The 56,979-nt window shown below is 70.9% G+C and carries 51 protein-coding genes, 5 tRNA genes and 1 pseudogene (2 of these 57 only partly in view); 18 read left to right on the top strand and 39 right to left on the bottom strand.

Annotation, left to right across the window (positions count from 1 at the left end; translation table 11 throughout):
- Positions 1–433, top strand: partial view of a CAP domain-containing protein gene (locus tag ABTX18_RS10755; RefSeq protein ID WP_352122360.1) — the end only. The gene continues 578 nt to the left of window position 1, outside the view; only the last 433 of its 1,011 coding nucleotides appear in the window; its start codon lies off the left edge, out of view; the stop codon is at positions 431–433.
- Positions 434–565: 132 nt separating this feature from the next.
- Entirely contained in the window at positions 566–985 is a 420-nt protein-coding gene (locus ABTX18_RS10750) for a winged helix-turn-helix transcriptional regulator (protein WP_352122359.1), read from the top strand.
- On the opposite strand, the gene mutM is transcribed toward ABTX18_RS10750, so the two are convergent.
- The 9 genes from mutM to ABTX18_RS10705 form a co-directional block, all read right to left on the bottom strand.
- Entirely contained in the window at positions 982–1,836 is an 855-nt protein-coding gene (mutM, locus tag ABTX18_RS10745) for a bifunctional DNA-formamidopyrimidine glycosylase/DNA-(apurinic or apyrimidinic site) lyase (protein ID WP_352122358.1), read from the bottom strand. The genes ABTX18_RS10750 and mutM overlap by 4 nt on opposite strands.
- A gap of 85 nt (positions 1,837–1,921) precedes the next feature.
- The gene (rnc, locus tag ABTX18_RS10740) at positions 1,922–2,743 is read right to left on the bottom strand and encodes a ribonuclease III (RefSeq protein ID WP_352122357.1); all 822 of its coding nucleotides are present in this window, start codon (positions 2,741–2,743) and stop codon (positions 1,922–1,924) included.
- A 19-nt stretch (positions 2,744–2,762) separates the two neighbouring features.
- Entirely contained in the window at positions 2,763–2,936 is a 174-nt protein-coding gene (rpmF, locus tag ABTX18_RS10735) for a 50S ribosomal protein L32 (RefSeq protein WP_003965982.1), read from the bottom strand.
- 2 nt (positions 2,937–2,938) lie between these two features.
- Positions 2,939–3,547 carry a YceD family protein gene (locus ABTX18_RS10730; RefSeq protein WP_352122488.1) on the bottom strand — a complete coding sequence of 203 codons (609 nt, stop codon included), beginning with the start codon at positions 3,545–3,547 and terminating at the stop codon, positions 2,939–2,941.
- Positions 3,548–3,762: 215 nt separating this feature from the next.
- Entirely contained in the window at positions 3,763–4,899 is a 1,137-nt protein-coding gene (locus tag ABTX18_RS10725; protein WP_352122356.1) for an ATP synthase subunit B family protein, read from the bottom strand.
- A 98-nt stretch (positions 4,900–4,997) separates the two neighbouring features.
- The gene (gene coaD, locus ABTX18_RS10720; protein WP_352122487.1) at positions 4,998–5,477 is read right to left on the bottom strand and encodes a pantetheine-phosphate adenylyltransferase; all 480 of its coding nucleotides are present in this window, start codon (positions 5,475–5,477) and stop codon (positions 4,998–5,000) included.
- Positions 5,478–5,503: 26 nt separating this feature from the next.
- Positions 5,504–6,088, bottom strand: a complete 585-nt coding sequence (gene rsmD, locus ABTX18_RS10715) for a 16S rRNA (guanine(966)-N(2))-methyltransferase RsmD (RefSeq protein WP_352122355.1) — start codon at positions 6,086–6,088, stop codon at positions 5,504–5,506.
- Positions 6,089–6,224: 136 nt separating this feature from the next.
- The gene (recG, locus tag ABTX18_RS10710) at positions 6,225–8,465 is read right to left on the bottom strand and encodes an ATP-dependent DNA helicase RecG (protein WP_352122354.1); all 2,241 of its coding nucleotides are present in this window, start codon (positions 8,463–8,465) and stop codon (positions 6,225–6,227) included.
- 77 nt (positions 8,466–8,542) lie between these two features.
- A complete protein-coding gene (locus tag ABTX18_RS10705; protein ID WP_352122353.1) occupies positions 8,543–10,177 on the bottom strand; it encodes a DAK2 domain-containing protein in 1,635 nt (544 codons plus the stop codon).
- A 256-nt stretch (positions 10,178–10,433) separates the two neighbouring features.
- Between ABTX18_RS10705 and rpmB the strand changes: the two genes are divergently transcribed.
- On the top strand, positions 10,434–10,619 hold the full coding sequence (gene rpmB / locus ABTX18_RS10700) for a 50S ribosomal protein L28 (RefSeq protein ID WP_003965989.1): 186 nt from the start codon (positions 10,434–10,436) through the stop codon (positions 10,617–10,619).
- A gap of 92 nt (positions 10,620–10,711) precedes the next feature.
- Here the strand turns inward: rpmB and thiD are convergent, their stop codons facing one another.
- Both thiD and ABTX18_RS10690 read right to left on the bottom strand, forming a co-directional pair.
- Positions 10,712–11,521 (bottom strand): bifunctional hydroxymethylpyrimidine kinase/phosphomethylpyrimidine kinase, encoded by an 810-nt coding sequence (thiD, locus tag ABTX18_RS10695; RefSeq protein ID WP_352122352.1) that lies wholly within the window; start codon positions 11,519–11,521, stop codon positions 10,712–10,714.
- 65 nt (positions 11,522–11,586) lie between these two features.
- On the bottom strand, positions 11,587–12,555 hold the full coding sequence (locus ABTX18_RS10690) for a thiamine-phosphate kinase (protein ID WP_352122351.1): 969 nt from the start codon (positions 12,553–12,555) through the stop codon (positions 11,587–11,589).
- Between the two features lie 326 nt (positions 12,556–12,881).
- Between ABTX18_RS10690 and ABTX18_RS10685 the strand changes: the two genes are divergently transcribed.
- Both ABTX18_RS10685 and ABTX18_RS10680 read left to right on the top strand, forming a co-directional pair.
- Positions 12,882–13,115 (top strand): Lrp/AsnC ligand binding domain-containing protein, encoded by a 234-nt coding sequence (locus ABTX18_RS10685; protein ID WP_352122350.1) that lies wholly within the window; start codon positions 12,882–12,884, stop codon positions 13,113–13,115.
- A gap of 20 nt (positions 13,116–13,135) precedes the next feature.
- Complete coding sequence (locus ABTX18_RS10680; protein ID WP_352122349.1) at positions 13,136–13,624, top strand: DUF3515 domain-containing protein; 489 nt, start codon at positions 13,136–13,138, stop codon at positions 13,622–13,624.
- A 63-nt stretch (positions 13,625–13,687) separates the two neighbouring features.
- Here ABTX18_RS10680 and ABTX18_RS10675 read toward each other — a convergent pair whose 3' ends face one another.
- The 3 genes from ABTX18_RS10675 to ABTX18_RS10665 form a co-directional block, all read right to left on the bottom strand.
- Positions 13,688–14,845, bottom strand: coding sequence for a D-alanine--D-alanine ligase family protein (locus ABTX18_RS10675; RefSeq protein WP_352122348.1), 1,158 nt, complete (start codon positions 14,843–14,845; stop codon positions 13,688–13,690).
- 107 nt (positions 14,846–14,952) lie between these two features.
- On the bottom strand, positions 14,953–15,963 hold the full coding sequence (locus tag ABTX18_RS10670) for an NAD(P)H-dependent glycerol-3-phosphate dehydrogenase (protein WP_352122347.1): 1,011 nt from the start codon (positions 15,961–15,963) through the stop codon (positions 14,953–14,955).
- Positions 15,960–16,712, bottom strand: a complete 753-nt coding sequence (locus ABTX18_RS10665) for a lysophospholipid acyltransferase family protein (protein ID WP_352122346.1) — start codon at positions 16,710–16,712, stop codon at positions 15,960–15,962. Before ABTX18_RS10665 ends, ABTX18_RS10670 begins: the two co-directional genes overlap by 4 nt.
- Before the next feature lie 161 nt (positions 16,713–16,873).
- Here ABTX18_RS10665 and cofC point away from each other — a divergent pair, with 161 nt between their 5' ends.
- Both cofC and ABTX18_RS10655 read left to right on the top strand, forming a co-directional pair.
- Positions 16,874–17,557 carry a 2-phospho-L-lactate guanylyltransferase gene (gene cofC / locus ABTX18_RS10660; protein WP_352122345.1) on the top strand — a complete coding sequence of 228 codons (684 nt, stop codon included), beginning with the start codon at positions 16,874–16,876 and terminating at the stop codon, positions 17,555–17,557.
- Positions 17,558–17,566: 9 nt separating this feature from the next.
- A complete protein-coding gene (locus ABTX18_RS10655; RefSeq protein WP_136330714.1) occupies positions 17,567–17,770 on the top strand; it encodes a hypothetical protein in 204 nt (67 codons plus the stop codon).
- 93 nt (positions 17,771–17,863) lie between these two features.
- Here the strand turns inward: ABTX18_RS10655 and ABTX18_RS10650 are convergent, their stop codons facing one another.
- The 4 genes from ABTX18_RS10650 to leuC form a co-directional block, all read right to left on the bottom strand.
- Positions 17,864–18,556: an HU family DNA-binding protein gene (locus ABTX18_RS10650; RefSeq protein ID WP_352122344.1), complete on the bottom strand. Its 693-nt coding sequence runs from the start codon at positions 18,554–18,556 to the stop codon at positions 17,864–17,866.
- Positions 18,557–18,699: 143 nt separating this feature from the next.
- Positions 18,700–18,927, bottom strand: a complete 228-nt coding sequence (locus ABTX18_RS10645) for an SCO5555 family protein (RefSeq protein ID WP_136330716.1) — start codon at positions 18,925–18,927, stop codon at positions 18,700–18,702.
- A 104-nt stretch (positions 18,928–19,031) separates the two neighbouring features.
- Positions 19,032–19,625 carry a 3-isopropylmalate dehydratase small subunit gene (gene leuD / locus ABTX18_RS10640; protein WP_352122343.1) on the bottom strand — a complete coding sequence of 198 codons (594 nt, stop codon included), beginning with the start codon at positions 19,623–19,625 and terminating at the stop codon, positions 19,032–19,034.
- Positions 19,626–19,630: 5 nt separating this feature from the next.
- A complete protein-coding gene (gene leuC / locus ABTX18_RS10635) occupies positions 19,631–21,055 on the bottom strand; it encodes a 3-isopropylmalate dehydratase large subunit (RefSeq protein WP_352122342.1) in 1,425 nt (474 codons plus the stop codon).
- Between the two features lie 175 nt (positions 21,056–21,230).
- Between leuC and ndgR the strand changes: the two genes are divergently transcribed.
- Entirely contained in the window at positions 21,231–21,947 is a 717-nt protein-coding gene (ndgR, locus tag ABTX18_RS10630; protein WP_003966003.1) for an IclR family transcriptional regulator NdgR, read from the top strand.
- Between the two features lie 178 nt (positions 21,948–22,125).
- On the opposite strand, the gene ABTX18_RS10625 is transcribed toward ndgR, so the two are convergent.
- The 9 genes from ABTX18_RS10625 to ABTX18_RS10585 form a co-directional block, all read right to left on the bottom strand.
- A tRNA-Glu gene (locus ABTX18_RS10625) sits at positions 22,126–22,198 on the bottom strand.
- A 36-nt stretch (positions 22,199–22,234) separates the two neighbouring features.
- Positions 22,235–22,306 (bottom strand) — tRNA-Gln (locus ABTX18_RS10620).
- Positions 22,307–22,318: 12 nt separating this feature from the next.
- Positions 22,319–22,391, bottom strand: a tRNA-Glu gene (locus ABTX18_RS10615).
- A gap of 60 nt (positions 22,392–22,451) precedes the next feature.
- Positions 22,452–22,524, bottom strand: a tRNA-Glu gene (locus ABTX18_RS10610).
- Between the two features lie 37 nt (positions 22,525–22,561).
- A tRNA-Gln gene (locus ABTX18_RS10605) sits at positions 22,562–22,633 on the bottom strand.
- A gap of 85 nt (positions 22,634–22,718) precedes the next feature.
- Positions 22,719–23,438, bottom strand: a complete 720-nt coding sequence (locus ABTX18_RS10600) for an HAD family hydrolase (protein WP_352122341.1) — start codon at positions 23,436–23,438, stop codon at positions 22,719–22,721.
- Between the two features lie 95 nt (positions 23,439–23,533).
- The gene (gene gltX / locus ABTX18_RS10595) at positions 23,534–25,006 is read right to left on the bottom strand and encodes a glutamate--tRNA ligase (protein ID WP_352122340.1); all 1,473 of its coding nucleotides are present in this window, start codon (positions 25,004–25,006) and stop codon (positions 23,534–23,536) included.
- Complete coding sequence (locus ABTX18_RS10590; protein WP_352122339.1) at positions 24,999–25,775, bottom strand: fumarylacetoacetate hydrolase family protein; 777 nt, start codon at positions 25,773–25,775, stop codon at positions 24,999–25,001. The genes gltX and ABTX18_RS10590 overlap by 8 nt, the downstream gene beginning before the upstream one ends.
- Positions 25,776–25,858: 83 nt before the next feature.
- Positions 25,859–26,050 (bottom strand): hypothetical protein, encoded by a 192-nt coding sequence (locus ABTX18_RS10585; RefSeq protein ID WP_352122338.1) that lies wholly within the window; start codon positions 26,048–26,050, stop codon positions 25,859–25,861.
- Positions 26,051–26,630: 580 nt separating this feature from the next.
- On the opposite strand from ABTX18_RS10585, the gene ABTX18_RS10580 reads away from it, so the two are divergent.
- The 8 genes from ABTX18_RS10580 (at position 26,631) to ABTX18_RS10545 (ending at position 37,179) form a co-directional block, all read left to right on the top strand.
- The gene (locus tag ABTX18_RS10580) at positions 26,631–30,362 is read left to right on the top strand and encodes a sensor histidine kinase (protein ID WP_352122337.1); all 3,732 of its coding nucleotides are present in this window, start codon (positions 26,631–26,633) and stop codon (positions 30,360–30,362) included.
- A 9-nt stretch (positions 30,363–30,371) separates the two neighbouring features.
- Positions 30,372–30,785: a roadblock/LC7 domain-containing protein gene (locus ABTX18_RS10575; RefSeq protein WP_168713747.1), complete on the top strand. Its 414-nt coding sequence runs from the start codon at positions 30,372–30,374 to the stop codon at positions 30,783–30,785.
- A 133-nt stretch (positions 30,786–30,918) separates the two neighbouring features.
- Complete coding sequence (locus ABTX18_RS10570) at positions 30,919–31,326, top strand: DUF742 domain-containing protein (RefSeq protein WP_352122336.1); 408 nt, start codon at positions 30,919–30,921, stop codon at positions 31,324–31,326.
- Positions 31,307–31,888, top strand: a complete 582-nt coding sequence (locus ABTX18_RS10565; RefSeq protein WP_136330938.1) for a GTP-binding protein — start codon at positions 31,307–31,309, stop codon at positions 31,886–31,888. Before ABTX18_RS10570 ends, ABTX18_RS10565 begins: the two co-directional genes overlap by 20 nt.
- Before the next feature lie 346 nt (positions 31,889–32,234).
- Positions 32,235–35,468: a nitrate- and nitrite sensing domain-containing protein gene (locus tag ABTX18_RS10560; RefSeq protein WP_352122335.1), complete on the top strand. Its 3,234-nt coding sequence runs from the start codon at positions 32,235–32,237 to the stop codon at positions 35,466–35,468.
- Positions 35,469–35,478: 10 nt separating this feature from the next.
- Positions 35,479–35,892, top strand: coding sequence for a roadblock/LC7 domain-containing protein (locus tag ABTX18_RS10555; RefSeq protein WP_018551717.1), 414 nt, complete (start codon positions 35,479–35,481; stop codon positions 35,890–35,892).
- 89 nt (positions 35,893–35,981) lie between these two features.
- Positions 35,982–36,617, top strand: coding sequence for a DUF742 domain-containing protein (locus tag ABTX18_RS10550; protein WP_352122334.1), 636 nt, complete (start codon positions 35,982–35,984; stop codon positions 36,615–36,617).
- Positions 36,598–37,179 (top strand): GTP-binding protein, encoded by a 582-nt coding sequence (locus tag ABTX18_RS10545; protein WP_014048542.1) that lies wholly within the window; start codon positions 36,598–36,600, stop codon positions 37,177–37,179. The genes ABTX18_RS10550 and ABTX18_RS10545 overlap by 20 nt, the downstream gene beginning before the upstream one ends.
- Positions 37,180–37,354: 175 nt before the next feature.
- Here the strand turns inward: ABTX18_RS10545 and ABTX18_RS10540 are convergent, their stop codons facing one another.
- The 10 genes and pseudogenes from ABTX18_RS10540 to ABTX18_RS10495 all read right to left on the bottom strand — a co-directional run bounded on the left by ABTX18_RS10540 (position 37,355) and on the right by ABTX18_RS10495 (position 53,213).
- Positions 37,355–37,558, bottom strand: a complete 204-nt coding sequence (locus tag ABTX18_RS10540) for an acyl-CoA carboxylase subunit epsilon (RefSeq protein WP_352122333.1) — start codon at positions 37,556–37,558, stop codon at positions 37,355–37,357.
- Positions 37,559–37,624: 66 nt separating this feature from the next.
- The gene (locus tag ABTX18_RS10535) at positions 37,625–39,208 is read right to left on the bottom strand and encodes an acyl-CoA carboxylase subunit beta (protein ID WP_352122332.1); all 1,584 of its coding nucleotides are present in this window, start codon (positions 39,206–39,208) and stop codon (positions 37,625–37,627) included.
- A gap of 153 nt (positions 39,209–39,361) precedes the next feature.
- Positions 39,362–40,600 (bottom strand): carbohydrate ABC transporter substrate-binding protein, encoded by a 1,239-nt coding sequence (locus tag ABTX18_RS10530; RefSeq protein WP_352122331.1) that lies wholly within the window; start codon positions 40,598–40,600, stop codon positions 39,362–39,364.
- On the bottom strand, positions 40,597–41,625 hold the full coding sequence (locus ABTX18_RS10525; RefSeq protein ID WP_352122330.1) for a hypothetical protein: 1,029 nt from the start codon (positions 41,623–41,625) through the stop codon (positions 40,597–40,599). The genes ABTX18_RS10530 and ABTX18_RS10525 overlap by 4 nt, the downstream gene beginning before the upstream one ends.
- Positions 41,625–43,064 (bottom strand): vWA domain-containing protein, encoded by a 1,440-nt coding sequence (locus tag ABTX18_RS10520; RefSeq protein ID WP_352122329.1) that lies wholly within the window; start codon positions 43,062–43,064, stop codon positions 41,625–41,627. The genes ABTX18_RS10525 and ABTX18_RS10520 overlap by 1 nt, the downstream gene beginning before the upstream one ends.
- A 98-nt stretch (positions 43,065–43,162) precedes the next feature.
- Complete coding sequence (locus ABTX18_RS10515) at positions 43,163–45,460, bottom strand: serine/threonine protein kinase (RefSeq protein WP_352122328.1); 2,298 nt, start codon at positions 45,458–45,460, stop codon at positions 43,163–43,165.
- Complete coding sequence (locus tag ABTX18_RS10510; RefSeq protein ID WP_352122327.1) at positions 45,457–46,848, bottom strand: trypsin-like peptidase domain-containing protein; 1,392 nt, start codon at positions 46,846–46,848, stop codon at positions 45,457–45,459. Before ABTX18_RS10510 ends, ABTX18_RS10515 begins: the two co-directional genes overlap by 4 nt.
- 65 nt (positions 46,849–46,913) lie before the next feature.
- Positions 46,914–49,238: a polysaccharide lyase 8 family protein gene (locus ABTX18_RS10505; protein ID WP_503061125.1), complete on the bottom strand. Its 2,325-nt coding sequence runs from the start codon at positions 49,236–49,238 to the stop codon at positions 46,914–46,916.
- A 160-nt stretch (positions 49,239–49,398) separates the two neighbouring features.
- Positions 49,399–51,975 (bottom strand): annotated as a pseudogene (locus tag ABTX18_RS10500) (NPCBM/NEW2 domain-containing protein); the annotation flags it as partial.
- A gap of 11 nt (positions 51,976–51,986) precedes the next feature.
- Complete coding sequence (locus tag ABTX18_RS10495; protein WP_352122326.1) at positions 51,987–53,213, bottom strand: RNA-guided endonuclease InsQ/TnpB family protein; 1,227 nt, start codon at positions 53,211–53,213, stop codon at positions 51,987–51,989.
- A 381-nt stretch (positions 53,214–53,594) separates the two neighbouring features.
- Here ABTX18_RS10495 and ABTX18_RS10490 point away from each other — a divergent pair, with 381 nt between their 5' ends.
- Positions 53,595–54,824, top strand: a complete 1,230-nt coding sequence (locus tag ABTX18_RS10490) for a glycoside hydrolase family 64 protein (protein ID WP_352122325.1) — start codon at positions 53,595–53,597, stop codon at positions 54,822–54,824.
- Positions 54,825–54,886: 62 nt separating this feature from the next.
- On the opposite strand, the gene ABTX18_RS10485 is transcribed toward ABTX18_RS10490, so the two are convergent.
- Positions 54,887–55,396: a hypothetical protein gene (locus ABTX18_RS10485; RefSeq protein ID WP_352122485.1), complete on the bottom strand. Its 510-nt coding sequence runs from the start codon at positions 55,394–55,396 to the stop codon at positions 54,887–54,889.
- Positions 55,397–56,044: 648 nt separating this feature from the next.
- Between ABTX18_RS10485 and ABTX18_RS10480 the strand changes: the two genes are divergently transcribed.
- Entirely contained in the window at positions 56,045–56,659 is a 615-nt protein-coding gene (locus ABTX18_RS10480) for a YceI family protein (protein WP_352122324.1), read from the top strand.
- 117 nt (positions 56,660–56,776) lie between these two features.
- On the opposite strand, the gene ABTX18_RS10475 is transcribed toward ABTX18_RS10480, so the two are convergent.
- Positions 56,777–56,979: the end of a DinB family protein gene (locus ABTX18_RS10475; protein ID WP_352122323.1), read on the bottom strand. Its footprint extends 355 nt past the window's final position; 203 of the gene's 558 nt are visible here — the last part of the coding sequence; the start codon falls outside the window, past its right edge — the gene reads right to left on this strand; it ends in the stop codon at positions 56,777–56,779.

Raw genomic sequence — 56,979 nt, 5'->3', positions numbered from 1 at the left:
GCCCAGGACTCCGGCCTCCGCGCCGGCCGCTCCCAAGACCACCACGTCACCCGCCCCCACCTCGGCCCAGGCCGCCGTGCTCGCCCTGGTCAACCAGGAGCGGGGCAAGGTCGGCTGCAGTCCGGTGACCGCGAGCGCCTCGCTGGCCTCGCTCGCCCAGAACTTCAGCGACGACATGGCGGCCCGCGGGTTCTTCGACCACACCGACCCGGACGGGCAGTCCCCCTGGGACCGCGCCTCCGACGCCGGCGTCTCGGGGCTCGGCGGGGAGAACATAGCCCGCGGCCAGGCCGACGCCGAGGCCGTGATGGAGGCCTGGATGAACAGCGAAGGCCACCGCGCGAACATTCTCAACTGCGACTACAAGACGCTGGGCGTCGGTGTCCACTTCGGCCCCGGCGGCCCCTGGTGGACGCAGGACTTCGGCTTCTGACACTCGCCTTCTGACGCTCCCGGGACGGCCCCGGGGACACCTTGAGCCCGCTCCGGCCCCGTACGCCCCACTCGCTCTCCCACGGAATGCGCAATCCCGTGGAAAGCGCTGTGCGGGCGTACGCTGGTTTTCATGGAAGAGACCGGCGGCAGCGCACCGTCCGAGGGCGGCCCGGAAAGCGCCCTCCCCTTCGACGTGTTCGCCAGGCAGTGCCCCTCGCGCGGCACCCTGGAGCACGTCACCGGCCGCTGGGGCGGTCTGACGCTGACCGCGCTGTACGAGGGCAGCCTCCGGTTCAACGCGCTGCGGCGCCGGGTCGACGGGGTGAGCGAGAAGATGCTCTCCCAGACCCTGCACGCCCTGGAGCGCGACGGCCTGGTGCACCGCGAGGCCCGGCCGACCAACCCCCCGCGCGTCGACTACGAGCTCACCCCGCTGGGGCGGCAGGTCTCCGGGCAGCTGCTCGGCCTCATCCAGCTCGTCGAGGGCCGGATGTCCGAGGTCCTGGCGGCGCGGGCACGGTACGACGAGGCCCACGCCCGGACAGACTAGGCGCGCGGCGGTCGCTGGCAGACGGGGCAGAAGTAGCTCGACCGGTTCATCCAGGCGCGGCGCCGCATCGGCGTACCGCAACGGTGGCAGGGCTCGTCCTCACGCCCGTAGGCGTCGAGCGAGCGGTCGAAGTAGCCCGACTCGCCGTTCACGTTCACGTAGAGACTGTCGAAGCTCGTGCCGCCCTGCGCCAGCGCCGCGTTCATCACGTCGCGGACGTGGCCGAGCAGTTCGGCCGACTTGGGGCGGGTCAGGGTCGCCGTCGGCCGGTCGTAGTGCAGCCGGGCGCGCCAGAGCGCCTCGTCCGCGTAGATGTTGCCGACACCGCTGATCAGTGACTGGTCGAGCAGGGCGCGTTTGACCGTCGTCCGCCGCAGTCGCAGCGCGGTGTGGAACGCGGCGTCGTCGAAGGCCGGGTCCAGGGGGTCGCGGGCGATGTGGGCGATGGTGTCGGGCAGTCCCTCGGCGGTGTTCTCGTGGAGGGAGAGCCCGCCGAAGGTGCGCTGGTCGACGAAGCGCAGCTCCGTGCCGACGGTGTCGTCGAAACGGACCCTGATCCGCAGATGCTTCTCGTCAGGTGCGCTCTCGGGCTGGACGAGCAGCTGACCGCTCATGCCCAGGTGGCCCAGGAGCGAGGTGGCCGCGTCGTCGAGCGGCACCCACAGATACTTGCCGCGGCGCATCGCCGTGCCCAGGCGTACGCCGCCGAGCCGTGCCGCGAAGTCCGCACCGCCCGCGAGGTGCCGGCGGACCGCACGCGGGTGCAGGACGTCGACCTCGCCGACCGTGCGCCCGGCGACCCAGCGCTCGAGACCCCGCCGGACGACTTCTACCTCGGGCAGCTCGGGCACGGCGGCGCTCCTGAATCTGTTGGCGGGACCTGGGTGTGGACAGGGAGAACCCCCCGGTGCGCTGGGCACCGAGGGGTTCTCCGGGTCAGGCAGGAGCAACGTCCGTGGACGCCGGGCCGGCAGGGGTGTCGGCGGCCCCTCCGTCAGCAGCGGACTTGGCCGCCGCCTCCCGTGCTTCCGCGGCGGCGCTGATCTCGCGCCAGGCGGACTCGGCCGCCTGCTGCTCCGCTTCCTTCTTGCTACGGCCGGTGCCGGTGCCGTACGAGACACCACCGACGCGAGCAGCAGCAGTAAAGGTCTTCTCGTGGTCCGGGCCGGTCTCCGTGACGAGGTACTCGGGGACTCCGAGACCCTCGCTCGCGGTGAGCTCCTGGAGACTGGTCTTCCAGTCCAGGCCGGCGCCGAGGTTCGAGGACCGGTCGATCAGCGGGTCGAAGAGCCGGTGAACCAGCTCCGCGGCCACGTCGAGGCCCTGGTCGAGATAGACCGCACCGATCACCGCTTCAAGGGTGTCGGCGAGGATGGACGCCTTGTCCCGGCCACCCGTGCCCTCTTCACCGCGGCCGAGCCGGATGAAGGAGCCGAGTTCGAGGCCGCGGCCCACTTCCGCAAGCGCACGCGAGTTGACCACCGCGGCCCGCAATTTGGCCAGCTGGCCTTCAGGCAGGTCGGGGTGAGTGCGGTACAGCGTGTCCGTGACCACCAGGCCGAGCACCGAATCCCCGAGGAATTCGAGCCGCTCGTTGGTGGGCAGACCGCCGTTCTCGTACGCGTACGAACGATGGGTCAGCGCACGCACCAGAAGGGCGGACTCGAGGTGGTACCCGAGCCGCCCTTCCAGAAGCGTGTGGGACGAGGCTGTGTTGACGTTGTCTGCCTGCTTCTTGGCGTGGGACAACTCAGACATCGGGCCTCTCACCAGCCGCTCAGACCTCGAGGACCTGGCGCTTGTTGTACGTGCCGCAGCTGGGGCACGCGATGTGCTGCAGCTTCGGCTCCTGGCAACGCTCGCACGAAACCAGGGTGGGGACCGCAGCCTTCCACTGCGACCGGCGGTGGCGCGTGTTGCTGCGCGACATCTTCCGCTTCGGAACAGCCACGGCTACTTCTCCTGCTTCTCGTCGGCGCCGGGTTCGACGCCGCCCATGTTGTCCTTCTCGCCGTCCTGAACGGTCTCGGCGAGTCCTTGCAATGCCGCCCAACGTGCATCGACGACATCGTGGTGGTGGCCCGGATTCTCGTCCAGCCTGATTCCGCATTCGGAACACAGACCGGCACAGGTCTCCTTGCACACCGGCTGCATCGGCAGTGCGAGCACCACCGCATCACGCAGCACCGACTCGAGGTCGAACAAGCCGTCCTCGAGGAAGTACCTGTCCTCGTCGTCCTCGGCGTCGTCGACCGGGTCCGCGGTCTTGCTGCGGTTCCGGTCATCGGCGTCAGGGTACGAGAACATTTCCTGGAAATCCGCCTCGACCTCGAGGGTCAGCGGCTCCAGACACCTTACGCACTCCCCCTCGGCGGTTGCACGGGCGGTGCCTGTGACAAGCACACCTTCCATGACCGACTCGAGGCGGACGTCCAGCTCCACGGGTGCGCCTTCCGGCACACCGATGACCCCGTCGATGCCGAGGTCCTTGGGGGCGTCCGCCGAGCGGGTCAGCCGCTTGAGGGCACCCGGACGCCGACCCAGCTCGTGCGTATCGAACACGAGAGGGTTTCGGTGGTCGAGGTGGCCGTTCAGGGCTTCTCCTGCTTTCGAAATCGTGCGCATCACGCGGGGTGGGGGTGGGCCGGCCCGTCCGGAGTCGAAGCGGGCAGCCGGGATCGCGGACATACGCGCGACCGAAGGACCAGGATACTGGACACACCGCCCAGCACCCAATCCGGCCCGGAGGCAGGACCTGACCCGTCCCCGGAAAGGGTTCAGCGCTCCTGTTCGTACCGGCGGAGCTGTTCCAGGTCGATCATGCTGGTGTCGAACAGGCTGGTCTCGTCCAGGGCGCCCTCGCCGTGCTGCTGGAGGGGCGGCTGCGGAGGCTGTGCCGGCTGCTGCCAGGCGTCGTAGCCCTGCGCCGGCATGGGCACCTGGCCCTGGTTCGGGTCGTACCCCTGCTGCTGGTACCCGGCGTACGGATCGGGCTGCTGCTGGTAGGCGGCGTACGGGTCGGACTGCTGCGCCTGTCCCTGGTACGCGTCCTGCTGCGGCTGCTCCTGGTAGCCGTCCTGCTGCTCCTGGTACGCGTACGTCTGCGCGTACTGCGGCTCCGGCTGCGCCGCGTACTGCGGCTCGCCGTGCTGCTGGGGCACCGGGAGCGGTTCGGGGGTGGCGATCTCGGCGAGCCCCGCCCAGTGGTCCTCGTCGCTGGTGTGGCCCTGGGCGCCCGCCGCGTCCTGCGCGGCCATGTGCGCACCGAGATCATCGGTGGCGACCCGGCCGTGCAGCTTCTGCCGGCCCCGGCCGACGGCCTCCAGGGTCTTGGCGAGCACCGCCTCGAAGGCGCCGAGCTTGGTGTCCACGTACTCGTCGGCCCGGCGCTGGAGCGTGGCCGGGTCGGCGCTGCGCTCGGGGGCCTCGGCGAAGTCCGGGTCCTCGTAGCCCTGCTCGTCGAAGCCCTGGCCACGGCCGAGGAGCTTCTCGCGGCCCCGGTCGACGGAGCCGATCGTCTTGGTGAGGACTACCTCGAAGTTGGCGAGCTTGCTGTCGACGTACTCGTCCGCCTCGGCCCGGACCTCGTCCGCGTCCTTGCGGGCCTCGCCGAGGATCCGGTCGGCCTCGGCCTGGGCCTGCCGGGCGATCTCCGTGCCGGAGATGAGCGAGCCACGCTCGGCGTGGGCGCCCTCGATGATCCGGCCGGCCTCCTGGCGGGCCTGCTCGACGAGCTGCTCGTGGCCGCCGATGACCTGCGCGGCCTGGGCGAGCGCGCCGGGCAGGGCCTCGCGCACCTCTTCGAGCATCGAGAGCAGTTCGGCGCGGTTGACCACGCAGGATGCCGACATGGGCATGGAGCGGGCGTTTCCGACCGCTTCGACGATCTCGTCGAGCTTCTTCTGCACGTCCACCGTGTGCTCGCCACTCTCTACTGCCGATTGGAGACGGACGGGACGACTGTACGGCCAGTCGGAGCCCGCCCGACACCTGGTGACGGAACGTCAGTGCGTCACTGCTGAGCGAGGCGCCCGGTCAGTGCCTCGTGGACCAGGGGCGGCAGCAGGTGCGAGACGTCGCCGCCCCAGGCCGCCACCTCCTTGACCAGGGAGGACGACAGGAAACTGTAGGTCGGATTGGTCGGCACGAAGAGCGTTTCGACACCCGAGAGCCCGTTGTTCATCTGGGCCATCTGAAGCTCGTAGTCGAAGTCGCTGACGGCCCGCAGGCCCTTCACGATCGCCGGGATGTCGCGCTGCTTGCAGAAGTCGACCAGCAGCCCGTGGAAGGACTCGACCTGGACGTTGCCGAAGTCCGAGGTGACCTGACGGATCAGCTCGATCCGCTCGTCGACCGTGAACAGGCCCTTCTTGGACTGGTTGATCATCACCGCGACATGCACGACGTCGTACAGCTTCGACGCGCGGCCGATGATGTCGAGATGTCCGTTGGTGATGGGGTCGAACGACCCCGGGCAGACGGCGCGGCGCAACTTGATTCCCTCGCTCTCCGGTCCGGTCATCGTGCGTCTTCGCACGTAGCGGCGGCGCGACCGTACCAAAGCGTTCCCTCGCCGTAGCGACGGGCCCGCAATGGCTCGAATCCCTTGGGCCAGCTGAATTCTCCGCCTCTTGTGCTGCGTTCCACCGTGACGACCGCATCGTCCGTGAGCCACCCCTGGGTACGGAGTGTGAGCAGGATCTCGCCAAGATCGTCGTCGGTGACGGCGTAGGGAGGATCGAGGAAGACCACGTCGTACGGGTCCGCGGGCGCCGGTCCTGTCACGATCTGTTCGGCTTTGCCGGCGCGGACCTCGGCGCCGGGCAGGCCCAGGGTGCGGACGTTGTCCCGGACGGTGCGGACGGCCTTGGCGTCGGCCTCGACGAGCAGGGCGTGCACCGCTCCGCGGGAGAGCGCTTCGAGGCCGACGGCTCCCGAGCCCGCGTAGAGGTCGGCGATCCGGATGCCGTCGAGGGTGCCGAGGAGCGCCTGCCAAGTGGAGAACAGGCCCTCGCGCGCGCGGTCGGAGGTGGGGCGGGTGCCGGTGCCGGGCGGGACGGCCAGGCGGCGTCCGCCGGCCACGCCTGCGATCACGCGGGTCATGGGTGTCTGGTCCTCGGTTCGGGGCGGCGCGCAGGGTGCTGCGGACGCCGTGCCACCCACGATATGGCGTCGCGGTGGCCGGGGCCCGACCGGCCGCCCGCCTTCCTCATCCCTTCTCCGGTCTGGTCCGGTCCGGTCACCCCTTGTCGAGGTACTCCTCGCGGTCCTTGTCCAGCAGGGCGTCCAGGGCGACGCGCAGTTCGGGCAGGTGCTCCAGGTCCGGGTCGGCGGCCACGACCGTGACGGCCTCCTGGCGGGCGGCGGCGATGACCTCCTCGTCGTCGATGACGCTCAGGACCCGGAGCGAGGAGCGGACCCCGGACTGGGCCTGTCCGAGGACGTCGCCCTCGCGGCGCTGCTCGAGGTCGATCCGGGAGAGTTCGAAGCCGTCGAGAGTGGCGGCGACGGCGGACAGGCGGGCACGGGCGGGGCTCGCCTCATGGGCCTCGCTGACCAGCAGGCAGAGCCCGGGTGCCGATCCGCGGCCGACCCGGCCGCGCAGCTGGTGGAGCTGGGAGACGCCGAACCGGTCGGCGTCCATGATCACCATCGCGGTGGCGTTGGGGACGTTGACCCCGACCTCGATGACCGTGGTGGCGACCAGGACGTCGACCTGGCCCGCGGCGAAGCGGCGCATCACGTCGTCCTTGTCGTCGGGGTGCATCCTGCCGTGCAGCACCTCGATACGCAGACCGGTCAAGGGCCCCTTGGCGAGCTGCTCGGCGATCTCCAGGACGGCGAGCGGGGGGCGCTTGTCCCCTTCCGCCTCCTTCGCCTCCTTCTCCTCGGCGGCCTTCTTCTTCCCCGCGGCGGTCTTCTTCTTGGCGCTGTCGTCCTCGTCGTCACCGATGCGGGGGCAGACCACATAGGCCTGGTGGCCGTTCTCCACCTCTTCGCGGACCCGTTCCCAGGCGCGGCTGAGGAAGTGGGGCTTGTCCTTGGCGGGGACTACATGGCTGGCGATCGGGGAGCGGCCGGCCGGGAGCTGGTCCAGGACGGAGGTCTCCAGGTCGCCGAAGACGGTCATGGCGACCGTACGGGGAATGGGGGTGGCGGTCATGACGAGCAGATGCGGCGGCTGCTTCCCCTTGGAGCGCAGGGCGTCACGCTGCTCCACCCCGAAGCGGTGCTGCTCGTCGACGACGACCAGCCCCAGGTCGTGGAACTGCACCTTGTCCTCGATCAGCGCATGGGTCCCGATGACGATCCCGGCCTCGCCGGTGACCAGGTCGAGCAGGGCCTGCCTGCGGGCCGCCATGCCCATCGAGCCGGTGAGAAGGACGACCTTGGTGCCCTGGTCGGACCCGCCCAGCATCCCTCCCTCGGCGAGTTCCCCCATCATCTCGGTGATGGAGCGGTGGTGCTGCTGGGCGAGGACTTCGGTGGGCGCGAGCATGGCGGCCTGGCCGCCGGCGTCGACGGTGCCCAGCATGGCGCGCAGCGCCACCATCGTCTTCCCCGAGCCGACCTCTCCCTGGAGCAGCCGGTGCATGGGATGTTCGGTCGCCAGGTCGTCGAAGATCTCCTTGGAGACCTTCACCTGGCCGTCGGTGAGGGTGAAGGGCAGCTTGGCGTCGAAGGCGTCGAGAAGGCCGCCGGGGACCGGCTTGCGGGCGACGGCGGGCAGCTGGGTGTCCGCGTACCGGCGGCGCGCGAGGGCGACCTGGAGGACGAATGCCTCGTCCCACTTCAGCCGGTCCCTGGCCGCGGCGACGTCCGCCTTGGTTTGCGGCCGGTGGATCTTCACCAGGGCCTCGGGCAAGGGGGTGAAACCCCGGCCCTCGCGCAGGGCGGGCGGGAGCGGGTCCACGGCCTCCTGGGCGCTGGGCAGCACCGCGTCGACCGCCTTGGCGATCCGCCAGGAGTCGAGCTGTTTGCAGGCGGGGTAGATCGGAAGCAGCTTGCCGGCGAACGCGTCCACGGCCTCGCTCGCCCCGGCCTCGTCGACGGAGTCGGCGTCCAGCAGCTGATACGTGGGGTGAGCCAGCTGCATCTTGCGGTTGAAGACGGAGACCTTGCCGGCGAACATCGCCCTCCGGCCCGGCAGCAGCTCCTTGTGCGGCTTGTGGACGCCGTGGCCGAAGAAGACCAGCTGGAGACGGCCGTGGCCGTCGGTCAGCGTCACTTCCAGGCGCTTGCCCCGGCCGCCGTTGAACGTCATCACGCGGGCGTCGTCGACCTGGGCGACGACGGTCACATGCTCGTCGAGCGGGAGGTCGGTCAGCGCCGTGAGCCGGCCGCGCTCCTCGTACCGCCGCGGATAGTGATGCAGGAGATCACCGACCGTGTGCAGGTCGAGGTGCTCGGCCATCACCTTCGCGGTGGCGCCACCGAGCAGCTTCTTGAGGGGTTCGTCGAACGCAGACACGCGATCCATTGCACACCACGCCACTGACAGTTGTCCGCCGGGCACCACCGGGCCGCCCGAAATCTCCTGCGGACCGGCGGGCGGCGCTACTCCACGCCGATCAGCAGCGGAGCGCACTGGTGGCCGCCGCGGTAGACCACCGTGTCCACGGCCAGGTATCTCTCGCGGACGTGTTCCTCCAGCCTCTCGGCCAGGGTGTCGGGGACGTCCTCGCCGAGGACGAGGGTGACGAGTTCGCCGCCCGCCGCCAGCATCCGGTCCAGCACCTTCCGGGCGGTTTCCGGGACGTCCTCGCCGATGACGGCCACATCACCGTCGATCAGCCCCAGGATGTCGCCGGCCTGGCAGATGCCCGCCATGGTCCAGGACTGCCGTTCGGCGACGGCCAGTTCGGCGTACCGGGTGGCGCCGGCCGCCGCGGTCATCGCGACGACGTCCTCGTCGAAGCTGCGGTCCGGTTCATGGACGGCCAGGGCCGCGATGCCCTGGACCGCGGCCCTGGTGGGGATGAGGGAGACCCGGATGCCCTCGGCCCGGGCCTGCTCGGCTGCGGCAGCGGCCGTGTGGCGCAGGTCCCCGTCGTTGGGCAGGAGCACCACCTCGCGGGCGTGCGCGCGCCGGATGGCGTCGACGAGTTCGCCGCTGGCCGGGGGCTCGCCGGGCCGCGCGAGCACCGTCGTCGCGCCGGCCTCGGCGCACAGGCCGGCGAGGCCGTCGCCCGGGACGACCACCACGACAGCGCGCTGGACGGGTCCGGGGCGGCCGTGCACCCGGTCCGCGGCGAAGTGCGTGATCCGGATCCGGTACGGGCGTCCGGCCTCGACCCCGGCCTCCACCGCCGCTCCCGCGTCGTCGACGTGCACATGGACGTTCCACAGCCCGTCGCCGCCGACCACCACCAGGGAGTCGCCGAGCCCGTCGAGGCGGGTCCGCAGCCGTTCCACGGCCTCGTCGCCGGCCTCGAGCAGGTAGATGACCTCGAAGGCCGGTCCGCCCTCGGGGTCGTCCGCCGCGGGGCAGTCGCCGGCCGCGGTGAGGAGCGGGGCGGGAGCGGCCGGTGTCTCGTACGCCCGCTCCGGGGCGCGGCCCGAGACCGCCTCGACCAGCGCGCCGAGCACCGCCACCAGTCCCCGCCCGCCCGCGTCGACGACCCCGGCCCGGCCGAGGACGGCGAGCTGTCCGGGGGTCGCCTCCAGGGCCGTCCGCGCCCCTTCGTACGCCGCCCGCACCACCGCGGGCGCTCCGGCGCCCTCCGCCACCCGCCCCGCAGCCGCGGCGGCCTCGGTGGCGACGGTCAGGACCGTGCCCTCGACGGGGTGGGCGACCGCTTCCCGGGCCGAGGCCGCGGCCGTGGTGAGCGCGAGGCGCAGCCGGTCGGCGCCCGTGCCCTCGGCCAGGACGCCGGCCATGCCGCGCAGCAGCTGCGCCAGGATCGTGCCGGAGTTGCCGCGGGCTCCGATGAGCGCCCCGTGCGCCATGGCGCGTACCGCGTCGGCGGTCGAGGGCAGCGAAGCGCCGGTCTCATGGGCGGCGAAGACGGCCTCGACCGCGGCCGCCGCCGATTCCACGGTCAGGTAGAGATTGGTGCCGGTGTCGCCGTCGGCGACGGGATACACGTTGATCGCGTCGATGGCCTCGCGCTCCCGGCCCAGCGCGTCCAGCGCCAGGGAGCACCAGGTACGCACCGCGACGGCGTCCAGGTCGTCGGCGGTCTGCGGCACCTGATGGTCCTCCTCGAAACGCGTACCGGGACGGCGGGCTGCACCGCAGACTAGTGCCGGCGGCGGCCGGAACGGGTCCGGGGGCGGGACGGGCGGCTGTGCACCCATGGTAGTTTCGTATCTCCGACGCAGCCGTTGTATGCTGCTTCGGTTGCCCGGCGAGAGTCGGGAACATTCCCCCGGTACCGCCACTTCAGTCAATGAATCCGGCGTGCCGGAATTCACTGTAAGTGCATCTGAAGTTTTGGAGTGACCCGTGGCTGCCAACTGCGACGTTTGCGGCAAGGGGCCGAGCTTCGGCAACAGCATTTCGCACTCGCACCGCCGTACGTCCCGTCGCTGGAATCCCAACATCCAGCGCGTGCGTGCCGTGGTCGGGCGGACGCCGAAGCGGCTCAACGTCTGCACCTCGTGCATCAAGGCCGGCAAGGTCGCGCGCTGACGTTCCCGTCGTAGCGCAGCCCTACCGGTTGCCCAAAAAGCCGGTCCACCTCGGTGGACCGGCTTTTTGCTGTGCTCCTGCGGGGGCCCGGCTCAGCGGCCGTCCCGCAGTCGCCATCCGTGGTCGACCGGGCCGATCCCCGATCCCAGCGGAAAGCCCGCCGCGATCGCGCCGGTGACGTAGTCCTTCGCGGCCCGTACCGCCGTGGGCACGTCCTGTCCGATGGCCAGTCCGCAGGCGATGGCGGAGGCGAGGGTGCAGCCCGTCCCGTGCGTGTGACGGTTGTCGTGGCGGGGGGCACGCAGCCAGTGGTCCTCGGTGCCGTTCGTGAGCAGGTCGACGGGGTCGCCCGGCAGGTGCCCGCCCTTGACGACGACCCAGCGGGGCCCGTATCCGAGCAGTGCGGCGGCCGCCCGCCGCATTCCGGCCTCGTCGGTGACGGTGATGCCGGTGAGCTGTGCCACTTCGTCGAGGTTCGGGGTCGCCACGGTCGCGACGGGCAGCAGCTTCGTACGGACGGAGTCGAGCGCTTCCTCGGCCAGGAGCGGGTCTCCGTGTTTGGAGACGCCGACCGGGTCGACGACGGCGGGGGCGTCCGTCCCGGCGAGGAGTGCGGCGACCGTCTCGACGAGCAGCGCCGACGACAGCATGCCGGTCTTGACCGCGCTCACGCCGATGTCGTCGACGACGCTGCGGTACTGGGCGCGTACGGCCTCCGCGGGCAGTTCCCAGGCGCCCTGTACGCCCAGGGAGTTCTGCGCGGTGACGGCGGTCAGCACGCTCATGCCGTGGACGCCGAGCGCCAGCATCGTCTTGAGGTCGGCCTGAATGCCCGCACCGCCGCCGGAATCGGATCCGGCGACGGTGAGCACGCGGGGCGGTACGGCGGAGGGTGTGGGCATACGCCGCAATCTACTGGCTCCGGACAGGGCCCCGGAGCCCGGCCGGGGATCAGGAACGAGAGGCCCTAGGCATCCTCGATGTCGCCGAAGTGGTCCCAGCCGCTCTTGCTGGTCCAGGGCGCCCCGTCGACGGTGACCTGCGGCAGCGCCGAGGGGTTGAGGACCTCGCCGATGACCTTCCAGCGGGCCGGCAGCTTCACGTCGGGCGGGAACGTCGCGACGATCGCGTGGTCCTCGCCCCCGGTGAGCACCCACTGGAGCGGGTCCACGCCGACGGCCTGCCCGATGTCGGACATCTGGGACGGGATGTCGATGAGCCCGGAGCGCAGGTCGATGCGGACCTTGCTGGCCTCGGCGATGTGGCCGAGGTCGGCGACGAGGCCGTCGCTGACGTCCGTCATGGCGGTGGCGCCGAGCCCGGCCGCCGCGGGACCCGCGTGGTAGGGCGGTTCGGGGCGGCGGTGGGCCTCCACGAAGGCGCGGGGCGACCGGAATCCGCGCGAGAGGACGGCGAACCCGGCGGCGGACCAGCCGAGCCAGCCGGTGACGGCGACGACGTCACCGGGCTGGGCGCCCGCCCTGGTGACGGGTTCGTGGTTGCGCAGATCGCCGAGCGCGGTGATCGCGACGGTGATGGTGTCGCCGCGCACGACGTCGCCCCCGACCACGGCCGCCCCCGCGACCTGGCACTCGTCGCGGATGCCGTCCATCAGCTCCCCGGCCCAGGTGACCGGGAGTTCGGCGGGGACGACGAGGCCGAGGAGCAGTGCCGTGGGCACGGCCCCCATGGCGGCGATGTCGGCGAGGTTCTGCGCGGCGGCCTTGCGGCCGACGTCGTACGCGGTCGACCAGTCACGCCGGAAGTGCCGTCCCTCCAGCAGGATGTCCGTGCTGGCCACGACCCTGCGGTCGGGGGCGTTGACGACCGCGGCGTCGTCGCCGGGCCCCAGCCGTACCGCCGGAGTGGTGGTGAGCCGGGAGGTCAGTTCCCTGATGAGCCCGAACTCCCCCAACTCGCCCACGGTTCCCTTCACCGAGTCTCACCTCTCATCTATGGGGCCGGACGTGTGTCCGGCCTGCTTCAGCGGCCGGGTGCCCGCCCCGGCCGTGGAGCGCGGCCGCCTGCGGGGGCGGTCCGTCCTGCTGGTCACGGGCATGCCTGTCCCCCGTCCGCCCCGCTGGGCTTGCGGTCGCGGACCGTCACTGCTGTCGGTACTGTCAAGAGATACGTCAACTTGTGCCTTCTGTACGCCACGCTGCGGGCGTCATCCGGCCCGCAGGTCTCCCCGCGGCCCGCGGCAACGCGATAACGTGGCGTCCCTTTCCCCCACATGATCCTCGTGGCCGCCCTGGAGGTTCCGTGGTACAGGCGTACATCCTTATCCAGACCGAGGTGGGCAAGGCGTCGACAGTCGCCGAGACCATCGCCAAGATTGTGGGAGTGATGCAGGCAGAGGACGTCACCGGCCCTTACGACGTGATCGTGCGGGCCCAGGCCGACACGGTCGATGAACTCGGACGCATGGTGGTCGCCAAGGTCCAGCAGGTGGACGGCATCACCAGAACCCTGACCTGTCCGGTCGTTCACCTGTAGCCCCCGTCTACGCTGGGCCGGTGACGTCTTCCTGCCGCCGGCTCCCCCACCCCGTGCTCCTCGGTCCGTCCGCCGCCCTGCTGCTCCTGGCCGCGGTGGGCTGTACTTCCACGGATCCGTCGGCATCGGTGTCGGTGCCCGAGCCGTCCTCGGAAGCCGCAGCCTACTGCCGCGCGCTGCACAAGGAGCTGCCGAGTTCCGTCGCCGGTCTGGAGCGCAGTGATCCCACGCCCCGTTCGGATCTGACCGCCGGGTGGGGGGACGGGGCGATCGTACTGCGCTGCGGTGTCGCGCGCCCCGCGAAGATGGACGACGCCCAGTCGAAGGCCGCCGACGCCGACGGTGTCAACTGGCTGCTGGAGCAACGGAAGGACGACGGACCCCGGTTCACGACCACCCTGCGCAAGGCGTACGTCGAGGTGTCGCTCTCGGCGGCCTACGCGCACGACGCGACCCCGCTCGCGGCGTTCGCGAAGGCGGTCAAGAAGACGGTCCCCAGCAGCCTGTAGCCCTGCAGCCCACAGGGAGTGCGCCCCCACCGGGGCGCACTCCCTGTGCCGTGCCGGTGACTCTCAGCGCAGTCCGGTCGGCCGGCTCAGCGCCGCCTGGATGAGCCGGTCCACCAGCTGCGGGTAGCTGACACCGCTCTCCTGCCACATGCGCGGGTACATGGAGATCGGGGTGAAGCCCGGCAGGGTGTTGATCTCGTTGATGACGAACCCGCCGTCCTCGGTGAGGAAGAAGTCGGCGCGCACCAGCCCCTCGCAGGAGGCGGCCTCGAAGGCCTCGACCGCGAGCCGCTGGACCTCGGCGGTCTCCTCGGCGGTGAGCGGGGCGGGCACGATCCCGGACGCCGCGTCGATGTACTTGGCCTCGAAGTCGTAGAAGTCGTGCGAGGTCACCGGCGGGATCTCGGCGGGCACGCTGGCGCGCGGACCGTCCTCGAACTCCAGCACCCCGCACTCGATCTCGCGGCCCCGCAGCAGCGACTCCACGAGGAACTTGGGGTCGTGGCGGCGGGCCTCCTCGATCGCCTCGTCGAGACCGGAGACGTCGTCGACCTTGGTGATGCCGATGGACGAGCCGGCCCGGGCGGGCTTGATGAAGAGCGGCCAGCCGTACTCGCCGGCGAAGTCCGTGATGCGCTTGCGGGCGCCCTGCGGGTCGTTGTCCCACTCGCGGGGGCGCACGACCACGTACGGGCCGACGGGGAGGCCGAAGGAGGTGAAGACGCGCTTCATGTACTCCTTGTCCTGGCCGACGGCGGAGGCGAGGACGCCGGCGCCGACGTACGGCACGCCGGAGAGTTCCAGGAGGCCCTGGAGCGTGCCGTCCTCGCCGTAGGGGCCGTGCAGGACGGGGAAGACGACGTCGACCTCGCCGAGCGCCTTGGGGACCGATCCGGGCTCGCTGTAGACCACTTCACGGCTGCCGGGGTCGACGGAGAGCACCACGCCGCCCTCCTCGGACTCGGCCAGCTGTGCCACGTCGGGCATCGTGCGGTCCGTGATGGCCATGCGTTCGGGTTCGTCGGCGGTGAGCGCCCAGCGGCCGTCCGTCGTGATGCCGATCGGCAGGACGTCGTACTTCGTCCGGTCGATCGCGTTCAGGACCGCACCGGCGGTGACCACCGAAATGCCGTGTTCGGAGCTGCGGCCGCCGAACACGACGGCCACACGCGGCTTGCGGAGCTGATGCTCCGTGCTCTGGGGGAGGTTCTCGCTGCTCATATCGCGTTGAGCGTACCTGCTGGTACGGGTGGCGTCAGCGCGGCCGGGGCCGTCCGGGGCCGAACGGGTCAGCTTCTGGAGACCGACCGGCCCCGCCACGAAAGGCCCTAACTCCGTTCGGCCTTGGCGCTGCGCGACATCAGCTCCTTGAGCGCGACCATCGGCGGCTTGCCCTCGTGGACGATGCCGACGACCGTCTCGGTCAGGGGCATGTCGACGCCGTGGCGGCGCGCCAGGTCGAGCACGGACTCGCAGGACTTGACGCCCTCGGCGGTCTGCTTGGTGACCGCGATGGTCTCCTGGAGCGTCATGCCGCGGCCGAGGTTGGTGCCGAAGGTGTGGTTGCGCGAGAGCGGCGAGGAGCAGGTCGCCACCAGGTCGCCGAGGCCGGCGAGTCCGGAGAAGGTCAGCGGGTCGGCGCCCATGGCCAGTCCCAGCCGGATCGTCTCGGCGAGGCCGCGGGTGATGAGCGAGCCCTTGGCGTTGTCACCGAGCCCCATGCCGTCGGCGATGCCCACGGCAAGACCGATGACGTTCTTGACGGCGCCGCCCAGTTCGCAGCCGACCACGTCGGTGCTGGTGTAGGGGCGGAAGTACGGGGTGTGGCAGGCGGCCTGGAGGCGGCGTGCGACGGATTCGTCCCGGCAGGCGACGACTGCTGCCGCGGGGCGGCGTTCGGCGATCTCCTTGGCGAGGTTGGGGCCGGTGACGACGGCGATCCGGTCGGCGGAGACCTTGGTGACGTCCTCGATGACCTCGCTCATGCGCTTTGCGGTGCCGAGTTCGACGCCCTTCATCAGCGAGACCAGGACCGTCTGCGACTCCAGGTGCGGGGCCCAGTCGGCGAGGTTGGCGCGCAGCGTCTGGGACGGCACGACGAGCACCGCGAAGTCGGCGCCGCGCAGCGCATCGGCCGCGTCCGTGGTGGCCCGGACGGAGGCCGGGAGTTCGATGCCCGGCAGGTAGTCGGGGTTGGTACGGGTCGTGTTGACGGCCTCGGCGACCTCGGCCCGGCGTCCCCAGAGGGTGACCTCGCAGCCGGCGTCGGCGAGGATCATGGCGAAGGCCGTACCCCATGAGCCGGTTCCGAAGACGGCTGCCTTTACGGGGTGCGTCACTTGGTTCCCTCTCCTTCGGCCTTGCGCCGTTGTTCCGCACGGGCCTTGCGGTGGTCGTAGAACGCGGTGGGTGCCTGCAGCCCCCGTACGTCGGCCAGCTGCTCGGTGATCGCGCGCATGATGACCTCGGTCGCCTCGCGCAGGACCTCGGGCGTCGGCTCCTTGCCGTAGAACCGGGAGAGGTCGACGGGCGGACCGGCCTGGACCTGGAGGGTCTTGCGGGGGAAGAGCCGCAGCTTCTTGTCCGTCGCATAGGGCGGCATCGCCAGGTTGGCGCCCCACTGGGCGACGGGGATGACCGGGGCCCTGGTCATCAACGCGACGCGGGCGGCGCCGGTCTTGCCGGCCATCGGCCACATCTCGGGGTCACGGGTGAGAGTGCCCTCGGGATAGAAGGCGACGCACTCGCCGCGCTTGATGGCGTCCACGGCGGCCCGGAACGCGTCCAGCGCGTTCGTCGTCTCGCGGTACACGGGGATCTGCCCGGTGCCGCGCAGCATCATCCCGACGAAGGGGGTCTTGAAGAGGCCCGCCTTGGCGAGGAGCCGCGGCACGCGTCCGGTGTTGTACTGGAAGTGCCCGTACGAAAGCGGGTCGAGGTAGGAGTTGTGATTGACCGCGGTGATGAATCCGCCGTCGGCCGGAATGTGTTCCATTCCCCGCCAGTCGCGCTTGAACAGAATCACCAGCGGCGGTTTCGCGATGACCGCTGCCAGGCGGTACCAGAAGCCGATTCTGCGGCGGGACACTCGGACACCTTCCTGTATGGCCTGATAGGGGAGCCGACTGCCGACCGACTACCGACGGTCAAGTCTGGCCCCAGGCCCCTGCTCTGTCGAGGAACACCGTACGCCTCGCCCCGGGGACCGACCCTCCGGGTTGTCGCACCGGCAGGCGAGAATAGGCGGCCATGCGCATCGAGGGGGAGACCGCCACGAACACCGACCCGACCGGTTGCTGGTCCCTGGTCGTCCCGTTGAAGCCCTTGGCGCTGGCCAAGAGCAGGCTGGCGCCCGCTTCCGGGGCTCTGTTGCGGCCGCGGCTGGCCCTGGCGTTCGCCCGGGACACCGTGTCCGCCGCGCTGTCCTGCCCGGAGGTCGCCGATGTGGTGGTCGTCACGGACGACGCGGCGGCCGGGGCGGCGCTGGCGGCGCTCGGGGCCCTGGTGGTGGCCGACACCCCGGCGGCCGGGCTCAACGCCGCTCTCGCACACGGTGAGCGCGTGGTGCGCTCGGGCAGGCCACGGGCGGCGGTCGCCGCGCTCAACGCCGATCTGCCCGCGCTGCGGCCGACGGAATTGTCCCGCGTACTCGAATTTTCGGCCGCTTTTCCCCGGACTTTCGTGACCGATTCCGCGGGAATCGGAACGACATTTCTCGCCGCTGGGCCGGGCGTGGAATTGCGCCCCGCTTTCGGCGGCCCGTCCAGGGCCCGGCATCTCGCGTCGGGGGCGGTGGAGATCACGCTGTCCGGTATCGATTCGGTGCGCCAGGACGTGGACACGGGCGACGATCTGCGGGCGGCGCTGGCGCTGGGCGTCGGCCCCTACACGGCGGGGCGCTGGGCCGCTGGGCTGCGCGCGGCGGACCGATAGGCTGCCGCCATGCAGGCGACCTCGTACACGTACGACCCCGAGACCCGCACCGGCAGCGTGCTGCTCGACGACGGCACCCCGGTGGACTTCGACGCCCCGGCCTTCGACGCGGGCGGCCTGCGGCTGCTGCGGCCGGGCCAACGGGTGCGGATCGAGGGGCAGGGCGAGGGCGCCGGGCTCCGGATCACCCTGGTGACGCTGCAGACCTTCTGAATCCGGGCACGGGTCGTCCCGGACAGCCCGCGGGCCGGGCTCCCCGAGGGGAGCCCGGCCCGGCGCGTGTGAGGAGCCCTTCTGCTGCGGTCCTCACTTCTTGCGTGCAGTGGCCTTCTTCGCCGTGGTCGTGCGCGCGGTGGTCTTCTTCGCGGGCGCCTTCTTCGCCGTGGCCTTCTTCGCGGGCGCGGTCTTGCTCGCGACGGCCTTCTTGGCGGGCGTGGCCTTCTTCGCCGCCGCCGCCGGCGTGGCCTTCTTCGCGGCAGCCGCCGGGGTCGCCTTCTTCGCGGCCCCCGTGGTCTTCTTCGCCGCCGCGGACGTCTTCGTCGGCGTGGCCTTCTTGGCGGTGGCCGTGGTCTTCTTCGCCGTCGCCGCGGTCTTCTTGGCCGTGGCGGCCTTCTTGGCGGTGGCCTTCTTCGCTGCGGCCTTGGCCGTCGTACGGGTGGAAGAACCGCCCGAGAGGCTGCCCTTGGGGGCCTTCTTCACGGCCACGTCGTTCTTGGGGAGCTTCTTCGAGCCGCTCACCAGGTCCTTGAAGCCCTGACCCGCGCGGAAGCGGGGCACCGAGGTCTTCTTGACCCGTACGCGCTCACCCGTCTGCGGGTTGCGGGCGTAGCGGGCGGGGCGGTCGACCTTCTCGAACGAGCCGAAGCCGGTGACCGAAACCCGGTCACCTGCGACAACCGCACGAACGATCGCGTCGAGCACCGCATCGACGGCGTCCGCGGCCTGCTGACGGCCGCCGACCTTGTCGGCAATCGCTTCTACGAGCTGCGCCTTGTTCACGTCTTCCCCTTCGGAGACATTGCCCGAACGAAACTGTCCAGGCTTTTTCGCACGTTAGGCAGATATATACCGCAAATCAAACACGAAACGGGCTAATCACCCTAGTGCCGCAACGAAGTCGACCGCTGCGCTGTTCCGCAGAGTCAGTCACCTTCGGGGAATCGGCCCTCATCGAGGTCCTTCATCAACCGGTCCAGACGCCTTGCCGCATCCGGGAGATCGTGCTTTGCCGCGGCCGTGACGACCAACAGCTTCCGGTTCAGCGCCATCCGTACGCCCTCCGGGACTTGCAGTGCACGCACTCGTGAGTGCGCTTCCTTCAATTGGTCGGCGACTTGGCCGTAAAGCTTGAGTTGGCTGTCGCGTTCCATGCACCGATTGTGCCATCTGGGGCGAGTTGTCGCCCGACGGGGTCTCAACAAGCGACTGCGCCCCCTACCAGATGGCAGGGGGCGCAGTACGGGAAACGTGCTGCTCAGGCGTTAATTGTACGTGGCTTGTGGGCCGGCCTGGCCGCCTCGTAGGCCGCGATGTCCGCTTCGTTCTGAAGGGTGAGGCTGATGTCGTCCAGACCGTTCAGCAGCCGCCAGCGGGCGTTCTCGTCCAGCTCGAAGTCGGCCGTGATGCCTTCGGCGAGGACCTGCCGCTTCTCCAGGTCGACGGTGATCTCGGCCGTCGGGTCGGCCTCGGTCACCTCCCACAGGGCGTCGACGACCTTCTGGTCCAGGACCACGGTCAACAGCCCGTTCTTCAGCGAGTTGCCGCGGAAGATGTCGGCGAACCGGGAGGAGATGACCGTCTTGAAGCCGTAGTTCTGCAGGGCCCAGACGGCGTGCTCGCGGGAGGAGCCGGTGCCGAAGTCGGGGCCGGCCACCAGGACCGAGGCGCCTTCGCGCTCCGGGCGGTTGAGGACGAAGTTCTCGTCCTTGCGCCAGGCCTCGAAGAGCCCGTCCTCGAAGCCGTCCCGGGTGACCTTCTTCAGCCAGTGGGCGGGGATGATCTGGTCGGTGTCGACGTTGCTGCGGCGCAGCGGGACGGCCCGGCCGGTGTGTGCGGTGAAAGCTTCCATGATTCTCAGACTCCGGCGGGCGTACGGACGTCGGACAGATCGGCCGGCGAGGCCAGGTGGCCCAGCACGGCGGTGGCGGCGGCGACCTGCGGGGAGACCAGGTGCGTACGGCCGCCCTTGCCCTGCCGGCCCTCGAAGTTGCGGTTCGAGGTCGACGCGGAGCGCTCGCCGGGGGCCAGCTGGTCGGGGTTCATGCCGAGGCACATCGAGCAGCCCGCGTGCCGCCATTCGGCGCCGGCGGCGGTGAAGACCTTGTCCAGGCCCTCCGACACGGCCTGCAGGGCGACCCGGACGGAGCCCGGGACGACCAGCATCCGTACGCCGTCGGCGACTTTACGGCCGTCCAGGATCGCGGCCGCGTTGCGCAGGTCCTCGATCCGGCCGTTGGTGCAGGAGCCTACGAAGACGGTGTCGACGTTGATCTCGCGCAGCGGCTGGCCGGCGGTCAACCCCATGTACTCCAGGGCCTTTTCGGCGGCGTTGCGCTCCGAGGCGTCCTCGTACGAAGCAGGGTCGGGGACGTTCGCCGACAGCGGCGCGCCCTGGCCGGGGTTGGTGCCCCAGGTGACGAACGGCGCCAGTCCGGCGGCCTCGATGACGACCTCGGCGTCGAAGACCGCGTCGTCGTCCGTGCGCAGGGTCTTCCAGTACGCGACGGCCGCGTCCCAGTCCTCGCCCTGCGGGGCGTGGTCCCGGCCCTGCAGGTAGTCGAAGGTGGTCTGGTCGGGGGCGATCATGCCCGCCCGCGCACCGGCCTCGATCGACATGTTGCAGATGGTCATCCGGGCCTCCATCGAGAGCTTCTCGATGGCGGAGCCGCGGTATTCGAGGATGTAGCCCTGACCGCCGCCGGTGCCGATCCGGGCGATGATCGCGAGGATCAGGTCCTTGGCGGTGACGCTGTCGGGCAGTTCGCCCTCGACGGTGATCGCCATCGTCTTCGGGCGGGCCAGCGGCAGCGTCTGGGTGGCGAGCACGTGCTCGACCTGGCTGGTGCCGATGCCGAACGCCAGGGCGCCGAACGCACCGTGCGTGGAGGTGTGGGAGTCACCGCACACGACCGTGGTGCCGGGCTGGGTCAGGCCCAGCTGCGGGCCGACCACGTGCACGACGCCCTGCTCGACGTCGCCCAGCGGGTGCAGCCGGACGCCGAAGTCCGCGCAGTTCTTGCGCAGGGTCTCCAACTGGGCGCGGGAGACCGGGTCGGCGATCGGCTTGTCGATGTCGAGGGTCGGGGTGTTGTGGTCCTCGGTGGCGATGGTGAGGTCGAGGCGCCGCACCGGGCGTCCGGCCTGCCGCAGACCGTCGAAGGCCTGCGGGCTGGTCACCTCGTGCAGCAGGTGCAGATCGATGTAGAGGAGGTCGGGCTCGCCTTCGGCGCGCCGGACGACATGGTCGTCCCAAACCTTCTCCGCGAGTGTCCTACCCATCGCTTTCCCTCCGGCCGGCGTCGTCGCCGGCCCAACTAGAGATTCGGTGCGCCGCCGTCCGGCACCCCCGTGCGGGGCGGTGGCTACGGGCCGTTGTGGGGCCGCCCGTACAGGTTCGCAACTTCCTTGGAAAATTGAACTTGCGTTTCACAGAGTGAGACGCGAGTATCGTCGTATGGACAACTCTAGCGGCGTCGGCGTTCTCGACAAGGCGGCTCTGGTATTGAGCGCCCTGGAGTCCGGGCCGGCCACCCTCGCCGGGCTGGTCGCGGCGACCGGGCTCGCACGACCCACGGCTCACCGGCTGGCCGTGGCACTGGAACACCACCGCATGGTGGCGAGGGACATGCAGGGCCGGTTCATTCTCGGTCCGCGCCTGTCGGAGCTCGCCGCCGCGGCGGGCGAGGACCGGCTCCTGGCCACGGCCGGACCGGTACTCACGCATCTGCGCGACATCACCGGCGAGAGCGCCCAGCTCTATCGCCGGCAGGGCGACATGCGTATCTGCGTGGCGGCGGCGGAGCGGCTGTCCGGTCTGCGGGACACCGTGCCGGTCGGCTCCACGCTCACGATGAAGGCGGGATCGTCCGCCCAGATCCTGATGGCCTGGGAGGAGCCGGAGCGCCTGCACCGCGGCCTCCAGGGCGCCCGCTTCACCGCGACCGCGCTCTCCGGCGTACGGCGCCGGGGCTGGGCCCAGTCGATCGGTGAGCGCGAACCGGGGGTGGCCTCGGTCTCCGCCCCGGTGCGCGGCCCCTCGAACCGCGTGGTCGCCGCGGTCTCGGTCTCCGGACCGATCGAGCGCCTGACCCGGCACCCGGGCCGGATGCACGCCCAGGCCGTCATCGACTCGGCCGCCCGCCTGAGCGAGGCCCTGCGCCGCACGGGCTGACCCGGCGGCCCCTTTCCGTTCTGTCAGTGCCGCCCCAGCGTCGTGGCGGCCCCCACTCGGCACTCCCCCGTTGCGTCGGGCTCTTCCGGACCCTTGGGCTCTTCCGCGCCGAACGGCCCGCGTACACAAGCAGAAAGCCCCTCACCGGAGTGAAGGGCCTTCGCCAGTTGCTCTGTTGTACCCCCGACCGGATTTGAACCGGCGCTACTGCCGTGAGAGGGCAGCGTGCTAGGCCGCTACACAACGGGGGCTTGTTTACTGCGACTTGCTGGTGTTGCTGTCTTGCGCTGGGCTACCAGGACTCGAACCTAGAATGACGGTACCAGAAACCGTAGTGTTGCCAATTACACCATAGCCCATGGTGTTGCAAGTACCCCCGACCGGATTCGAACCGGCGCTACTGCCGTGAGAGGGCAGCGTGCTAGGCCGCTACACAACGGGGGCCCTAGCGATCCTGCATCGAGAGCGTGGGTGCGACCCAGATGTTCTCGCGGGAAGGATCTGTACCCCCGACCGGATTCGAACCGGCGCTACTGCCGTGAGAGGGCAGCGTGCTAGGCCGCTACACAACGGGGGCTTGTTCTACTACAACGTACTGGTCCTGCTGTCTTGCGCTGGGCTACCAGGACTCGAACCTAGAATGACGGTACCAGAAACCGTAGTGTTGCCAATTACACCATAGCCCACTGAAACGCAACCCCTGCGGGTGTTGTTTCTGTCTGCGCTTCCCGTCCGGATCTTTCGTTCCGCTCGGGCGGCGCAGGAAGAACATTACCTGAAGGTGTCCGGCGCTCCAAAACGGGTATCGGCCGACAGCAGGCCGGGGAGCTGGTCAAGGGCCGTGATCCGGACCAGTTCGGGCCGTCCGCCCCGTCCGCGCCGGTCCAGCCAGATGCCCGCGAGACCGGCGGCCACCGCGCCGCGGGCGTCGATGTCGGGCTCGTCGCCCACGTACGCCACCTCGTGCGGGTCGAGGGCCAGCGCCTCGCAGGCTGCGAGAAACGCCTCGGGGGCGGGCTTGGAGATGCCCAGCTCCGCCGCGCACAGGACGGTCTCGAAGCGGTCGCGCACCCCGAGCACGGTCAGCTTGTGGTGCTGCTGTTCCAGGGCGGAGTTCGACAGCACGGCGTGCCGGTAGACCCCGGTCAGCGCGTCGAGTGCGGGAACCGCGTCCGGAAAGAGCGCCCAGGCGGCCTCGTAGTGGGCGATGTGGCGCTCGAACCAGGCGTCGGCGCCCGCATCGTCCAGCGGGCGTGCGAGGAAGTCCCTGGCCCGGTCGCGGCGCTGGCCATGCCAGTCCGTCTCCCCGTCGGAGAACCGCTGCCAGTGGAGCCGGGTGAGCCGCCCCCAGGCGTCGAGGGCCTCGTCGGCGGTGGCATAGCCCTCGGGCAGCCCCTCGGCCGCCAGATGCCGGGACATGCCGGTGGCGGCGGCCGTCGTGTAGTCGAAGAGTGTGTCGTCCACGTCCCAGAGGACAGCTCTGATCGGCATGGTCCGACTCTACGCGCGCCCCGGAACGGCCGGACGGGCCCGGCAGCCGCTGTGCGCGGCTGCCGGGCCCGTCCGTGTCCTGTCCGTCTGCGTCGTTACGCGGCCAGCTTCGCGAGTGCCGCGTCGATGCGGGCGATCGTGCGCTCGCGGCCCAGGATCTCCAGGGACTCGAACAGCGGCAGGCCGATCGTGCGGCCGGTGACGGCGACGCGGACCGGGGCCTGGGCCTTGCCGAGCTTCAGGCCGTGCTCCTCGCCGGCGGCGAGGACGGCGGCCTTGAGCGCCTCCGCGTTCCACTCGGCGGCGATCAGCGCGGCGCGGGCCGTCACGAGGAGGGCGTCGGAGCCCTCCTTCATCGCCTTGGCCCAGGACGCCTCGTCGGTCGCCGGCTCGTCGAGGAACAGGAAGTCGACGTTGGCGGTGATCTCGGAGAGGACCGTGACCCGGGTCTGGGCGTGCGGGGCGATCGACGCGAACACGTCCGCGTCGAATGCCTCGGGTGCCCAGGGGGCGAACGGGGCCTGCAGCCAGGGGCCGCACGCCTCGGTGAACGTCTTCACGTCCAGCTTGCGGATGTGCTCGGCGTTGATGTGCTCGCACTTCTTGAGGTCGAAGCGGGCCGGGTTCGCGTTGACGTCCTTGATGTCGAACGCGGCGACCATCTCGTCGATGTCGAAGATGTCCCGGTCCTCGGCGATCGACCAGCCGAGCAGCGAGAGGTAGTTGAGCAGCCCCTCGCGCAGGAAGCCGCGCTCGCGGTAGAGGTTGAGCGAGGCCTGCGGGTCGCGCTTGGAGAGCTTCTTGTTGCCTTCGCCCATGACGTACGGCAGGTGGCCGAACTCCGGGGTGCGCTTGGCGATGCCCAGCTCGGTGAGCGCCGCGTACAGGGCGATCTGGCGCGGGGTGGAGGAGAGCAGGTCCTCGCCGCGCAGGACGTGGGTGATCTCCATCAGCGCGTCGTCGACCGGGTTGACCAGCGTGTAGAGCGGGGCGCCGTTGGCGCGGACGATGCCGTAGTCCGGCACGTTCTCCGGCTGGACGGTGATGTCGCCGCGGACCAGGTCGGTGAAGGTGAGGGCCTCGTCGGGCATCCGGAAGCGGACGATGGACGTGCGGCCCTCGGCCTCGTACGCCGCCGTCTGCTCGTCGCTCAGGTCGCGGCAGTGGCCGTCGTAGCCGGACGGCTTGCCGGCGGCGCGGGCGGCGTCGCGGCGGGTGTCGAGCTCCTCGGTGGTGCAGTAGCAGTGGTACGCGTGGCCGGCCGCGAGGAGCTTCTCGGCGACGTCCTTGTAGATGTCCATGCGCTGCGACTGGCGGTACGGGGCGTGCGGGCCGCCGACCTCGGGGCCCTCGTCCCAGTCGAGGCCGAGCCAGCGCATCGCGTCGAGGAGCTGCTGGTACGACTCCTCGCTGTCGCGCGCCGCGTCGGTGTCCTCGATGCGGAAGACCAGGGTGCCCTGGTGGTGGCGGGCGAAGGCCCAGTTGAAGAGAGCTGTCCGGACCAGGCCCACATGGGGGTTGCCGGTCGGGGAGGGACAGAAACGTACGCGGACAGGTGCGTTAACCACGCTTGATCACCTTGTTGGTGAGAGTGCCGATGCCTTCGATGGTGACGGCGACCTCGTCGCCGACGTGGAGGGGTCCGACCCCTGCCGGAGTGCCGGTGAGGATGACGTCGCCCGGAAGCAGCGTCATGGCCTCCGTGATGTGGACGATCAGGTCCTCGATGGAGCGGATCATCTCGCTCGTCCGGCCGAGCTGGCGCTGCTCGCCGTTGACGGTGGTCTGGATGGCGAGGTCGCCGGGGTCGAGGTCGGTCTCCACCCAGGGGCCGAGCGGGCAGGAGGTGTCGAAGCCCTTGGCCCGGGCCCACTGCCTCTCGCGCTTCTGGGCGTCGCGGGCGGTGACGTCGTTGGCGCAGGTGTAGCCGAAGATGACGTCCTTGACCCGCTCGCGCGGCACCTCGCGGCACATCCGGCCGATGACCACGGCCAGCTCGCCCTCGTAGTGCACGTCGTCGGAGAAGGAGGGGTACTCGATGGCGTCGCCGGAGCCGGTCACCGAGGTGGTGGGCTTGAAAAAGGCGACGGGGACGTCGGGGACCTCATTACCGAGTTCCGCGGCGTGCTCCGCGTAGTTGCGGCCGATGCCCACGACCTTGTTGGGGAGTACCGGCGGCAGCAGCCGGACCTTGCTCAGCGGGACCTTGGTCCCGGAGAGCTCGAAGTCGGCGTACGGGATGCCCTTGATGATGTCGAGGACGAGACCATCGGGCCCGTCGCCCTCGACCGCGCCGAAGGCGACATTGCCGTCGATGGAGAACCTGGCGATGCGCACGGGTTGCTGTCGCCCCTCACTTGCTGGGTAGCTGAAGACTGACGCTCCAGGCTAGCGCGGGTGAGAGGGGACGCTGCGCGTAATTACTCCGCGGCGGCCGTGGTGGCTGCGGGGGCGGTCATCAGGATCGTGCGGCGCGGGTTGGCCGTCTGCGTCGGCAGGTCGACCGCGTGCTCCGGCAGCTCCGGCGTCTGCAGCGCTTCGGCGTCCTTGAGGTGCGCCAGCGTGGTGCGCCGGGGGTTGGCAATGTTGCGGAACATCATCGTCGTCTTCATCTGCCGTACGGACCCTGTCGGTCGGGGCGCCTCCCGGAGGGGCGCCGGTTGTCGGTTCTGCCATCCCTGTAAAGCGTCAGGCTAAACATCCGATTCCCACCGCGGGCGCAGAAAAGACGGCGATCATTCTGTGAGTTTGCTCACCAACTGAGCGACAATTCCGTCAATTCGGGCAGCAGAACCCGGCGCACCAAACGGACATTGCATCCCTGAATGATTCATTCCGCTCCTGATCATGTCGACTGGGACACCAGCCACCCTGACCACTTCGACCTCGAATGTCCGGGTATCACAGTGAACGGTCTCCACGTCTTGTTACCCGCCCATCACAACGTGTCACCCAGGTCACAGCCCGGTACCTGGCCCTTGTTGGAGATCCGCCACTGTGCTGGAATTCCACGCACCGCCGCGGTTTCAAGCCGGCGCGCAGGGGGCGCAACGCAGCGCCGAGTGGCGGCGGGAAGGGGAAGAGCGCCGGTCACTCACGACCACCATGGGGCGGTACACGCCGCCCTACGACGCCGACACCGTTCCTTCCGTTCATGACGGGAGAACGCCTGGTCCAGAGGTTGCGACGCTAGTGCAGGGACGTTTCAAGAGGGATGGCAGCGCTGCGGCGGAACAGGAGCCGCGCGGCGGGACCGACCGCGGTTCCTCGCCCCAGCACGCCCAGAACCCCGGACCGGCCGCGGCCGGCGACAACAGCGAGCGCGACCGGCGCCCCGGCTCCTCGGCGGGCGGTGGGTCCGATCCGGTCTCCGCGCTCAAGCCGCGCGGCCCGGTCAACACGGGATCGCGAGTAGCTCTTCGCAACTGGCGCATCAGTACGCGTCTGGTCTCCCTGCTCGCCCTCCCCGTGGTCGCCGCGACCACGCTGGGTGGTCTCCGTATCAACGACTCCATGAACGACATCCAGCAGCTGGAGCACATGCAGCTGCTCACCCGGATGACGAAGCAGGCGACCTCGCTGGCCCAGGCGCTCCAGGAGGAGCGCGACCGGTCGGCGGGACCGCTGTCCAACGACGTGCCCGCGACCGACTTCAAGGTCACCGAGCCGCGGAAGAAGACCGACCGGGCGAAGAAGGCGTTCCTCGCCGCGACGACCGACATCGGTGACACCGCCGGTGACGAGGCGCTGGAGAGCATCCACTCCAGCGTCCAGCAGATCGCCTCGCAGCTCGGCTCCATCCGTGACATCCGCAAGCAGGCGTACGCCAAGGACAGTCCGAGTCTGCAGACCGTCGACGCCTACAGCCAGCTGATCACCTCGCTGCTGAGCCTCTCGCAGGACATGGCGCAGGCGACCAGCAGCCCCGAGATGATCAAGCGGACGCGCGCCCTGGCGGCCTTCTCCTCCGCCAAGGAGTACGCGTCGATCCAGCGCGCGATCATCGCCGCCGCGCTGCCGGGCGGCAACGACAAGCAGCCGAACCTCGACCGCAACGACCAGCAGTTCGGTCTGGCCGCCCAGCGCAAGGAGGACGCGGCCCGCCGCTCCTTCGAGGCGATCTACACGACCACGGGCAAGAGCGCCGACGAGCTGACTTCCACGCTCGACGAGGGCCAGCCCGAGATCAAGGCCGCCGACACCTACGCCAAGAAGGTGCTCAGCAACACCAACGGCATGAGCGGCCCGGGCGTACGGCGTTCGTACATGGACTGGTACGACCAGGACTCCACCAAGATCCAGGCCATGAAGCAGATCGAGGAGACGCTCCTCAGCGACATGGAGGGCAAGGCGCGCGAGCTGCGCGACGAGTCCCAGCGCAGCGCGATCATCAGCGGTGCGCTCATCCTGCTCGTGCTCGGTGTCTCGCTGGTCGGCGCCTTCGTCGTCGCCCGGTCCATGATCCGCTCGCTGCGCCGGCTGCAGGACACCGCCACGCGCGTCGCCCAGGACCGCCTGCCCGAGCTCGTCAAGCAGCTCTCCGAGACGGACCCGCAGGACGTCGACACCTCGGTCGAGTCGGTCGGTGTGCACTCCCGGGACGAGATCGGCAAGGTGGCCGCGGCCTTCGACGACGTGCACCGCGAGGCCGTCCGTCTCGCCGCCGAGCAGGCCCTTCTCCGGGGCAACGTCAACGCGATGTTCACCAACCTCTCGCGCCGTTCCCAGGGCCTCATCCAGCGTCAGCTCTCCCTCATCTCCGAGCTGGAGTCGCGCGAGGCCGACCCGGACCAGCTGTCCTCGCTCTTCAAGCTCGACCACCTCGCGACCCGTATGCGCCGTAACGGTGAGAACCTCCTCGTCCTCGCGGGCGAGGAGCCGGGCCGCCGGTGGACCCGTCCGGTGCCGCTGGTCGACGTGCTCCGTGCCGCCGCCTCCGAGGTGGAGCAGTACGAGCGCATCGAACTGGCCGCGGTGCCCGCCACCGAGGTCGCCGGCCGGGTCGTCAACGACCTCGTGCACCTCCTCGCCGAGCTGCTGGAGAACGCCACGTCGTTCTCCTCGCCGCAGACGAAGGTCCGGGTCACCGGTCACGCACTGCCCGACGGCCGGGTGCTCGTCGAGATCCACGACACGGGTATCGGCCTCTCCCCCGAGGACCTCGCGGCGATCAACGAGCGGCTCGCCTCGCCGCCCACCGTGGACGTCTCGGTCTCCCGCCGCATGGGTCTGTTCGTGGTCGGCCGGCTGTCGCTGCGTCACGGCATCCGCATCCAGCTGCGTCCGTCCGACTCCGGTGGCACGACCGCGCTGGTCATGCTCCCGGTCGATGTCGCGCACGGTGGCAAGCAGCCCGCTCCGAAGCAGGCCCCGGGCCAGCAGCCCGCCCCCGGCGGTCTTCTCGCCGGCGGCAACGCGCCCCGTGCCGGTCTCGACAGCGCCGCGCCGGCCGCGGGCGGGCGGCTCGCCGCCGGTCCCGGCGCGACGCGCGGCCAGGTCGGCGCGGGCTCCGGTCCGCGGGCGGCCCTGCCGGCTCGCGACGGCGGCTCGAACCGTCCCCAGAACCAGCAGGGACAGCCCGGCCAGAACCAGCCCGGCCAGCCCGGTCAGCAGGGCCGGCCCGGTCAGCCCGGCGGCCAGCAGAACTCCGGCTTCCAGAGCGCCGGCAACGGTCCGCAGGGCCGGCAGCCCGACGCCTCGCGCCAGGAGCCGCCGCGTCAGGGCGGCGGGCTCTCCGGCGCCTTCGGCGGCGGCGCCCGGCTGGGCGCCCGCGGCCAGGGTGACGGCTCCGGCCGTACGGACGCGGGCCAGCCCAGTCTGTTCGACCAGAAGCGTCCGGAGCAGAACGGCCCCGGACGTCAGGCACCGCAGCCGCAGCAGGCCCGGCAGGACGGCCGGGGCGGCGGCTTCCAGCAGCCCGGCGGGCCGGGTCAGAGCGACCGTCAGCTGCCGCCGGTCGGCGGTCCGCGTGCGGAGCTGCCGGGGGGCAACCCCCAGCCGCAGCGTCCGCAGACCACCAGCTGGGGCAGCAACGAGGAGCCGTCCGCACCGCGGCGCTCCCCGCTCGACGCGCCGCGCGGTCACGAGGAGCCCGAGTCCACCGGCCAGTTCCAGCGGCCGCTGAACCCGCCGCCGCTCAGCCCGCGTCCGCCCATGGACCACCAGCAGGGCCCCGCCGCCACCGCCGAGTTCGCCCGGCCGGACTTCTCGGCGCCGGCTCCGCAGCAGCGGCCCGCGCCGCAGCCGCAGGACCCGGCGAGCACCGCGCAGTTCGCCCGCCCCGACTTCGGACAGCCCGCGCAGGCCCCGGGTCAGCCCGCACCGCGCCAGCGTGACCGCGACAACGGGGACTTCGGTGCCCCGCGTCCGCCCGTCGCGCCGGCTCCGGGCGGGCAGTACCGGCCGGTCCTGCCGCAGCAGCCGCAGCCCGAGGCACTGCCGCCGGCCGGTCCCGGCGACGGCCGTACCCCGCTCTACGACACGCTGGAGACGAACTGGTTCCACGGTCCGCAGCAGGGCGGCCAGCAGCCGCCCGCCGCGCCGCAGGCACCCGGTTTCCCCCAGCAGCCCGCCGAGGAGCGTCCCGCGCCCGCCGCACCGCGCCGCGACGCCGGCGGCGCCACAAGCTCCTGGCGCGCCTCGCCGAACGACGAACTCGTCCGGCAGGCGGAGCGGGTGAAGAAGCCCGCGGCGGGCGGAATAACCACGTCCGGTCTGCCTCGCCGGGTCCCGCGTGCCAATCTGGTGCCGGGTACCGCCCAGCAGCAGAACCATCAGTCCGGTCCCCAGGTGTCGCGCGCGCCCGATGATGTGCGCGGGCGGCTGACCAATCTCCGCCGGGGCATCCAGCAGGGACGTCAGGCCAACAACGGCCCGTCGACCGGCAGTTTCCCACTCGGCCCCACTCACCAGCAGGAGCGTTAGTTGAGCCCGATGAGTCAGGCCGCGCAGAATCTGAACTGGTTGATCACCAACTTCGTGGACAACACCCCTGGGGTGTCGCACACGGTGGTGGTCTCCGCAGACGGCCTGCTGCTGGCGATGTCCGAAGGTTTCCCGCGCGACCGTGCGGACCAGTTGGCGGCTGTCGCCTCCGGTCTGACCTCGCTGACCGCGGGAGCCTCGCGGATCTTCGAAGGCGGCGCCGTCAGCCAGACCGTGGTGGAGATGGAACGCGGATTCCTCTTCCTGATGTCCGTCTCGGACGGCTCCTCACTGGCCGTTCTCGCACACCCGGACGCCGACATCGGTCTGGTCGGCTACGAAATGGCTCTGCTGGTGGACCGGGCGGGCTCCGTCCTGACCCCCGACCTCCGTGCCGAGCTCCAGGGCAGCCTGCTCCACTAGGCGGCCGCGAACCGGTGACACAGACGATTAGCCCAGGTAACGCACTCATCTCTCGCCCGTCCGGCCGCTTACAGCCCCCCACCGGCCCCTTCAGACGGCAAGCCGACACCCTGCTGTCACGCCCGGAGGATTCATGACCCCGCCACCTGCCTCACACGATCCGTACGGCGCGTTGAACCACGCGTCGTACGAAAGTGAGGGCGACCAGCCGCTGGTCCGTCCGTACGCCATGACCGGCGGCCGGACCCGACCGCGCTACCAGCTAGCGATAGAGGCGCTGGTCAGCACCACGGCCGACCCGGCGCACCTGGGGACGCTGCTCCCCGAGCACCAGCGGATCTGCCACCTGTGCCGTGAGGTCAAGTCGGTGGCCGAGGTGTCGGCCCTGCTGTCGATGCCGCTCGGTGTGGCCCGGATCCTCGTCGCCGACCTGGCGGAAGCCGGCATGGTGGCCATCCACCAGCCGGGCAACGGAGAGGCCGGCGGCGCGCCGGATGTGACACTGCTCGAAAGGGTGCTCAGTGGACTTCGCAAGCTCTAGTGGCGGTGCGGCCCGGGCCACCACCTCGGCGAAGATCGTGGTGGCGGGCGGATTCGGCGTGGGCAAGACCACGTTCGTCGGTGCCGTTTCGGAGATCAATCCGCTGCGCACCGAAGCCGTGATGACGTCCGCCTCGGCGGGCATCGACGACCTGACCCACACCGGCGGCAAGACCACCACGACGGTGGCCATGGACTTCGGACGCATCACCCTGGACCAGGACCTGATCCTCTACCTGTTCGGCACCCCCGGACAGGACCGCTTCTGGTTCATGTGGGACGACCTGGTCCGCGGCGCCATCGGCGCCGTCGTCCTCGTCGACACCCGCCGCCTCGCCGACTGCTTCCCCGCCGTCGACTACTTCGAGAACAGCGGGCTCCCCTTCGTCATCGCCCTCAACGGCTTCGACGGACACCAGCCCTACACCCCCGAGGAAGTCCGCGAGGCGCTCCAGATCGGACCCGACACCCCGATCATCACGACCGACGCGCGGCACCGCGGTGACGCCAAGAGCGGTCTGATCACGCTGGTGGAGCACGCTTTGATGGCGCGGCTCAAGTAGGCACAAGTCGGTATTGCCGTACGACAATTACCGTAGTCACCCGGGGGTGGGCTGTGTCATTTGACACGATCCACCCCCGTGTTCATAACGTTTCGAAAGAGAATTAGCGCGCGGTCGATACCCGATGCACACGATCGGTACCCCTGTGCTCACATGAGCCCCGCCTTTTGGCGGGGCTCGTTCTTTATGCCCGTTTTATCTGCGGCGCGGGTCACTCGGAATCGCCCATTCCGACTGTTTGGAAGGCGGCCGGTAGCCGTGCTGCAATTCGTCGAACTCCCGAGTAGTACGGCCCTGAACGAACACGGCACAACGTAGGTGCCGACGCCGAGAGGTTGTTGGTCGAGTGAGGCGTAACAACGAGGGCGCAGCGGCGCAGGCGGAGCGGGGCAACTTCACCCCGCCGTCGCGCACCGCGGCGCCGTCCGCCGAGGTATCCGAAGGGATACCGGCCGGCGGCAGCACCAGCCGGCTGTCCCCGCGCAACTGGCGGGTGCCCACCCGGCTGAACGCGATCCTCCTGATCCCGGTGCTGGTCGGCCTGATCATGGGCGGCTTCCAGGTCAAGGGTTCGCTCGACACCTGGCAGGAGGCCCAGGACGCGGAGAAGACGGCGCTGATCGTGCGCGCGTCCGCCGAGTACGGGCAGGCGCTGCTCAACGAGCGTGACCTCACCGCACAGCCGCTGCTGTCCAACAAGCGCGACTCCGAGATCGTCACCCAGGCCCAGGCCACCACCGACGCCGCCGCGCAGAAGTTCGACGCGGCCGTCAAGGACATGCCCGGGAAGCAGGGTCTGGAGCGCCGCCTCAAGCTGTTCAAGCTGGAGGAGCCCAAGCTCCCGGATCTGCGCAAGGCCGCGTACACCGCCGCCATGGACCCGGTGAAGACCGAAGAGGGATACACCCAGGTCCAGCACTCCCTCATGGAGTTCTGCAACGAGCTCGGCCTCGGCACCGGGAACATCACCAGTTACGGCCGGACCGTCTACGCGATCGAGCTGGCCAAGGCCGCAGAATCGCTTCAGCGCTCCATCGGCACGCACCTCCTGGTGCGGCCCAGCCAGGAGAGCGGCAAGTTCAACGACCAGGTCAAGGCGTTCGGCTCGTACAACTACCTGGAGCAGATCGCCCTCGGCGAATTCGTCTCCGGTGGTACGGAGGCCGACGCCGCCCGGCTGAAGACGGTCATGGCCGGCAAGGCCGCCGAGGGCGCCGCGAAGCTCAAGGCCGCGAAGGAGCAGGCCGACGCGGCCGGCGTGCCGTTCGTGGCGCCGCCCAGCATCGACGGCTCCGTCTACGACGGCATGGCCCAGGAGATCGGCCAGGGCAAGGACCCCAAGAAGCTCAAGGCGAAGGGCATCACCCCCGAGACCTGGATGGCCGCCGCGACCGCGAAGTTCGACGGCTACACCACCGTCGAGGACGAGCTCGTCGACAAGGCGGTGACCGAGGCCGCGGAGATCTCCTCCAGCGCCCGGACCGACGCCATCGTCAACGCCGCGATCGTCATCGTCGCCCTGCTGGCCGCCTTCCTCCTGGCCGGGCTCATGGCCCGCCAGATGAGCCGCTCCATGCGCCAGCTGCGTACGGCCGCCTTCAGCATCGCCGAGCAGCGGCTGCCCTCGCTGGTCGACCAGCTCTCCCGGACCGACCCGGGCCGGGTCGACACCCGTGTCCAGCCGATCCCGATCAACACCCAGGACGAGATCGGCGAGGTCGCCCGCGCCTTCGACCAGGTGCACCGCGAGGCGGTCCGGCTGGCGGCCGAACAGGCCATGCTGCGGGGCAACGTCAACGCGATCTTCACCAACCTCTCGCGCCGCAACCAGTCGCTCATCGAGGGCCAGCTGACCCTCATCACCGACCTGGAGAACAACGAGGCCGACCCGGACCAGCTGGAGAGCCTCTTCCGGCTGGACCACCTGGCGACCCGTATGCGCCGCAACGGCGAGAACCTCCTCGTTCTCGCCGGCGAGGAGCCCGGCCGCCGCTGGAACCAGCCGGTTCCGCTGGTGGACGTCCTGCGGGCCGCCTCCTCCGAGGTGGAGTCGTACGAGCGCATCGAGCTCACCGGCGTGCCGGAGACCGAGATCCACGGCCAGTCCGTCACCGACCTCGTGCACCTGCTGGCCGAGCTCCTGGAGAACGCCACCACGTTCTCCTCGCCGCAGACCAAGGTGCGGGTCACCGCGACCCGGCTGCCCGACAGCCGCGTGATGATCGAGATCCACGACAAGGGCATCGGCCTCACCGCCGAGGACTTCGCCGACATCAACCACAAGCTGGCCAACCCGCCGACCGTGGACGCCGCGGTCTCGCAGCGCATGGGCCTGTTCGTGGTCGGCCGCCTCGCCGACCGGCACGGCATCCGGGTCCAGCTGCGCCCCTCGGGCGAGCAGGCCGGGACCACCTCGCTGGTCATGCTGCCGGACGCGATCACCCACGGTGGCGGCGGCGAGGCCCCCGTCCAGGACGACTTCACCGTCTCCTCGATCATTCCGCAGCAGCAGTCCTTCGACGCGCTGCCGCAGCAGCCGCAGATGCGCACGGCCGCGGAGCTCGGCTTCGACGACTCGCGCTACGAGGAGCCGTCCGCGGACTCCCCCCAGCTCGACCCGGTGGGCCGCTCGCTGATGCGTGAGGAGCGCCGCGCGGCCCTGGAGGCACAGACCGGCGGCGAGCGCCCGCCGTTCCCCCAGGAGCAGGAGCAGGGGCTGGGCCAGGAGCCGCAGCAGCAGTACGCCGAAGCCGCGTACGGCGATGCGGCCTACGCCGCGGACCCGTACGCCCAGGAGCAGCAGGCGGTCGGGCAGCAGGAGCAGCAGTACGAGCAGCCCGCGTACGAAGGCGGCTACGACCCGTACCGGGGCGACGCCGGCTTTGCCGGGCAGCAGAACGGCTACGACGGTCAGGGCGGCTACCAGGAGGCTGCGTACGCGGCCCCCCAGGCGCCTTCGCCGTCCTATGACGACCAGTACGCGCCCCAGCCCCAGCAGGAAGAGTGGGCTGATCAGGGCACGTACCAGGGCGCGTACGAGCCGGTGGCGCAGCCCGAGGCGGAATCTCCCGCGAGCGCTCCCGCGTCCTCGCAGGAGCGCGTAGGCTTCGACCGTTCGGGACCTGTCCCGAACTCCGGTCACGAGCTGACCGGTGCGGGCCTGCCGCGCCGCGGCGGCCAGCAGCACTGGCAGCCCACCGGCCGCGGCAACGACCAGCCCGCCGCCGCTCAGCAGCAGGCTCCGCAGCAGCAGGAGGAACTGCCGCAGCGGCAGCCCTCGTCCGCCCAGGCGGACGAGGCCGGCCCCGACGACTGGCGCTCGGCGAACGACGAGCGCTGGGAGCGGGCCGAGAAGCTCCGGGAGCCGAAGGCGGGCGGGGTCACCCCCTCCGGTCTTCCCCGGCGCGTACCCAAGGCCAATCTGGTCGAGGGCACGGCCGAACAGACCCAGCAGGGCGGCCCCCAGGTCTCCCGCGCCCCGGAGGACGTGCGTGGCAGGTTGAGCAACCTGCGACGTGGCGTGCTGCGGGGACGTAACGCGGGTTCGGACACCAGTAATACCTACAACCAGGAGCGTTAGTGTGAGCCCGATGAGCCAGGCGGCGCAGAATCTGAACTGGTTGATCACCAACTTCGTGGACAACACCCCTGGGGTGTCGCACACGGTGGTGGTCTCCGCAGACGGACTCCTGCTGGCGATGTCCGAGGGATTCCCGCGCGACCGTGCGGACCAGTTGGCGGCTGTCGCCTCCGGTCTGACCTCGCTGACCGCGGGAGCCTCGCGGATCTTCGAAGGCGGCGCCGTGAATCAGACAGTTGTGGAGATGGAGCGAGGGTTCCTCTTCATCATGTCCGTTTCCGATGGATCCTCGTTGGCCGTTCTCGCACACCCGGACGCCGACATCGGTCTGGTTGGGTACGAAATGGCCCTTCTGGTCGACCGTGCCGGCAGCGTCCTCACCCCGGACCTCCGGGCGGAGCTTCAGGGAAGTCTTCTTAACTAGTAGACAGACTGTGCGTTTCGCGTCACCGCGCCATAGGGTGCGGTGGCGCGGACCCACTGGGATCGGGACCGGCAGGCGGAGGAGGAATCGTGGGAACACCCCCAGGCGGGCACCAGTTCAACGGCGGTCAGCGAACGCCGGGCGAGCACGGGGACAATGGTTTCGGCTTCCCTTCCACCCCCGGCAGACAGGGCGCGCAGCAGCCTTACCAGCCGTATCAGCAGCCGCAGTCGCAGCCGCAGCACGTTCAGGGCTCGGACTGGCCGCAGCAGCCTCAGCAGCCCCACCGGCCGCAGCGCCCGCACCGGTACGACTCCCCGCAGCAGCCCCGCATTCAGCCGGTGCAGCCGCGGCGGGCCCCGGAACCGGCGGCGCCCGCGGCGCACAATCCCCTCGTTCGTCCGTACGCCATGACCGGTGGACGGACCCGACCGCGCTACCAACTCGCCATTGAGGCGTTGGTCAGTACGACGGCCGATCCTTCCCGGCTGCAAGGGCAGTTGCCCGAGCACCAGCGGATCTGCCGGCTGTGCGTCGAGATCAAGTCGGTGGCCGAGATCTCGGCCCTGCTCTCGATCCCTCTCGGCGTTGCCCGGATCCTCGTCGCCGACCTGGCCGAGGCCGGACTCGTCGCTATCCACCAGCCCGGCGGCGACGAGTCCGCCGGCGGCCAGCCAGATGTGACACTGCTCGAAAGGGTGCTCAGTGGACTTCGCAAGCTCTAGCGGCGGAGCGGCCCGCTCCACTACCTCGGCGAAGATCGTGGTGGCAGGGGGCTTCGGCGTGGGTAAGACCACGTTTGTCGGTGCCGTTTCGGAGATCAATCCGCTGCGCACCGAAGCCGTGATGACGTCCGCGTCCGCGGGCATCGACGACCTGACCCACACCGGGGACAAGACCACCACGACGGTGGCCATGGACTTCGGACGCATCACCCTGGACCAGGACCTGATCCTCTACCTGTTCGGCACCCCCGGACAGGACCGCTTCTGGTTCATGTGGGACGACCTGGTCCGCGGCGCCATCGGCGCCGTCGTCCTCGTCGACACCCGCCGCCTCGCCGACTGCTTCCCCGCCGTCGACTACTTCGAGAACAGCGGCCTGCCCTTCGTCATCGCCCTCAACGGCTTCGACGGACACCAGCCCTACACCCCCGACGAGGTCCGTGAGGCGCTTCAGATCGGGCCGGACACGCCGATCCTGACGACGGACGCGCGGCATCGGGCCGACGCGAAGAGTGCGCTGATCACGTTGGTCGAGCACGCGTTGATGGCCCGCCTGCGGTAGGCGCTCGGGCCCTTGGGCCCTTGGGCCCGGATGTGCGTGAGGCCCCGCGCTCCCTGGTTGGGAGTGCGGGGCCTTTGCTGTGGGCGCCCCCGGCACGGGCTTGATTCGGGTGCCGGAAACGGCGAATGCAGCCACGCCTTTCGGGTGGCTGCATTCGGGTGGGGCTTGAACCGGGTCAGCCCTGCCAGCTGTGGGGGGCGCGGAAGCCCGGGGTGCGCTCCAGGCGGCGCCAGCCCGCGGTGTTGCGGCCGAGGCGAACCGGGGCGTCGGTGGGCCGGGAGGCGGCGCGGGCGAGCAGGACCGCGGTGATGGCGGCCAGCTCCTCGGGGTCGGCCTGACCCTTCTCGACGCGCAGCACGGACTCGGTGGCAGTGCTCATGAATGTCTCTCCGTCTACTCGGCAGGTCTTCGCGGGGGCCTTGCAGGGTTGCTGCGGGGCCGCGGACTACTGCGGGGGGTTGCCGTGCTTGCGGGACGGCAGGTCGGCGTGCTTGGACCGGAGCATCGCCAGCGAGGCGATCAGGACCTCGCGGGTCTCGGCAGGGTCGATGACGTCGTCGACCAGGCCGCGCTCGGCGGCGTAGTACGGGTGCATCAGTTCGGCCTTGTACTCCTTGACCATGCGGGTTCGCATGGCCTCCGGGTCCTCGGCGTCGGCGATCTGCCGGCGGAAGATGACGTTGGCGGCACCTTCGGCGCCCATCACCGCGATCTCGTTGGTCGGCCAGGCGTAGGTGAGGTCAGCGCCGATGGACTGGCTGTCCATGACGATGTACGCACCTCCGTAGGCCTTGCGCAGGATCAGGGAGATCCTCGGCACCGTCGCGTTGCAGTAGGCGTACAGGAGCTTCGCGCCGTGACGGATGATCCCACCGTGCTCCTGATCGACGCCGGGCAGGAAGCCGGGTACGTCCAGCAGAGTGACGATGGGGATGTTGAAAGCATCGCACATCTGGACGAAGCGGGCGGCCTTCTCGCTCGCCTCGATGTCCAGGACACCGGCCAGGGCCTGCGGCTGGTTGGCCACGATGCCGACGACCTTGCCGTCCAGACGGGCCAGCGCGCAGATGATGTTGCGGGCCCAGCGCTCGTGGATCTCCAGGTAGTCGCCGTCGTCGACGAGCTCCTCGATGACCTTGTGCATGTCGTACGGGCGGTTGCCGTCGGCCGGGACCAGGTCCAGGAGGACGTCACCGCGCCGGTCGGCCGGGTCGTCGCTCTCCGCGACGGGCGGGTTCTCCCGGTTGTTCGAGGGGAGCATCCCGATCAGGTAGCGGACCTCGGCGATGCAGGTCTCCTCGTCGTCGTACGCGAAGTGCGCGACGCCCGAGGTCTCGGCGTGCACATCGGCGCCGCCGAGGCCGTTCTGGGTGATCTCCTCGCCGGTGACCGCCTTGACGACGTCCGGTCCGGTGATGAACATCTGCGAGGTCTCGCGGACCATGAAGACGAAGTCCGTGAGGGCGGGGCTGTAGGCCGCGCCGCCCGCGCACGGGCCGAGCATCACGCTGATCTGCGGGATGACACCGGAGGCCCGGGTGTTGCGCTGGAAGATGCCGCCGTAACCGGCGAGCGCCGAGACGCCCTCCTGGATACGGGCACCGGCGCCGTCGTTCAGCGAGACCAGCGGGGCACCGGCCGAGATGGCCATGTCCATGATCTTGTGGATCTTCGTGGCGTGGGCCTCGCCCAGCGCGCCGCCGAAGATCCGGAAGTCGTGCGCGTAGACGAAGACCGTGCGGCCCTCGACCGTGCCCCAGCCGGTGATGACACCGTCGGTGTACGGCTTCTTCTCCTCCAGGCCGAAGCCGGTCGCCCGGTGGCGGCGGAGCTGCTCCACCTCGTGGAACGAACCCGGGTCCACGAGCAGCTCGATGCGCTCACGCGCCGTCAGCTTGCCCTTGGCGTGCTGCGCCTCGGTCGCCCGGTCACTGGGTCCGCGCCGGGCCTGCTCGCGCAGCGCGAGCAGTTCCGCCACACGTCCACGGGTGTCGCTCGGCTCGCCCTGGGTTTCGTCCACAACGGTCATGCATCGACCCTACGAACACCGGCAAGAAAACCCTGCCGTCGACTCCGTACAGTCTCCTGCCCGGTTTCCTGGTGGAGCCGGACAGAAGCCTTGGGCCATGCAGGCGAAGTACCAGCCCGTACCCGCCTTCGTTTGTGGGAGTTCCACAAAGGGTCACTGTGGCCTGCCGCACACGCCGGTCAACCGGGGGGTGTCCGCCGGCTGGGCGTCCTGGACCTTCTGAATGTCCGCCAGCCTCGGCCGCACCGGCTCCGCGGGGTGCGCCATCGTCAGCAGGACCGCCTCGTAGAACGCGTCCCGCACCGCCGCCGGCATGACGTCCGACGCGTCCAGGCAGAGCGGCACCCGCTGGTCCGTGAAGCGCCGGCTCACCTCTGCGTCGACCGCGCCCTTCTTGGGCGGGACGGCCGCGTTGGCCGAGAACACCCCGCCCGTGCGGCCCCACTCCTCCTGGGCGTCCCGGGAGGCGAGCCGCCGGATCAGCTCGCGGGCCGGGCCGCTCCGGCCGAAGAGCGCCGCGAAGTCGGCCGACACCTCATGGGCTTTCACCGTATAGGGCCCGCCGGGCAGTAGCGGCGCCGAGTCCCCGAAGGCCGCCCGGTCCTTGCGGTCGCCGTAGAAGGAGCGCGCGAAGGAGCCCTGGTGCTCCAGGTCGCAGCCGCCGCCGAAGAGCAGCCCGTGCCCCCCGGCGAGTCCCCGGTGGTCGGCGAGCAGCATGGCGGCGGCCCGGTCCGGGGCCTGGGCGAGCATCCCGGCCCACGCGGCCCAGGCGTCGGCCACCGGGGCCTCGGTCCACTTCATGTCACCGGTCGCCCAGCGCGCGTACAGCACCGGGCCCGCGCGCTGGAGGATGAGGTCCTCGATCCAGTCGCTGCCGGGCCAGCCGGACGCACCGTCGTCGCCCATGCCGATGCACCACGAGGCGAGCGGGGCGGGGACGGCGCCCGGGGCCTCGCCGTCGCGGTGCCAGACGATGGACTTCAGGTCGGCCTTGAGCGGCACCCACAGATCGTCGGCGATGCCCCGCGCCTCGGGCTGCCACGGGTTGCCGTACTCCGCGGGTTCGTACAGCCCCTTCAGGGAGCGCAGCCGGCGTTCGTCCGCGTACTCGACGAGTTCGCCGACACCCGGCAGGATCGCGATGTCGGGCGGGTCGCCCGCCTGGACCTCGGCGAGCAGCACCTCGCGGGTCGCGGCGGTGCCCTGGTAGGTGTACGGGATCCCGAATCCGTCCAGCACGTCCTTGAACCGCTCCTCCTGGGCATCGGTCCACGGACCGAGGATCGTCACCTCCGGTTCCGCGTCGCTGCCGCCGGGGGCCGCGAGCCCACAGCCGGCCGCGGTCATCAGCAGCGCGAGGACGAGCGCGAGCGCGCGGGTGCGCGGGGTCATCCGGCCCTCCAGTAGTCGGCGTTGAGGCGCCGGCAGATGCCCGCGGCCGGCAGCAGGACGATCAGCGCGCCGCCGCCCAGTGCCCCGTAGTACGTCCAGCCCTGCCAGCTGCGGGCCGCGAGCCCGCCGCGCAGGGTGGCCGAGTTGTCGATGACGTAGGTCTGGGACTCGATCAGGTTCGTGTGTTCGTGGGCCCGTTGCTCGATCGCGACCAGCAACTGGCGGGCGGTGTCCAGGTGTTGCTGGGTGTGGACGGTCGCCCACAGCGGTACGACGGCGAGCGCGACGGTCACCAGCAGCGCCGCCAGCAGCCAGGGGTCGAGGCTGCGACCGCAGCGGGTGCGCAGCACCCACAGGGCGCTGAGGCAGCTCAGCAACAGGACCAGCAGGCCCAGTTCGGCGACGGCCCAGCCGGTCCGCTGAAGCGTACCGAGGGAACTGACCCGGTCCACGCGCCGCATCTGGTGCCCCTGCAGGACGTCCAGGCGCGGCACGACGCCGGTGCCCGGCCGGTCGAGGAGGGTTCTGGCCTCCGCGAACTTCTCCCGCTGCATCAGGTCGTCGTGGACGTACTTGACGGCGCCTGGCGTGATGGAGGTTCCGTACGAGGTCAGCACGCCGGTGACCGTCGCGAGGACGCCGCGGCCGCGCTGCCCGTCGATCTGCACGTCGGAGAGCCGGGACAGGCCCTGGTCGGCGGCCGCCAGCTGGTTCTCGTACCCCGCTCCTGCGCCGACCACCTCGTCGATCCCGTCGTTCACCGACTTCCGCGCCTCCTCGTGGGCGCGCAGCAGCGCCAGCTGGGTGGCCGCGACGCCCTGGACGGCGGGTGCGCCGCGGGTGCGCATCTCACCGGCGGCGTTCTGGACCTCCCGGTACGAGACGAGCACGGCGGTCACCGAGACGAGGGCGGTCACCACCATGACGGCCAGGTGCCGTTCCAGCAGCCGCCTGGTGCGTGAGCGCGTACGGCGGCGGGCCCGGGCGGCGCGCGTCCACCGGGTCGGCAACGGCATCGCAGGCATCACAGGCTCCTTCCGCAGACGATGCAGAACCGGGCACGGGGCCCGGCGAGATGACGGCAGTGCGGGCACTTCACCGGCTTCCCCGCGGGGGTGGGGCCGGGCAGGTCCAGCCCGTGACCCGAAGCGATGTGCAGCTGCCCCCGGCGGACGGTGCCCCGGTCGACGGTCGGGCCGACCCGGACCACTCCGCGCCGGCCGTCGAGGATGTCGGCCACCTGGCGCACGTCCTGGAGGACCCAGGCGGCGCCGATCTCGGTGGCGAGGCGGACCGCGAGGCCGAACTGCGCCTCGGCCTCGGTCCGGCTGATGGGGTCCAGTGCGGCGTAACCGCGGTTGAGGGCGGTCCGCATCTGGGTGGCGGCGTTCATGGCCTGGAGCGTGCCGCCCCCGCCGCCGGTCGCCCCCGCACCCACGGCGACTCCGGGCGGCAGCCAGCGCACGAGCAGCGGGGCGGTGGCATCCGCGACGGACACCGTGGCCAGTTGCAGCAGCACGCCGAGCGGGTCGGTGCTCGCGTCGGCGTGCACGGTCAGGAGGTAGTCGCGGGTGCCCGGCTCCCACTGGTGGGTGGGAAAGCCGGTCCGGTACGGCTCCTGGTCCTGTCCGTCCGGGCGGGGCGCGGGTTCCAGGCGTTGCTGGCGGGGGGCGGTCTCCGTCAGTTCCACCGCGCGCACGGCCGGTCGCGCGGTCACCACGACGGGCAGTTCGGGGCTGCGGACCCGGCGCAGCCGTCGCAGCGCCCCCGCGACCGCGGGTCCGAACCGGTCGGGGACGTGCTCGGCGGTGCCGTGCAGGCTCTCGACGACGGCGAGCAGCGGCGCGGGGTCCCAGTCCCCGCCGACCGCCAGCACGTCCGCGGTGAACGCGCCCTCGCAGGCGTCGAGTTCCGCCCGCAGCGCGCCGTCCGCCGCGTCCGGCCCGGCGCCGTCCGCCCGGTCCCCGCCGCTGCCGTCGGTGATCAGCAGCAGGTGCCGCAGCGGCAGCGGGCGTTCCGCGAACAGCGCCCGGGCGGCGGCGAGCCAGGCCCGGTATCCGGGCGGCGGCCGGTCGGCTGCCGCCGGGGCGATCCGGCCCGCGCTGAACGCGGCTCGGCGCTTGTCCATCGTGTCGGCCAGCGCCCACCGGCCACTCAGCGGGTAGCAGCGGGTCGGTACCCCGCTCTCGTCGGCGCCGCCCAGGACGGCGAAGGAGACACCGTCGGGCAGGGCGCGCAGCGTCGCGGCGAGGGCGGCCGCCGCCGGCTCCCGGCGCCCGGCGGCGACGTCCAGCGCGAGGACGACGGCGAGTCCGGTGGCGGGCACCTCGTCCCGGGGACCGATGCCCGTGGCCTTGACCCGCAGATGGGCGTCGATCCGGGCGTCGTGGTGCGGCTGCTGGTCGCGCCGGACGTCCAGGGACACCTTGAACTCCAGTCCGGACGAGGGGGCATCAGCGCCCATGGGACTGCCTCCAGGGGATACGGGACGAGGGTGCGGCTGCCGTGCGGGGCGGGGCCGGCAGGCACGGCCGTCGAAAACAGGTCTGCGGGCACGGGCCGTCAGAAGCGGGTCTGCGGCCGGACCGCGTGCGAAAGGTCGATCAGCCGCTCGTACTCGGCCGGTCCCTGCCGCTGCCGGGCCAGCCAGCGGTAGCACTGCTCCAGGTCCGCCCGCACCGCCCGCTCCCCGGGTGCGCCCGGGGGCGGCAGCCCGATCCGCAGCAGGCCGCCCCGGGGCCGGGGGGCCGGGTGCGCGGCCCGGACCGCGTCGAGCTTCCACTCGTACAGCTCGGTCCGCAGCAGCCAGGCCGCCTCATCGCCGGTGACGACCGGGAACGGGGCGCCGGGGTCCGGGGCGAGGGCGGTCAGACAGGCGTCGATCTCCGCCTCCGCCGGCAGGGGCCGCTTCCCCGTCGCGAGCCGGGCCGCCCTGATGCGGAGGGCGGCGATCCGGGCGACGGTGTGATCCCGTGACTCGTCGGGCACCAGGTCGAGGACCTCGGTCGCCGCGGCCCGGTCGCCGCGCGCCAGGGCGAGCCTCGCCAGTCCCAGGGCCGCGCCGACGTGCGAGGGGTTGCGGGCGTGCACGGCCTGGAAGAGTTCGTACGCGGAGGGGCCCGCCCCGGCCGGCCGGCCGTCGCCGAGTTGTTCCGTGCTGTAGGCGAGGGCGAGCTTGGCCGCGTACTCGCCCGGCAGGGCCCGGTGCACGGCGGAGAAGTGCTCCAGGGCCGCTTCGAGCATCGGCTGCCGGTCGTCCAGCACATCGGCACTGCGCAGCGCGACGAGACCCCAGTGCCAGCTGAGCCGCCACTGCCTCACGGGCCCCGGGCCGGGGATCGCGGCGGCGGCCTGGACCTGTTCACGGGCGGCGGCCAGGGCCTCGTCGCCGTCCTGGCCGAGCAGCAGGCGGGCGTTGTGCAGGCAGATCTCCACCGACCGCTCCCCGTGCGCCGGCTGGTTCAGCGGCTGTGCCGGGTCGTAGCTGCTGACCCCGAAGCGGGCGGCCTGCGGGTCGCGCGGATAGGGCCGGGGCACGGGCAGGCTGCGGGCGATCTCGGTCGGGGTGGGCAGCCCGGAATCGAGCGCGGGCGCCCGGGGTGTCTCCCGGCGGCCGTACAACGGGCGGCGCAGCCAGTGCGCGTAGTCGGGCACCGAGCCCAGGCGGGCGCCGAGCAGTTCGGTGGACGGGGTGAAGTAGGCGGAGGGCTCGGGCTGGTCGCGCTTGCCGCGCAGGGCCCGGATCTCGCGCAGCACCCCGCGCAACTGGCCCGCCATCTCCTCCGCCGAGCCGAACCGGCGCTCCGGGTCGTGGGCCGTGGCCCGTTCCACGGCCAGCCGGAAGGAGCTGATGCCGAGCCCCGGCACGTCGTCGCCGACGGCCCAGCCGGCCAGTTCGGCCAGGGTGACCCCGACCGTGTGGAGGTCATGCGCGACGGTGAGGGGACCGGTCCCGTCCGTCTCGGGCGCGGCGAACCAGGGGGTGATCACGGGCGGCGGGTCGGTGGCGCCCGCCTTGCGGACCCCGCCGAGGTCGATGACCTTGATCCCGTCGAGGTGGTGGATGACGTTGGACGGCTTCATGTCGCCGTACAGGAACCCCATGCCGTGCAGGTGGGCGAGGGCCTCCAGGATCTGGCAGCCGTAGGTGACGACGTGCTCGATGTCGAGGACGAAGGCGCCCTTGCGGGTCGATTCGACGATGGCCGACAGGGTCCGGTCGCCGACGTCCTCCATCACGATGTAGCCGCCGGAGACGGTGCCGTCCGCGTTGCGGGTGCTGACGAAGTCGCGGATCTGGACGATGCGTTCGTGGCGGATGGCGACCAGGCTGCGGCGCTCCTCGCCGGCCTGGGCCGCGCCGCGTTCGGCGTACCGGTTGAGGAGGCCCTTGACCGCGACGAAGTCCTCCAGGTGGGTGTCCTCGGCCAGGTAGACCCATCCCTGGCCGCCGTGGGCGATGGGGCCGCGGATGCGGTACTGGTCCTGGAGCGGCGGCCCGTCCTTCGTCAGTTCGGGGCGGTACGAGTACGGGGCGCCGCACTGTGGGCAGTACCCCTCGTCCGGGGGCGGGGCCGCCGTGTGCGGGGGGACGAACGAGGTGCGGCACGCGTCGGCCGAGCACGTCATCACGATGCGGACCGGCTGCTCGGCGGCGGCGAGGCGCTCGGCCGGGCTGCCCGGATCCAGCAGCGGCAGTTCCAGGAGTCCGGCGGGGCCGTGCTGGTCGGGCTCGGCGGGCAGCGGCGGCAGTCCGGGCGCGCTCTCCTCACGGCCGCAGGTGTCGCAGTAGCCGGTCGGCTGGACGGCGCCGGCGCAGGGCGCGCCGGTGAACCGGCGGTGCGGGCACGGGATCCTCATAGGCGCTCCGCCGGGCCGCGCCGGGGCCGCTGCCCGGGCAGACCGGGCCGCGCGGGGCCGTTCACCCGGTCGAGGTCGTCACGTAACTCCCGTACCAGGCGCTTCAGTTCCGTCAGCCGGTCCTGGGGATCGGCCAGCAGCTCCAGCTCCCGCAGCCGGTGGCGGCGGGCCGCCGCCTCGACCGTGGGGCGCGGGACCAGGGAGGCGGAGTCCACCATGCCGCGCAGCCCGGACCACTCCGCCTCGATGTGCTCGACCCGGCGTACCAGTGCCTCGGCCCGCTCCTCGAAGGCGGGCACCAGCAAGTGCCGGGCCACCTCGGTCAGTCCCTCGCCTTCGGCGCGGCGGGAGATGACCAGCAGCCGGAACCCGAGCGCCCTGACGCGTGCCAGCAGCGGTACGAGAGCCCCCGGGTCGGGGTCCTCGTCGAGGCCGATGACGGCGAGCACCGGACCCGATCCGGCGGGTCCGCCGCCGTCCGTGCGGTCCGGGGCCCTGCCGCCCTCCAGCAGCCAGTCGCGGTAGGCGTTGCGCTGGTGCCGGGGCAGCCGCAACTGCGCCACCAGCGTCTCGACGAGTTCCCCGGTCCGGGTGACGCCACCCCGGAAGACGAGGTGGGCCCGGTGGAGCTGGTGCTGGAGGGCGCGGTCGCGGCCGGTGCCGGGTGCGACGACCCCGAACCGCACCGCGGGCTCCTCGCCGCCGGCGAACCACTGCCGCAGCCGCCGCTCCAGCCCCCTGTCCCAGCCGTCGGGGCCGCTCAGCTCGGCGACCAGCGGCACGAGGGCGGCGACGCGGTCGATGGGGATCATGTACGAGAACGCCAAGTCGTTCTCGGTGGGCAGCGCCAGTTCCAGATCGCCGCGCCAGCTGACGACCAGGCCGACCACCTCCTCCGACCCCGGCCGCTCGCCCCGGGTCTGGACGGCGGCTCCGCTGAATCCGGGGCGGACCACCTCGGCGTTGGTCCCGGCGTCCAGCTGCACCCAGTCCCCGTGGAGTCCGGTGATCCGGCCGGTCAGCCACATCCCGTCGTCGAAGCTCTGGGAGTAGCCGCCGATCCACACCTCGCCGCCGCGCTCCAGCCGCCTGCCCAGCGGCGCGGGCGCGGCCTGCGGCCGAGGGCTGTCCAGGGCGAGCACGGCGATGTCCTCGCGGGCGGGCCCGTCGAGTCCGGGCAGCCAGCCGTCGGGCGCGACCCGGGCGCCGACGGGCGGAATGCCGGGGTTCTCGGCGAACTCCACCCACATCCGCTTGTCCGGTTCACCGACGACGTGGGCGCAGGTCAGCATCCGGTCCTGGGTCAGCAGCACTCCGGCCCCGCACACGGGCCCGTCCGCACCGCCGCGTCGTAACCGGAGCCGCCAGTCCGCTCTCAACTCCCCCATAGCTACCGAGAGTACGCGTGCACCACGCATGGTTCCCAGAGTCCGTGCGTACTCCGCCCCCTGGTTTACCGGACGTCGCACCGCAGGGTGGCCCCCGCCCGTCCCGGGTCCACACCGAGCACGAGCCGCCGGCCGGTGGCGCGGACCTCGATGCCCGGGTCCGCGAGGACGACCTCGCGAACCGGCCGGTCCCAGACCACTTCGAACGGCGTACCGCTCCGGTCGGGCCCGCTGACGCGGACGGCCGCGGTGCCCCGGCTCTCGCGTACGAGCACACTGGCCGGCCCGGTCGAGGAGAGCCGTCCGGCCGCGTCCGGCTGCCAGAAGTTGGCGGCGGTCAGCCCGAGCGAGCGCACGGCGACGCCCTGGACGGCGGCGGTGTTGGCGAGCACCGTCAGCCAGTGGCGGTCGGCCGCGCGGGCGGCGACGGTGCGCCGGGAGGCGCCGGGCATCAGGAGATAGAGGTAAGCGGCGTCTGCCGGGTCGGTTCCGTGGTCGAGCCAGAGGGTCTGCCAGTGGCGGGTCTGCCGTTCGGTGGAGCTGGTGGTGTTGATGTCGGACCAGGCGCCGGTCCTGGCCTCGCGCAGGGTGTGCAGGGCGGCGCCGCCGGGCAGCACCCAGCCGCCGTGCCCCTCCAGGTGGGCCCAGCGCGGGAGTTCGCGGTCGTCGACGGTGAACGCCTGCCGCGCCTCGGGGCCCAGGTTCCGGTTGTCGACGACCGTTTCGACGGGGACCCCGTCGGCGGCGGTGATGCCCGCCCCGAGGCAGATGACCGCGTCCGCCGCGCAGAACCAGGACTTGCGGGCCTCCAGAGTGGAGGCGAGACCCTTCACATGCTGTCCGACGGCGGCGAACTCGCCGTCGTGCGCCCCGCCGACCCACCGCACGGCCGGGCGGGGCTCGCCCCATTCGCCGCCGGCGCGGTCGGCGAGGCGCTTGGTGGAGACGGTGGTGCCGGGCAGCCGGTACCAGTCGACGGTGGGCCAGAACCAGTCGGTGTACTGGCCGCCGCCGCCTTGGCCCTGCCACCAGTAGAGCATTCCGGCCCCGGTGTGCCAGCCCCGCGGATTCTCGCCGTTGCCGCATTCGTACGCGCTGATCCGCTCCGACGCCATGGAGAGGTTCGCGACCCAGCCCGGGCGGCGGTGCACGGCCCGGTCCATGGCGGCGAACAGGGTGTGGCCGACGGGTTCGGCCGCCGCGGGGACGGGGGCGGCGGCCGCCGCCCGCAGCCGGGACAGGTCGGCGACGCCGAGCTGCGGGGCGGCGAGGACCGGGCTCACGGTGTCCCGTTCGATCCAGCCCTTGACCATGCCGTTCCACCGGTCGCGTTCGGCGGCGGAGGCACCGCCCGCCAGCAGCGCGATGGCGGCGATCAGCCCCTGGCCGTGGAAGTGGTCGCTGCGCATGATCCGGCGCTCGTCGCTCTTGAGGAGGCCCCGGCTGATGGCACGGCCGTTGACGCTGTCCATCATCAGACCGTCGTGGATGAGCGGCGCGTAGGCGTGCTCGACGCTGTCGAGGATGATCTGACGCTTGGGGTCGGTGACCGCCCATGTGGATCCGGCGAGCAGCGCGAAGAGCCGTCCGAGACCGTCGAGCATGACCTGGCCGTACGTCCCCGAGTAGGCGACCCACGTGTGCTGGACGAACGAGCCGTCGGCGTAGAGGCCGTCGCCCTTGGTCACGTACGGGAAGACGGGCGAGAGGGCGTCGCGCCCGAGTGCGGTCTTGGCGGCGTCCCGGCCCAGGATGCCGCGCAGGGTGACGGAACGGCACAGGTCGACCCGGTTGGCTCCCGTCGAGGTGCCGCTGTAGTCCCTGAGCATGGCGTCGGGGATGAAGTGGTCGACGGCCGCACAGGCGGCCCGGACGCGCTCCTCGCCGAGGTGGGGGTGGAGGACGGCGACGATGTCCATGAGCAGGCGCGGGCTGCCGATCTGCCACTCCCACCAGTTGCCGTACCGGGCCGTGGACGGGTTGTAGACCGTCGCGGAGAGGTGATCGAGGCCACGGACGACAGCGGCGAGGAGGCCCTCCTCGCCGGTGTGACCGGTGCCCTCCTGAGCGTACGCCTGGGTCATCGTCCACAGCCGGCCGTAGCTCCAGGTGATGCCGGCCGGCGGGTCGAAGGTGTGCCCGGCCCAGAGGGAGTCGGCGGCGGGAGCCATCGTGGAGGCGAACTCCGCGGCGAGCGCGCCGGTCTCGGCCAGCTTCGAGGCGTAGGGCTCGGCAGACGCGTCGTAGCCCGTGCCGAGCGACAGCTCGTTCCAGCGCAGCCGGAGCGTCTCGAACTCGTCCTGCGCCGCACGGGCGGACGGGGCGAGCGCCAGGCCCAGTGCGGTGGCACCACCGGTGGCGAGAAAGGCGCGGCGGGACCAGTCGGGCAGGAGTGACACGGGGCTACCTCCGGTGTGCGAGTGGTATAGACCGGGCGTGGTTGGTCTAGCAGATGCCCGGGAGTGCGGAAAGGGGGCCGACCGATGACGGCCGCCCCCGCCCGGGAGTGCGGAAAGGGGGCCGGCCGATGACAGCCGCCCGCCCCCGGGCTCAGCTTCCGCAGTGGAAGCGGGCGTTGCCCCAGTCGGCGTGGTCGTTGCCGTTGCCGTCGCCGCCGTCACCGGCGATCAGCTCGACGTACTTCGCGCCGGTGACGTCCGCCGTCAGCGACCAGGCGGTGTCGGCGGCCCTGAGGACCGGCGACTTCACCTTCTCCGTACCGTCGGCCCTGCCGGAGAACTGCACGCTGCCCGCGCTCTTCTGGACGTCGTCCACGCCCACCTCGGCGGTGAACGAGGTGCACCTGCCGCCCAGGTAGTAGCGGATGCTCGCCGGTGCGTGGCTGCCGAGGCCCTTGGCGTACACCGTGCCGCCGATGGTCAGCGCGGTGCCGTCGCCGGTGCCGGTCTCGCCGTTGGAGAGGTCACGCTCGACCGGCCCCCAGCCGTTCTCCGTAGCCGTCCAGTCCAGGTCACTGGCCCAGCTGTCCGTGGTGGGCGGCGGCGGCAGGGTCCGTACGGAGGTCTGCGCACCGAGCGTGCGCCCCTCACCGCCGACCGTGTAGGACGCCTCGGAACTCAGCGGGTACGTCCGGTACTCGGCGTCCACCGGCGGGGTGACCTGCCAGCTCGCGGTGACCTTCGCACCGGCCGCGACCGAGTCGAAGGTGACGGCGCCCGCGGGCTCGGCCTCCCAGCCCTCGGGGAGCGTGAGGCCCACGGAGACACCGGCGGCCTCAGTGGCCTCGTAGTTGGTGAAGCTCGCCTTCACGGTGTTGGCCGTGCCCGGCTCCAGGGTCTCGGCGGCCGGGTCGAGCGTGAGCGTGCCGCAGGCGGCCTTCTCACCTGCGGGGGCCGGGCCCAGGTCGGTCACGGTGAAACCGTCCAGGACGAAGTCGGCGCCGTCGGGGGCGTCGCCCCGCTTGCGCAGCCCGGTCCAGGTGTCGCCGCAGCCCGCCGTGACGGTCTCGGTGAAGTGACCGGTGGTGTGCTGGGCGCCGATCGCGGTGGTCCGGGTCTCGACCGAGTCGGGTGCACCCTCCGCGGTGATCCGGTCATAGCCGTCGACCCACTCGTAGGCGCCGGCGTGGCTGGACTGGTAGTCGTACGCGACCTTGTAGCGGTGGCCGTCGGTCATCGGGACGGTCCAGGGGGCGGTCCGGTAGACGAGCCCGGTGTTCTCCTCGTGCGCCTTGAGGGACTCCTTGCCGCCGAGCACGTCGTCGATCAGCTTTCCGTTCCAGCCGGCCTGGGTGTACGGGGCGTGCAGCTGGGAGACGCTGGTGCGGGGGTCGGTGGAGCCGCCCGTGTCACCCTTGAGGAAGGGCCCCCAGCCCTGGTCGACGTTCTCGAAGTCCTCGTGGACGACGGTGTTCTCCCGCCTCGCCGGGGCATTGGCGACGAGGCGTACGTCATCGGCGCGCACGGTCGCCGCGCTGCCTCCGGCGGCCTGGATGCGCAGAGTGGTGCGCCCGTCGGCCGGGGCGGTGAAGTTGACCTTCGCGCGCTGGAAGTACGTGCCGTGCCAGTCGGACGCGGCGACGTAGTCCTTGGCGGTGGAGCGGTCCACGGTGACGGACTTCCCGCCGGCCGACAGCGTGGTGTGCCGGGTCTTCCCGGGCTGGACCTCGATGAGGGCGGAGGCGGTGTAGCGCGTGCCGGGCTTCAGTGCGTCGATGCGCTGGGAGAGCTCGGCGGCGGGGGTCCCCGAGAGCTTCGCGCTGTTGCGGCCCTGGCCGTCGGTGTCGCGGGTGGCGGTGCCGGTCTTCGACCAGGCGGACAGCTTGCTGTCGTTGAAGCCGGGGTCGTCGACGAGGGTGCCCTCGCCCCACTTCACGTCGGCGGCCTTCGGCGCCTTGACCGGGTAGAGGACGTACGGCTGCCCGGCCTGCGCCTTCAGCGTGATCCTCCCGTCCACGGGACGCACGGTCCCGGTCTTCACCCGGCCGTTGTCGGTGAGCTCGTAGACGGTGTACGGGCCCGTGGAGGGCACGGCCCAGCTGCTCGTACCACCGGATTCGCTGTAGTGGTACAGCTTCTTGCCGCCGTCCCACGGGAGCAGGTAGTCGGTGCCGCTGAGCACCTTGCGGCCGTGGTCGTAGAAGGTCCGCTTCCCGTCCTCGACGGTGCCGCTCACCCCGCCGGTGAACGTGATGTCGTTGCCGTCCCAGCGGGTGATCTTCTGCTGCTGGAGGTACTTGGCGGGCAGGTTGCGCTGCCAGATGTTGTCGTAGAAGGCGTTCCAGTCGGTCTCGCCCGTCCATCCCTCGAACTCGTCGATGGCGCTCTGGCCGAGGACCGGGTCGTTGTTCCAGACGTCCTTCTCGCCGTTGCGGATGAACCGGATGATCCGCGAGTTGAGGCCCTTGTTCGTCGCGCCGCCGTAGTCGAGGTCGTTGGCCCAGTGCGACCAGAGCGAGCCGCGCTCGAACTTGTCGGCCCATTCGCTGGAGACGTTCCAGCCCTGCGCCTGGAGGGACTGAAGGGTCTTGTCGGCGATCCAGCCGTGCGTGTAGTAGACGTCGATGTACAGCATGCTGAGGTTGCTGTTCGTCTCGTCCCGCAGTTGCTGGAAGCGCTTGGCCAGGTCACCGCTGTTGATGTCGCGGCGCTGGTCGACGTATTGACTTCCGTCTCGCCCTACAGGGCGAGGGCTCCTGCCACGGCGGGTTGGCCGTCTCGGTGGGTTCCTGCTTCTTCGCGCTGTGCCGGGATCAGGGATCCCGGTCCTACCTGCGCTCGACAGGCTGATACCGCCAGTCCGGCGGCCAGTGCAACGTTGACCGCCGCGTTGATGTCCCGGTCCAGAACGGCTCCGCACCCCTGGCACTGCCAGACACGGACATGCAGGGGTTTGGGGCCGTCCTTGGTACCGCAGACGGAGCACACCTGGCTGGTCGGCTCGAAGCGCCCGATGCGGATGAAAGGCCGCCCGTAGAGGGCGGCCTTATACTCCAGCATCGAGAGGAACGACGCCCAGCCCGCGTCGTGTACGGATTTGGCGAGGCGTGTGCGGGCGAGTCCGTTCACCGCCAGGTCCTCCACAGCCACCGCTTGGTTCTCGCGGATGATCCGTGTGGACAGCTGGTGGTGGAACTCACGCCGCGCATCAGCCACCTGCGCATGAGCACGGGCCACCTTCACCCGCGCCTTCTCCCGGTTCCTCGACCCCTTGACCTTGCGGGACAGACTCCGCTGCTCCCGCTTCAGCTTCTTCTCCGCCCGCCGCAGAAACCGAGGGCTGCTGATCTTCGTCCCGTCCGACAGCACCGCGAAGTGCCCCAGTCCGAGATCGATACCGACCATCGGATCCACAGCGGGCAGGGTCTCGGGTTCGGTCTCGACGACGAAGGAGGCGAAGTAACGTCCGGCTGCGTCCTTGATCACTGTCACCGTGGAGGGGACCGAGGGCAGGGCGCGTGACCACTTCACCCGCACCGCACCGATCTTCGGCAACACGAGTTCCCCGCCCGGCGTGATCTTCCACCGGGCGTTCTTCGTGAAGCGGACCGACTGACGGCTGTCCTTACGGGACTTGAACCGCGGCTCCGCGACCCTCGGCCCCTTGCGGGTGCCCTTCAGCGACGCGAAGAAGTTCGTGAACGCCGTGTCCAGATCCCGCAACGACTGCTGCAGCACCACCGCCGACACCTCACCCAGCCAGCCACGGGCCGAAGTCTTCTTCGCCTCGGTGATGACCTGCTTCGACAATTCCCCGGACTTCGGGAACGGCAACCCCTGCTCATAGGCGTCCTTGCGGACACGCAGAGCATCGTTGAACACCACCCGGGCGCACCCGAACGCCCTCGCCAACCCTGCGCGCTGAGGACCGTTCGGGTACACACGGAAGGTGTACCGAAGCTGCATGCCAAACACCGTACGACGGTCGACCTATAACCGTACATTGGAACATATGAGCCATTAATCACCATGTCGAGGACCCCGTCAACGACGTACGGCTCCAATGGCCACTCCGGTCGAGCAACCGTGCCGCGTAGGTCCAAGTCCGTGTGCGCGGGTCACGCACCCGCCGCGTTCAGTTCCTGATATCCCTGTCTCGGCAAGTTCGCCGTCAACCTGCCAAATACCGGCCACCTGCGCCGAGTTGTGAAGACTTCCTTCTTTTGAGAGCGCTCTCAGTCACAAGTCTTGACGGCCGTCCACGCCCTCGGGAGAGTGGGGCGCACCGCGGACGCCCCCCCTGCACGACCACCCCGTCCGCGGCCCCCACACACCCGGAGTCGCCTCATGATTTCGCGCAGAATGTTCCTCACCGGCGGCGTCGCCGCCTCCGCGACCGCGCTCACCTACCCCCTCTGGGGCAGCGCGCTGAGCCCGAGCGCGTCGGCGTCCGCCGCGACCTGCGAACTGGCCCTGGAGAACCGCTCCCTGCCCGGCCGGGTCAACGCCTACGTCACCGGCCACGAACAGGGAACCGACCGCTGGGTCCTGCTGCGCCCCGGCGGTGGCGTCTACCGGCCCGACTCCCCCGCCGCGCCGCAGACCCCCCTGCCGGTCGACTGCGCGATCCCGCTGAACCCGGCGGGCGGCGCCCCGGTCGTCCTCACGCTCCCGCAGATGTACGGGGCCCGGGTCTACTTCGTCCGCGACAACACCCTGGACTTCTACCTCAACCCGGGCCCGGCCCTGGTCGAGCCGGCCTTCGCCACGTCCGCGGACGCGAACTACGGGCGCACCTGGTCGTTCTGCGAGTTCACCTTCAACCCGCAGCAGCTGTACGCGAACATCAGCTACGTCGACCTGGTGACGGCGCTGCCCATCGGCCTGAAGCTGGAGGGCGACGCGACGCACACGGTGGCGCCGCTCCCCGACGGAGCCGTACAGCGGATCGCCGACGGCCTCACCGCGCAGGCCGCCGCCGACGGCCAGCCGTGGGACAAGCTGGTCACACGGGGCTCGGACGGCAGCGTGCTGCGGGTCATCTCGCCGCAGAACCTGATGGCCCCCTTCTTCGACCGGCCGGATCAGATGCCGTTCCGCGACCTGTTCACCGCGCAGGTCGACGAGGTCTGGCAGAAGTACCGCTCGACCGATCTGCGGATCGACCTCCAGGGCGGACGCGGCGTCTTCACCGGACGGGTCAGCGGCGACACCCTGACGTTCAACGGCGGGCACACCTTCACCAAGCCCGCCTCCAAGGACATCTTCACCTGCAACCACGGGCCGTTCACCAACAACCCGGCGGACTCCGACGACAAGAAGGCCCTGCTGGCCCGGCTCGCGGCCGGCTTCAACCGCTCGATCATGCTCAGCCACCCCGACCAGCCGGGCGGCGCCACGGTGGCCGACTACTACAAGGGCGCGGTGACCAATCACTGGTCGCGCATCGTCCACGCCAACAGCCCGATCGGCTACGCCTTCCCCTACGACGACGTACGCCCCGACGGTCAGCCCGACGTCTCGGGCGCCGCCAACGACGGCAACCCGAGGCGCTTCACGGTGACCGTGGGGTCCTGAGCCGTCTGCCGTCGTCGCGTGTGCCCCTGCCCCGCCGGGCAGGGGCACACGCGCTCACCGGCTCAGCAGCCGCCGCAGTTGTAGTACGTCACGTCCCAGTGGTTGCCCTCGTCCGCGTAGATGTTGCCGGAGCCGGACTTGTACTGGGGCGCGCCGTCGCCGCGCAGGCCGATGTAGCTGAACGCGCTGTGGACGTAGTTGGTGAGACAGGTGGTCTTGGCGAAGTCGAGCTTGTACCCGTTCCAGTGCGAGTACGTGCCGCTGGCGTGCCCGGTCTCGGTGCCGCCGGTGATGTTGAGCGCGCAGCCCGTGGCGCTCTTGAGGGTCTGCGCCCCCTGGGCGGTCGCCAGGTTGAGCTGCTCGAACGAGGTGCAGGTGGAGATGTTGCGGTTGGAGCAGCCGCCGGACGACGACCAGGTGATGCCGGACGAGCTGAATCGGGCGGTCGCCTGGCTGTGGGTGAGCTTGGTGACGGCGTAGGCGTCCGTCGTACCGGTGACGACACCGATTCCGGGGGCGAAGAGGACGCCGAGGACGAGGGCGAGGGCGGTGAGGGCGGGGCGCAGCGTCATACGGACATTCACGAGGGACTCCTCCTGTGCATGACAAGGTGGGCAAGGAGATAGTGCCCGAGTTCTACGCGCGTCCGCCAGTGGGCGTCGGGCGCCGGTCGTTGCCCCGGTCCGGGGCGCGGGTCTTTGTCCTCAATCGCCGGACGGGCTTGATGTGGTGCGGGTGCCCCGTGTTGCGCGGGTGCGCCACGCCGGTGGGTGGGGGTGGGGTCCCTCCGGGGCGTCTCCTCAGAAATGGCGTGTTCACCCGGGTCCGAGAGGGACCCGGGTCGTACGCCATTTCCTGCGGGGACTCCCCTGCACGCCCCCACCCGGCCGTCTTGCGTGTGTACGCCGGCGGAGACGACTGTCGCAGACGCGAGACGGCCGGGTCCGGGGGCGTGCAGGGGAGTCCCCGCGGGACGACGAACATCGACCCGGGTCCCTCGTGTACCCGCGGAGCGTTCGTCGTCCGAGGAGACGCCCCGGAGGACCCCCGGACCCCACCCGCCGGACATGGGCGCCTCCGCAACGCGGAGCGCCCGCACCTCGGCCCGTAACAGTCGGGAGCTAGATGTTGAACTTTGAACAAGATGGGTCTACAGTCAATCTCGTTGAAGGTTAAACAAACACTCGAGCCCCGCTCGATCACGTCCCCGAGGAGGAGCCATGGCTCTGTTCAACCGCAAGAACAACGACGCCCCCGCCACCACCGTCGCCGTCGACCCGGCCCTGGCCGCCCTCACCGGCGACTACGCGATCGACCCGGCCCACAGCAGCATCGGGTTCACCGTCCGTCACGCGATGGTCACCAATGTGCGCGGCTCCTTCGGTGAGCACGAGGGCAGCCTGAAGCTGGACGGCGCCGACCCGGCGAACTCCGCCGCGTCGATCGACGTCAAGATCGCCAGCGTGGACACCGGCATCGCCGACCGCGACGGTCACCTGGTCAGCGGCGACTTCTTCGACGCCGAGAAGTTCCCCCTCATGACGTTCCGCTCGACGGCCGCGGAGCAGCTCGGCGGCGACAAGTACCGCGTCACCGGCGACCTCACCATCAAGGACGTCACCCGCCCGCTCGCCATCGACCTGGAGTTCAACGGCTCCGCGACCGATGTGTACGGCAACGAGCGAGTCGGCTTCGAGGGCACCGCGGACATCCTGCGCTCCGACTGGGGCCTGACGTGGAACGCGGCGCTGGAGACCGGCGGTGTCATGGTCAGCGACAAGGTCAAGCTGAACTTCGACATCTCCGCGATCAAGGCCGCCGCACCGCAGGCCTGATCCCCGGGGCACCGCAGAACCGAGCGCCCGCCTTCCGCCCCTTCCGGGGAGGACGGCGGGCGCTCGGCGTTTACGTCGCGATGCCGTGGTTCTGCAGAGCAGCCCCCCGGGCCGACGTCAGCCCATGGTCTTCGCGCCGTCGATCGATTCCCGGATGATGTCGGCGTGGCCCGCGTGCTGGGCGGTCTCCGTCATGATGTGCATCAGCACCCGGCGCGCCGACCAGTGCACGTCGCCCTCGAACCACGGGGCCTTCGGCAGCGGCTGGGTGGCGTCCAGGTCGGGCAGGGTGGCGACCAGCTCGTCGGTCCGGCGGGCCA

Origin of the sequence: Streptomyces sp. NPDC096323, from assembly GCF_040302845.1 — a bacterium.
Classification (GTDB): Bacteria; Actinomycetota; Actinomycetes; order Streptomycetales; family Streptomycetaceae; genus Streptomyces.
The sequence above is the reverse complement of the archived record's forward strand: the minus strand, read 5'-3'. Positions and strand labels throughout refer to the sequence as shown.

Bases quoted from the DNA above. Each gene is read 5' to 3' on its own strand.
- ABTX18_RS10535 (WP_352122332.1), bottom strand. From the start codon at position 39,208: ATGACCGTTGTGGACGAAACCCAGGGCGAGCCGAGCGACACCCGTGGA.
- cofC (WP_352122345.1), top strand. From the start codon at position 16,874: ATGCGCATCGAGGGGGAGACCGCCACGAACACCGACCCGACCGGTTGC.
- rnc (WP_352122357.1), bottom strand. From the start codon at position 2,743: ATGTCTGAGTTGTCCCACGCCAAGAAGCAGGCAGACAACGTCAACACA.
- ndgR (WP_003966003.1), top strand. From the start codon at position 21,231: ATGGACAACTCTAGCGGCGTCGGCGTTCTCGACAAGGCGGCTCTGGTA.
- ABTX18_RS10655 (WP_136330714.1), top strand. From the start codon at position 17,567: ATGCAGGCGACCTCGTACACGTACGACCCCGAGACCCGCACCGGCAGC.
- ABTX18_RS10750 (WP_352122359.1), top strand. From the start codon at position 566: ATGGAAGAGACCGGCGGCAGCGCACCGTCCGAGGGCGGCCCGGAAAGC.
- ABTX18_RS10585 (WP_352122338.1), bottom strand. From the start codon at position 26,050: ATGAAGACGACGATGATGTTCCGCAACATTGCCAACCCCCGGCGCACC.
- ABTX18_RS10555 (WP_018551717.1), top strand. From the start codon at position 35,479: ATGAGCCAGGCGGCGCAGAATCTGAACTGGTTGATCACCAACTTCGTG.
- leuC (WP_352122342.1), bottom strand. From the start codon at position 21,055: ATGGGTAGGACACTCGCGGAGAAGGTTTGGGACGACCATGTCGTCCGG.
- thiD (WP_352122352.1), bottom strand. From the start codon at position 11,521: ATGCCCACACCCTCCGCCGTACCGCCCCGCGTGCTCACCGTCGCCGGA.
- ABTX18_RS10485 (WP_352122485.1), bottom strand. From the start codon at position 55,396: ATGACGCTGCGCCCCGCCCTCACCGCCCTCGCCCTCGTCCTCGGCGTC.
- ABTX18_RS10520 (WP_352122329.1), bottom strand. From the start codon at position 43,064: ATGGGCGCTGATGCCCCCTCGTCCGGACTGGAGTTCAAGGTGTCCCTG.
- ABTX18_RS10480 (WP_352122324.1), top strand. From the start codon at position 56,045: ATGGCTCTGTTCAACCGCAAGAACAACGACGCCCCCGCCACCACCGTC.
- ABTX18_RS10600 (WP_352122341.1), bottom strand. From the start codon at position 23,438: ATGCCGATCAGAGCTGTCCTCTGGGACGTGGACGACACACTCTTCGAC.
- leuD (WP_352122343.1), bottom strand. From the start codon at position 19,625: ATGGAAGCTTTCACCGCACACACCGGCCGGGCCGTCCCGCTGCGCCGC.
- ABTX18_RS10570 (WP_352122336.1), top strand. From the start codon at position 30,919: ATGACCCCGCCACCTGCCTCACACGATCCGTACGGCGCGTTGAACCAC.
- ABTX18_RS10490 (WP_352122325.1), top strand. From the start codon at position 53,595: ATGATTTCGCGCAGAATGTTCCTCACCGGCGGCGTCGCCGCCTCCGCG.
- ABTX18_RS10575 (WP_168713747.1), top strand. From the start codon at position 30,372: ATGAGTCAGGCCGCGCAGAATCTGAACTGGTTGATCACCAACTTCGTG.
- ABTX18_RS10515 (WP_352122328.1), bottom strand. From the start codon at position 45,460: ATGAGGATCCCGTGCCCGCACCGCCGGTTCACCGGCGCGCCCTGCGCC.
- ABTX18_RS10645 (WP_136330716.1), bottom strand. From the start codon at position 18,927: ATGGAACGCGACAGCCAACTCAAGCTTTACGGCCAAGTCGCCGACCAA.
- ABTX18_RS10495 (WP_352122326.1), bottom strand. From the start codon at position 53,213: ATGCAGCTTCGGTACACCTTCCGTGTGTACCCGAACGGTCCTCAGCGC.
- ABTX18_RS10510 (WP_352122327.1), bottom strand. From the start codon at position 46,848: ATGGGGGAGTTGAGAGCGGACTGGCGGCTCCGGTTACGACGCGGCGGT.
- rsmD (WP_352122355.1), bottom strand. From the start codon at position 6,088: ATGACCCGCGTGATCGCAGGCGTGGCCGGCGGACGCCGCCTGGCCGTC.
- ABTX18_RS10525 (WP_352122330.1), bottom strand. From the start codon at position 41,625: ATGCCTGCGATGCCGTTGCCGACCCGGTGGACGCGCGCCGCCCGGGCC.
- recG (WP_352122354.1), bottom strand. From the start codon at position 8,465: ATGGATCGCGTGTCTGCGTTCGACGAACCCCTCAAGAAGCTGCTCGGT.
- ABTX18_RS10540 (WP_352122333.1), bottom strand. From the start codon at position 37,558: ATGAGCACTGCCACCGAGTCCGTGCTGCGCGTCGAGAAGGGTCAGGCC.
- ABTX18_RS10530 (WP_352122331.1), bottom strand. From the start codon at position 40,600: ATGACCCCGCGCACCCGCGCGCTCGCGCTCGTCCTCGCGCTGCTGATG.
- ABTX18_RS10675 (WP_352122348.1), bottom strand. From the start codon at position 14,845: ATGAGCAGCGAGAACCTCCCCCAGAGCACGGAGCATCAGCTCCGCAAG.